Here is a 57,671-nt window from a genome sequence, read left to right as displayed (position 1 = left end):
TTTTCAATCGCACTTTGCAATAGGCTTTGACTTAAACGTTGCTGCTGAGTGGATGCCTCTTCAACCAACATCGCTAGTTCCTCTAAGGCTATATCGCGCCCTTCTAAGGCCGAAGTTAATACTAGGCGCGCCGACGATGCCCCCATAACACTGGCTAAGGTATTTTCAGTATGTTCAAATAGCAGCTGATTAAATCGAGCCGCACCAACGTCAGATTTAGCAACACTGTGGTTAAACACTAAAAAGCTTTGTTTGGCTTTTTTCTCTCCGACAAAACGCGATACTAATAATTCCAGCTCTTCAGCACTGACTATTTTTTTATGTAAAGTTGAAACCAGTGCACTTGATTGCCATTCCAAAAAAATAGAGGCTTGCACCCGCTCTTGAACGGTTTGTCTGCTAATTTGTGAAATTAAATAGATCAGAAAACTGTTGGCCAGCAAACTGATAATGGTAACGGCGGTATTGGTCGGCAATAAGCCATAATCCATCGGTTGATAATAAAATCCAAATTTAGGTAAAAAGCTTAAAAATAGCCACATGGCAAAACCGACTAAAATACCCGCATAAACACCAGTTAAACTAGCACGTCGCCAATAAAACGCAGCAATTAAGGCTGGGGTCAGCTGAGCAAAAGCGCCAAAGGCCACTTCGCCTAAAGAAGAAAGTGTATCGGGCGATGCAAACAGAAATACCGAGTAACCTAATAAAATCACCACCAATACCAGTAACTTGCGAATGTTCAGCAACTTAATTCTAAATTGGTCAAACTCAATATCGCGATGTTTGCGGTAGCGATAAATCAGCGGGAAGACAATCTCATTACTGAGCATGGTACTTAAGGCAATGGCGGAAATGATCACCATAGAACTGGCCGCGGAAATTGCCCCAAGAAACGCCAATAGCGACAACCAATTTTGACCGCCCAGCGCTGGTAGAAATAACACATACGCGTCCGACGGCACTTGCTGATTAAGTAATAAATTTCCCGCTAAACCAAGTGGTATGGCAAACACAGCAAACACCATTAAATATACCGGGAATAACTTACGACTAAGCTCAGTATCTTTAATGTCTTGTAACTCGACCACCATCACCTGAAATTGTCGGGGTAAAGATAAAAACGCCGCCATTACAATAAATAACATGGCAATAAACGCAGAAATATTTGGCCAAGCCAATTGATTTGATAATTGTTTATTGGTCGCAGTTTGTTGCCAGATATCGGCGGGAGAGTCGAATAAGAAAAACGTAACAAATAAACCGACAGCGGCGAAGGCCAACAATTTAACAATCGATTCAAAGGCAATAGCTAACATTACCCCCGGATGGCGCTCAGTAACATCTAAATGGCGAATACCAAACACTATGGTAAATCCCGCTAATGCTAGGCTCACTAAAAAGCCAAACTGGCCGGAGTTAATCAGCGGTTCAGATTGTAATTGCTCAAACGAATAAACAATGCCTTTTAATTGCAACGCCAAATATGGCATGGTGCCGACTAACGCGACTAAGGTCACAACAATCGCCAAATTGTGTGATTTACCAAATCGCGCAGCAAGTAAATCCGCAATCGAAGTGAGATTTAATTTTAAGCTGATGCGGATCATCCGCTGTAAAAACGGCCAAGCAAAAATAAACAGTAAAATGGGGCCTAGATATATCGGCAGGTGAGATAAGAAATTGGTTGATGCTTGGCCTGTAGTGCCTAAAAAACTCCATGATGTACAGTAAACACCGAGTGTCATGGCGTAAATAAACGGTTGCCATTTTTTGGCGAGTTGATGTCGATATTTATCACCTAAGTAAGCAATACCGAATAACAGCCCGATATAACTTAAACTCAGTGCCACTAACTGCCAATTTGCAAACATTATCGCGCTTTATTCCTACTTATTTCAATTGGTATTAATTTACCGTTTGACTATAGAACTCACTGATATATTTACCACCTTTTATCGAGACAATCACCCGAAGTTTTTGCTTCTGACCTTTTTCAGCTAGACGCTGATTTAAATCAGTACTGGCCGTCCAATAATATGGGCTATCAGCCATCGTCATATCATAGGTATGAAACTGCTTTGCCGAATCAACGATAAATAGCACCGCGCTGTCGATGGGAAATGTACCATTAACGCCAGTATTGCCATCTTTATCATAAACATTAATTTTAAATTCGCCCGACTGCAAAATGCAGTGCTCGTTAATAATGTCGCAGTGACCATCGGGTATTAATTGAATGACTTTTTCCTGTTGAGCCTGATATTCCATATAGTAATCTGAGGCGATATAGCCACCAAGAATTAAGAATGGCGCTATTAATATCGCTAATTTGGTATGTCGAGTCATACAGCATTCTCTTTGTTTTTTTATTATCTTATTAAAATAAAGGCTCCAATGCTGCAACATAACATGCTACAGAACAAATTGGAGCCTTTAACCTTTAGAGAGGGAACTATCTCTCATTTAGCAATATATTAGTGATCGTGGGCGGCCGCTATTTCACCATGCGGTGTACGGAAGTTATCCACCATTTCTTGAATATGGCTTGGTGCTGGACCTGTTGCTTTTAGCATAATAAATGCCACTGCAAAGTTCACTAAGGCGCCAACTGAACCAAAGGCATTAGGTGAAATTCCTAAGAACCAATTTTCTTCCATACCACCTAAGAACGAGGTGCCTGGAATAAACATTATGCCTTTATGCTGGAATACATAAAGCATGGTCACACCTAAGCCTGCGCACATACCGGCAATTGCTGCTTTACTGCTCATATTTTTCGAGAAGATACCCATCATTAATGCTGGGAAAATACTCGAGGCTGCTAAACCGAACGCCAAGGCAACAGTACCGGCAGCAAATCCTGGCGGATTTAGCCCCAGATAACCAGCGAAAAGCACTGACAGCGTCATAACAATACGACTTGCCCGCAGTTCGCTCTTCTCACTCATATCCGGCACTAATACCCCTTTCATCAAGTCATGAGAAACCGCGGACGATATTGCCAATAATAAGCCTGCTGCAGTTGATAATGCCGCGGCAAGGCCACCTGCTGCCACTAGGGCAATTACCCAGTTTGGTAAGTTAGCAATTGATGGGTTAGCTAATACCATAATGTCACGGTCAACTTTGACCATTTCATTTTTTTCAGCATCAGCAACATATTGAATTTTGCCATCGCCATTTTTATCTTCAAACTGCAATAAACCTGTATGTTCCCAGTCCTTAAACCATTGAGGACGCTCATCATAAACCAAGTTTTCACCAGCTGCTGGCTCAATAGTATTCATTAAGTTGAAGCGAGCCATCGCACCTACTGCAGGAGCCACTGTGTATAACAACGCGATAAATACTAAGGCATAACCCGCTGACTGACGTGCCGCTTTAACTGAAGGCACAGTGAAAAAGCGCATAATTACGTGTGGTAAGCCGGCAGTACCAATCATTAGTGACATAGTGTAGGCAAACATTTCAACACCACCTAAGGTCGAGGTTGTGTATTCTTTGAAGCCTAAGTCTGAGACCACCATATCGAGTTTATCGAGTAAATAAACTCCACTACCATCAGCAAGTGTCGACCCCAGACCTAATTGCGGAATTGGGTTACCAGTCAATTGTAATGAAATGAAAATTGCAGGAATAGTATAAGCGGTAATAAGCACAACATACTGAGCAATTTGCGTATAAGTAATACCTTTCATGCCACCTAAGGTTGCATAAACGAATACCACAGCCATGCCTATGTATAAGCCCATATCGTAATCAACTTCTAAGAAGCGAGAAAACGCTACCCCGACCCCTTTCATTTGACCAATGATGTAGGTTACTGACGCGATAATTAAACAAACTACTGCCACAATACGTGCCGTTCTAGAATAAAAACGATCACCGATAAATTCAGGCACAGTAAATTTGCCATGTTTACGCATATATGGTGCTAAACACATGGCCAGCAGCACATAACCGCCGGTCCAGCCCATTAGGAATACAGAGCCCCCGTAACCTAAAAAGGCAATAAGACCGGCCATTGAAATAAACGACGCTGCACTCATCCAATCGGCACCAATCGCCATACCGTTTTGCATTGGTGTAACACCACCACCAGCAGCATAGAACTCACTTGTTGAACCCGCTCGAGCCCACCAAGCAATAAAGAAATATAACCCGAAGGTACCGCCTACGGCGATCCAAGTATAGAGTTTTAATTCATCCATTACTTATCCTCCACGTTATACTTTTTATCTAGTTGATTCATTTTATGGGTGTACCAGAAAATTAATCCGACAAAGGTATATATTGAGCCCTGTTGAGCAAACCAGAAACCAAGCTTATAACCCCCTAAGCGGATTTCGTTTAATGGTTCAACGAGCAATAAACCGAAGCCGAACGATACGATGAACCAGATAATGAGACAGATAAAAATTAGTCGCAGGTTTTCCTGCCAGTAACTTGTTTCCACAATTCTCTCCTCGTTTTCGCCTGTTTGTTTTTTATTTATCTAATTGTTATTAACAGGGGGATTTCTCCACCTAGTCATAAACACTAGCAAGGAATTTTTCACCGAGGTATTCAACTTTAGTCTAGGTTTTTAGAATAATTATTGACCACACCATTGCACTTCCCTAAAAATGACAAGAAACAAACTTCTCTTGGTGTAGCTAGTTATGGACAATGAATTAAGTGAAATTTATGCGTTTATTGGCAGCATAGCTCCATTTGAGCACTTACCTAACACCGCTATTGCTGAACTGGTGAGTCATATCAATATTTGTTACTTGGCTCATGATCAAGAATTACCGCCGGAGCAATGTGACGCAAAAAGTTTTTTTATTGTACGCAAAGGGGCGCTCAGTTACACCGATGAACAGGATGAATTAGTCGGCAAATATGGCGAAGGTGATATTTGTACTATTTTTGGCTATCCCGAAAAATACCTAAAATCCAATGTCATCTGTGAAGAAGACAGCCTACTTTATGCCATTGAAAAACAGGCGTTATTAACCTGTATGAAAGACTATGCAGATGTTATTGGCTTTTTCGAACAATCTGCCGAAGAACGCTTGAAAAGCACCGTTTCAAATATTCAGCATGAAGCCGCAATAAATGCCAGTTTAACCAACACGCCAATAGAACAACTTTACCAATCGCCTGCGGCGACCATTTATGATACTGAATCAATTATTGCTGCCGCGAAGAAAATGACCGAACTCGGTTTTTCTTGCTTAGTGGTCATTGACCACAATGAAGCCGTAAAAGGCATAGTGACCGATAAAGATTTTCGTCGGCGCTGTATTGCCGGAGATGTTGATACCTCTCATGCCATCAGTGAAATTATGACCTCAGACATTACCTTGCTTGATGTTAGAAATACCGCGTTTGATGCGCTAATTACCATGAATAGTCGACATATTCATCATTTACCCATCACTAATCAAGGCAAGTTAGCGGGTATGCTCACCATTACTGATTTAATGCACTTTGAAGGACAAAATGCCATTAATCTTACCAGTCTGATCCATAAAGCCACCGATATTGATGAGCTTGCCGAAATCAGCAAAATAATTCCGAAGCTGCAAATTAAAATGGCAAAACTTGGCACACCAGCCGAACAAGTAGGCAAAAGTATTAGCGCCATCACTATGGCCTTCACTATTCGTTTAATTGAATTAGCCGAAGTGCTATATGGCAAGCCTCCGGTTCCTTTTGCGTGGGTGGCTGCAGGCTCACAAGCGCGCCAAGAACAGTTGGCAAAATCAGATCAGGACAATGGTTTAATCATCGACAACAGCATGAAACCCGAACACGCGCCATGGTTTGAACGCCTCGCTAAATTTGTCTGCGATGGTTTAGCCCAATGTGGTTTTATTTATTGTCCAGGCAATGTCATGGCAACCAACTCTAAATGGCGACAAACAGAAGCAGTGTGGCAACGTTACTTTAATCAGTGGATAGATACACCCGATCCAAAAGCATTAATGCATTGCAGTATATTTTTCGATTTAACCACCATTTATGGCAACACCCAATTACTTAATCGTCTACAGCAATCTACGTTAGCTAAAACCCAAAAAGCGTCTTTATTTATCGCGCATTTATCTAAAAATGCGTTGCAACATAAGCCACCACTGGGGTTTTTCCGTGATTTCGTTTTAGTATCAAATGGTAAAAATAAAAAAGCCATGGATCTAAAACACAATGGCATTGCCCCCATCGTTGATTTAGCAAGAATTTATGCGCTGCAAGAAGGGATTACTTCGGTCAATACCATAGAGCGGTTAAAGCAAGCCGCGGGCACACGTTCATTAACCAAAGCATCAGCGGCTAATTTAATAGATGCCTTTGAATTTCTTACAACCTTGAGACTGCAACATCAAGCCAAACAACTTATTACCAAGGAAGATGCTGATAACTTTTTATCACCGAAAGAAATATCTCGGCTTGAGCGCGAGCATCTAAAAGATGCGTTTAAAGTCATTAAAACCATGCAAGACAACCGACAAACAACTTATTAATCTCATGTCTTGGCCACCGCAACTATTCACTCACTTTTTCGGGCTAGAAGCTAAACGTCGCAGTTTATTGGCGAAAGTACCTGATGGCCCGCTAAAAGCATTTTTATCGGTGCCCTTTCCTAATACCAATGCAGCAATAGCTGATACACCAATGCTATCGTTAGACTTTGAAACTACGGGGTTGAATGCTGCAAGTGATCAATTGTTAAGCATGGGTTATGTGAGTGTTGAGCAGCTTAATATTAAACTTGGCACCGCCGATCATTTTTTACTTAAAAGTCAAAAGCAGCGTGCTGGAGACAATGTTGCCATTCATCAAATAACCGAACAAGAATCGCTTAGTGGCTATGATTTAGAGCACGCTGTTGAACGCTTGCTAAATGCCCTTGCTGGCAAAGTAATGCTGGTACACTATGCCAAAGTAGAACAAACCTTTTTGGCTTATGCCTGTAAAAAACTTTACGGCTATGCGCCCGTTTATCCAATAATCGATACCTTAGTGGTCGCTAAGCGTCGCCTTGATATGCGCCAAGCCGCTTACGACCCATCTAACTTACGCTTAACCGCGCTAAGAGATAGTTATCATTTACCCGGACATTATGCCCACAACGCATTAAACGATGCCGTAGCCACTGCCGAATTACTGCTGGCTGAAATAGCTTCACATCACAAACCAACTACGTCATTAAAACATTTTTTACGTTAGTTAAAACATTAACTTTTTAGTTAATTTGACTAATCAATAACAAAAACCTTGATCCTGCCTCAATAATACTTACAACAAATAAAATTTAATTTATCAATGATTACAGTTACTTAAAAAATTTATTCGTTGCTGGCACAACCTTTGTAATGGTTACTGCATCTTACTAAGTAACAAACAGAAAACGTTTAAAGGATTTAACCATGAACAAGTCAATCATCGCATTTTGCAGTCTACTATTTGCTTCTACCGCCAGCATGGCAGCAACCAATAACGCCGACTTAATTGAAGTTGATACTTACAAAGCCGAATACCAATCAGCTCTAGATTTATATTCAGCCAAAGATTACGAAAAAGCATTGCCAGCATTAGAAATCATCGCTAAGCGTGGTGAAAAGCAAGCGCAATATATTTTAGGCACTATGTATTTAAACAGCCAAGGTACAAATCAAGATGTATTAAAAAGTTATGCTTGGTTAAGTGTTGCCAATGAGCAAAAAAATAGTCACTGGCGCCGTCCATTAGAATTACTTGAAAGCAAGTTACCACAAGAATATTTAACGTTAGCCAAAGAACAAGCAGCGCAATACCAAACAAAATATGGTGTCGATGCACAGCAAATGAAATGTCGTAACAAACGCACGTTAGGTTCAAAACAACCGACACACACTTGTGAAAAAACTGAAGTTAAAGATGGCTACTACTATGTTGAAAATACGGTATTAGCTTCAAACTAACCCGTTAAATGCATTGCCTTTAAAGCAACACCTTTAAAGTAATGAAAGGTTGATTACCTGGATCAATCTTAATTTTCACCTCAGCTCCCAACCGCTGAGGTTTTTTTTAGCCAAAAAAAGGCTGCCTTTATTACAGGTAAAAAAGCAGCCAAGGCAGAGGGAATGTCACCAATTAAGTTAATTGGCTGTTACCTGATAATCTTTTAACATCGCATACAATGCATCTTTTAACTGCAAGCGTTGTTTTTTCTGCAGTTCTAAATAGTCATCGGAAGTATTTTCAACGCCTTGCTCAATACGTATCACTTCATCATTTTGCTGATGATATTCATTAAACAGCTTGGCAAAATGGGCATTATTCATTTTCAGCTCGTGAATCTCTTGTTTAAACTCAGGAAATTCGTGATGTAAATCGTGTTTTTCGTTAAACATAACTCTATCCTTTTAAGCACAACTAATACAAAAATCGGTATAAGGCAGCGCAGTTAGTCGTTTCGGATTTATCGTTTCCCCACAACGCACACAACGCCCGTATTCACCATCTTCAACTCGCTTTAGCGCATTGTTAACTTGCGTTAATTCCGCTGAGGCTTCAGCACGAATAACATCAAGCACTTGATCGTTTTCACTTTCAGTAGTTTGTTCTGCAAAGTCGGCACTACGACCTTTTTGAAAGTCTTTATTAATCGCTTCAATACGTTTAGTTAACTCTGTTTGCTTAGCAAGCAACTGGTTTTTTAGGTTGTCTGTCATCTTTCTTACCTCTAATTCATACATTTAGTGTACGCGCTCTGCTGTTGAAAGTTTTGATCTAAAACAACAAAAATCACGCTAGAGCGTGTTGGTCTTTGTGGTATAAATTTTGTTCGAATTTAATGGCTTTTAATCTTGGCACACCAAGTGAAGTTTGGTTATGCCGAGTGAATGCGGTGTAACAACGAGTAAAAGTCATTAAAACGAACTGGTAGACACTGCAATTACGCCTATCGAGTACGTTGAACTGCATAAAGCCCAGCATATAAACGCAATTGATTGCTGCAAAATCATACAACAAGGAGCAACACGCTCTACTTTCTACGACTAAAGTCTAAGATGGAAATCATCAAAATTAGACTTAGGTCTAATTTAATAATCGCTCGGTAATCTCTACCTTTAGTTCATCATCAATAGTTTATTGTCTGCCAGTTATTAATTATTGCTCAGCTTTTTGAATATCGCTTAATGCACTTAGGGCAATTGTCACCAAAAACCGGTAGCGAATGTGGAGATTAACAATGACAGATCCAAAGCAAGCAGATATCTTTCATCCAAGTCAGGAAGTGATTGATCAAGCGAATGTCCCTGAATATGAAAAGCTTTATCAATATTCGATAGACAACCGAGAAAGCTTTTGGGCAGAACAAGCTGAAACACTCACTTGGTATAAAAAATGGGACAGCGTGCTAGATGAAAGCAATGCACCATTTTATAAGTGGTTTGACGGCGGTGAAATCAATATTGTCCACAATGCTATTGATCGTCATTTAACCAATGCTAATCGCAATAAAATGGCGATTATTTGGGAAGGTGAAAATGGCCAAGTTCGTAACTTCTCATACAACGGTTTAAACCGTGAAGTCTGTCAATTTGCCAACGTGCTAAAAAGCATGGGCGTCAACAAAGGCGACATTGTGACTATCTACATGCCACAAATTCCTGAGTTAGTATTTGCCATGTTAGCCTGTGCCAAAATTGGCGCGATTCACTCAGTTGTGTACGGTGGTTTTAGTACTGAAGCGTTAGCATCACGCATCGACGATGCCCAGTCTCGCGTGTTAATTACTGCCGATGGTGGTTGGCGCCGCGGTAAAGCGATTGATTTAAAATCGATTGCCAATGACGCCATGATGCGCTCACCAAGTATTGAAGTGTGTATCTGTGTTAAAAACAATCAACTTGATGTTGAAATGGAGCCGTCGCGCGACTTCTGGCTACATGACTTAAAAGCACTGCCTATCGCCAGCTCTAAATGTGAAACCGAACATACTGATGCCGAAGACCCGCTATTTATTCTTTATACTTCTGGCACCACAGGCAAGCCTAAAGGTATGGTGCACACTCACGGTGGTTATTCTGTTTATACCTCAACTACCCATCGCATGGCATTTGATATAAAACCGCAAGACCGCTGGTGGTGTGCCGCCGATCCGGGCTGGATTACCGGTCACAGTTATATTGTTTATGGGCCGCTAATTAATGGTGCCACTATCATGCTGTATGAAGGTGCGCCGAACTACCCTTACCCTAACCGTTGGTGGCAAATTATTGAAAACTACGGCATCAATATTTTATATACCTCACCAACGGCGATTCGCGGCTTAATGCGCTTTGGCGATCGTTGGCCGCAAAAACACGACTTAAGCAGCTTACGCTTGCTAGGCAGTGTTGGTGAACCAATCAATCCAGAAGCATGGCGCTGGTATCACCATGTCATTGGTCAAGACAAATGCCCAATTATTGATACTTGGTGGCAAACAGAAACAGGCGGTTTCATGATTTGTCCATTGCCTATTACTCCACTTAAGCCAGGTTCTGCCACAAAACCATTCTTCGGTAATGAAATGGTGATTGTTGATGATGACGGCAATGAAGTTGCGCCAAATGAAGAAGGCAAACTGATCGTTAAAAACCCTTGGCCTGGTATGGCGCGCACGGTATTTAAAGATCCAGAGCGTTACGCCGACTTATATTGGAGCCAAGATGATCAAGGCAACTGGCGTTACCTAGCTGGTGATAGCGCCAAAAAAGACGAAGACGGCTACATCTGGGTTATTGGCCGTATGGACGAAGTATTGAAAGTCAGCGGTTATCGGTTAGGTACGGCAGAAATTGAAAGCGCACTGGTTAGTCACCCTCAGGTCAGTGAAGCTGCCGCAGTCGGTTTACCACATGAGCTAAAAGGTAACGCGATTCACACCTACGTTATCCTCAAACAAGGGGTGGCACAAAGCAAAGAATTAGCGCTTGAGCTGCGCGAACACGTCGGTAACGAAATGGGCAAAATTGCGACACCAGAAGACGTGCAGTTTGTCGACAGCTTACCGAAAACTCGTTCCGGTAAAATCATGCGCCGAGTGCTTAAAGCACGAGCGCTTGGTCAAGATGAAGGCGATTTAAGTACTTTAGAGGAATAATGGCCAAAATCACTCACAGAATAACAATAAAGGTTTGGGCGCAACCGCGCTCAAACTGACTTTACAACAAGCAGTTAGCCAGTAGATGAAGTCTTGGTAGCAACAATAAAAAACCATCAATCTCAAGGCTATAAACGCGGGAGAGCACAATGAAAACAGTAATGTCGTTTAAGAAAACCTTAATTGCATCAGCTTTATCATTAATGGCAGCAAGCGCACACGCAGGCTATGAGTTAAAGTTGACCGACCAAGATACACTAACCTTTGGTGGCTACTTAAAAATTGATTATCGCTATGTCGACGGTGATGTCGGCTACCGAGATTTCTGGATTGGCGGTGGTGCGGTGTTACCGAAAGATAAATCGCAAACAAAATTCTTCGCCAATGAATCGCGGCTTAATATGAAGTTCGTCCACGGTGACGTCACCGGCTTTTTAGAAATGGACTTTTACGGCGGCGGAGGTAACGAGGTGATTTCCAATTCCTCGAATCCACGCCTGCGTCACGCCTTTATCAAATACAACGGTTTTACCTTTGGTCAAACTTGGACCACGTTTATGAACACCAGCGCGTTAGCCGAAACCGCTGACTTTGCCGGCCCCATGGTCGGTGAAGCATTCGTGCGTAATACCATGGTGCGCTACCAATACGGCGATTTTGAGTTTGCCTTAGAAAACCCTGAATCTTGGGGTAACGACGGCATTGACGACAGTCCTGATGCTGATCCAGCCAGCGATGAATTACCTGATATTGTGGGTAAATACACCTTTAAAGGTGACTGGGGTAACATTAGCGTTGCAGGTTTAGTGCGCCAGTTAAATTATGACAACGGCGATGATGACACCACATTTGGCGGTTCAATTGCCGGTAAGATCAAGACCTTTGGTAAAGATGACTTCCGTTTCCAAATTCACGCTGGTGAAACGGGTCGTTATGTTGGCGTTACCGCGGCACCCGATGTCTATAACGGCAAAGCCGAGCAAACCTTTGCTTACATGGCTGCCTATCGCCATTACTGGACAGAAGATACCCGTAGTTCAGTGTTCTATGGTTATATCGATACTGACGAGTCTGATCGCGAGCGCACCCATGTTGGGGTTAATTTATTCAAAAACTTTACGCCGAAACTATCGATTGGCGTTGAAGTGGGTCAATTTGACATGAAAGACGCTGATGCCGACTCGTTCTACAGTCAAGTATCGGCAATTTATACGCTGTAACTTGCGGGAAGTCACTTACTGACAGTCGCTTACAGCACATCACGATCATAAGTTAGCTCCGTTCATGTTGAATGTATCGGAGCACCCTTTTGGGGAAGTGAATGCTTCCCCTTTTTTATTTTAGAGCAATCAACAAAAATATTAATCACTGCAAAACAAAGGCCTAAAAATACAAAACCCCCGCCGAAGCGAGGGTTCAATCGGCAGTCCATAAGAGCTTGTTATCGCTGATTATGGGCTGGCTACATAAATAATGTAGTCTTAGTGCTCCGTTCTAGCCTTAACCAGAGAAGCTTTGACGAATAAATTCTATACACTATGTGCACTATGTGCAACTTTATTAAGTTAATAAATGTTTATAAAAAACTAACTAGTGTAGTAAAAATGTTTACAAATATTGCCCTAAAAAGCCCAAATTTATTCCATGTAATATACAAGAACGAACTTGTATCATTGTTTCTTTTCCAAGCCTTTGATTAAAGTAAAGTCGTCGACCTTTGGCATCTGTACCGATTTTAATCAAATCTAAACGCTCAAATGACACCGTATAAATCATATCCGCTTTTAGCCAATTTTCCTTGCCATCAAAAAATTTATGAGGAGGAAAGTGGCAGCTTTCTAATAACAGATGATAAGGCTGGATAATCTCTGGCTTCTTAGTACTTAAACAAGCGACCGTTACCAAACCATGACCAGTAGGTCTCGTTCCAATAACCAAAACGGGTCTACGTTTTACCATTTCAGGTTCTTTAAAGCCCTGAAAATCACACATCAATATTTGCCCTACTTTGGGTGAATACTTTATACCCAATGTTTACTCCCTCTATTCTGGCTATTTTCCGTATTATTAATGCAATTTTAGATACATCAACTAAATGCTAAAAAGCTACCAATAGCACACACTACTTTACTTTTTCAACTTAGCAAACGCATCAGCAAAGGCGTTACCCATAGCCGCATTTGCCGGTGATTTATCATTTCGCGACTTATCTGAGCGCGGCTTACCTTTACCCTGTGCTGCATGCTGTGGCTTCGATGTTCCTTTATTCGCTGGCTTTTTACTCGTCATTTGACCTGACGAATGGTTAGCCGATTTAGTCGAAGTAACATCGTCATTTAAGCGCATGGTTAAATTAATACGCTTGCGAGCAACATCACAATCAAGCACTTTCACTTTAACAATATCGCCCGCTTTCACTACAGTGCGAGGGTCGCTGACAAATTTATCGGTTAATGCCGAAATATGCACTAGACCGTCTTGATGCACGCCAATATCAACAAAAGCGCCAAAGTTAGCAACGTTTGAAATTACCCCTTCTAACACCATGCCCGGTGTTAAATCATTTAAAGTTTCAACCCCTTCTTTAAAGGTAACGGTTTTAAACGCAGGACGCGGATCACGACCGGGCTTTTTCAGCTCATCAATAATGTCATTGAAGGTCAATTGCCCTGCGACTAAATTGGCATAGTCGTTAAAAGTGACTTGAGTTAACAATTCATCATTGGCAACCAATGTCGAAAGCTGGCTGTTCAATTTCGCAATAATTGCTTCAATCACTGGATAACTTTCCGGATGCACACCAGTATTATCCAGCGGGTTTTCGCCATCGCGAATACGTAAAAAGCCGGCTGCTTGCTCAAACGCTTTTGGCCCTAGACGAGCAACGTTAAGTAACTCTTCACGCTGATTAAATCGACCATGACTGTCGCGGTAATCGACAATATTTTGCGCCATGGTTTTGGATAAGCCCGCAACGCGAGATAGCAATGACGGCGACGCACTATTTAAATCAACACCCACGGCATTAACACAATCTTCAATGACATTATCAAGCGACGCACTTAATAAGCTTTGGCTAACATCATGTTGATACTGACCAACGCCAATGGCTTTCGGGTCAATTTTCACTAATTCGGCAAGTGGATCTTGCAAACGACGAGCAATGGATACCGCACCACGAATTGACACATCGAGCTCAGGAAATTCTTTGGCGGCCAATTCAGAAGCTGAATAAACTGAAGCACCTGCTTCGCTCACCACAACTTTAACTGGCTTATTATCTTCAAACTGAGTTAACGCTTCCGCGACTAACTTATCGGTTTCACGAGAACCAGTACCATTGCCGATAGCGATCAATTCAACTTTATGTTGGCTTGCCAATTTAACTAAGGTACGCATCGATTTATCCCAGTTATTTTGCGGAGCATGAGGGTAGATTGTCGCGGTGTGTAATAACTTGCCAGTACCGTCAACTACTGCCACTTTACAGCCTGTTCTAAGACCAGGATCAATCCCCATAGTGACTTTGCTGCCCGCTGGCGCTGCCATTAGCAAGTCTTTTAAGTTATCGGCAAATACTTTAATTGACTCAATTTCTGCTTTATCACGCAGTGCACCAAAAAATTCGGTTTCAAACTGACCGATAAGCTTTTGTTTCCAGGCTTGTTGAATGGCGCCAGCAACAAATTTCGCGCCAGCTTGGGCAGATAAACGCAAGCGATAATGTTCGCTGATAATGTCATATGCCGAGCAGTAGCTTTTGCTGTCACTATTAGGGTCAACATCAATGCTTAAGCGCAAAAAGCCTTCACTCTTACCACGTAGCATCGCCAGCATCCGGTGTGCGGGTACTCGGCTAAGTGCTTCATGATGGTCAAAATAATCTTTGTATTTGACCGCTTCAGTTTGCTTAGCTTTTACCACTTTGCTGGCAATATGTGCCTGTTTGTTTAAGTGGCGACGTAATTTAGCAAGTAGTTCGGCATTTTCTGCAAACATTTCTGCCCAAATACTGACCACACCATCAAGTACGGCTTCTTCATCGCCAAAACCAGCATCGGCATTAATAAATTCGCTAGCAGCTTGTGGTGGCAACAAAGATAAATCAGCAAATAATTTATCGGCTAACGGCTTAATACCCGCTTCTATCGCGATCTGTGCTTTTGTACGGCGCTTAGGCTTATACGGCAAATACAAGTCTTCTAAGCTGGTTTTGTTATCGGCCTGTTCAATGGCACTGCGTAAGCTGTCAGCTAGCTTACCTTGCTGTTCAATATTGGTTAATACCACTTGGCGGCGTTCATTTAACTCGCGCAAATAACCTAGGCGCGAAGCTAAGGTACGTAGGTGACCATCGTCTAAACCATCAGTGGCTTCTTTACGGTAACGGGCAATAAACGGCACAGTAGCACCGTCATCTAACAATTTAATCGCTGCCTCTACTTGATCAGGCTTAACACGTAGTTCTTGTGCGATTTGTTGAGCAATTTGGCTCATAGATAACCTTTGATATTTTTTAGCAAGATAAACTTGGACATTACATTGTCGCCGATTATAACCGCATGTTTGCGGTCAGTGGCGAATAATTTATTGTGTTAACAACTAACGATTAAATGCTCCGTACCCGAAAGTTACGGCCTTTTAATTTGTCATTGTTAATTTTTTTCAATGCCGCTTTAGCAACACTGCGATGTACGGCAACATAGGCTTTCACATCAAACAAGTTGATTTTACCAACTTGATCGCCCGCAATACCGGTTTTACCAGTTAAGCCACCGACAATATCTCCGGCGCGCAGCTTTTGCTTTTTACCACCATCAATTTGCAAAGTCACCATTTGCGCTTTAACTGGCTGGGCGTTAAATACTTCATCGCCTGGCAATGGCACAGTGTCAATTTCAATATTTTGATAAGTTTCAATATCGGCAATACGGCGTGAGTCTTTATCGCAATAAATAGAACATGCTAAGCCTTTTTCACCTGCTCGACCGGTACGGCCAATGCGATGAACATGTACTTCTGGATCTGGCGTTACTTCATAGTTAATCACTAACGGTAAGTCATCAATATCTAAACCACGCGCAGCAACATCGGTTGCCACTAATACTGAGGCACTTTTATTAGCAAATTTGACTAAGGTTTCATTACGATCGCGCTGCTCTAAATCACCATGCAAAGCGATCACATCAAAACCAGCACTTGCCAATTCATCATTAACCATTTGCACCGCTTGCTTAGTATTACAAAAAATGACGGCTGATTCCGCTTGCTGTGCCAGTAATAGTCGCTGCAAAGCATCTAGGCGATCACTGTTATCTGCGACATGATAAAACGCCTGCTTAATCGTGCTATGCGAATGCTTCGCTTCTACGACTATATGCTCAGGGTCTTTCAACAATTTAGCAGCAATGGATTGTATTTTTTCAGGAAAAGTAGCACTAAATAATAAGCTTTGTTTCTGTGCTGGGCAGAAGCTAACAATATTATCTAACGCCGCTTGAAAACCCATTTCTAGCATGCGATCGGCTTCATCTAAAACCAGCGTAGTAACGTGAGTTAAGTCTAAACGACCTTTCGCCAAGTGATCTTCAATGCGCCCTGGTGTGCCAACAATAATATGCGCGCCATGTTCCAATGATCCAATTTGCGGGCCTACTGGCATGCCACCGCATAGCGTTAGAATTTTAATATTATGAATCGCCCGCGCTAATGCCCGAAGCTCTTTCGCCACCTGATCGGCAAGTTCGCGAGTGGGGCACAATACTAAACTTTGCACCCGAAACTGTTTAACATTTAATTTATTAAGCAACGCCAACCCAAATGCCGCTGTTTTACCTGAGCCGGTTTTCGCCTGCGCAATAACATCTTTGCCCGTGAGCATTACAGGCAAGCTTTTCGCCTGAATGTCGGTCATTTCGGTATAACCTAAGGTGGCTAAGTTATTCAATAGCCCATGCTTTAGCGCCAAAGTGGAAAATTTGTTTTCTTGCACAAGCGTGCCCTTTTAAAAATTAAGAGTGTTATAACAACGTTATAAGTGAATTAGCGGTATTGTAACAGCAGTAACAACACAGCCCTAATAAGCCTTGTTATTATTTTACCTATAAATTGGCTTAATCATTTACAATGACTTGGTTAAAAATTTACTAAGGCTAATAAATGACAACCGCTGCTATTTTTGTTGATATTCAAAATATTTACTACACCACACGCCAGCAGTTTGGTCGTCAATTTAATTATCGACAATTTTGGCAACAAATCAGCCAGCATTATGATATTCAACAGGCCAACGCCTATGCCATACAGCGCAGTGATGATCAGCAACATAAATTTCAAACCGCGCTTAAACATATTGGCTTCGAGGTCAAATTAAAGCCGTTTATTCAGCGCAGTGATGGCTCTGCCAAAGGTGACTGGGATGTTGGCATCACCATAGATGTGATGGAAGCTGCCGCTCAAGTTGAGACGATAATTTTATTATCAGGTGACGGCGATTTCGATTTATTAATGCGCCATGTTGCGCAAAAGCACCATTGCCGAACGCTAGCTTTTGGCGTTGAAGCATTAACCGCTAATTCATTAATTACCGCAGTTGAAGAATTTCATGCTATTGATTCATCGTTATTATTGTAGAATTATCAAAAATAAAGCCTAACGCCTAAACCAAATGGCCTGTGGCTCACTTACATGCGGTTCACAAACTTACAGCAACTATGAAGAAATCTAATTACATCACCCGTGAAGGCTATGAACGCCTTGACCGTGAACTTAAGTACCTTTGGAAAGAAGAACGCCCGAAAGTCACCAAAGCGGTATCGGAAGCTGCAGCCTTAGGTGATCGCAGTGAAAATGCCGAATATATCTATGGCAAGAAACGCTTGCGGGAAATTGATCGCCGCGTGCGCTTTCTGGATAAGCGCATGGAAGTATTGCAAATTATTTACCCTGAAAAACAACAGGAAGGCAAAGTCTATTTCGGTGCTTGGGTGACATTAATTAACGAAGATGACAACGAGGTGACTTACCGTTTGGTTGGTGCTGATGAATGGGACGTTAAAAAAGGCGAAATTAGTATCGACTCGCCAATGGCACGAGCGTTAATTGGCAAACAAGTTGATGATGAAGTGATGGTGAAAACGCCCGAAGGCGAACGTTACTTTGATGTAGTGAAGATTTGGTATAAATAGTTCATTGCGGCGATGGCCGCAGCACCCAAAGGGCGGCGTATCGCCGTGCCGCCCTTTGGAAACCCACCGACGCCCGAAACAGCATCAACCTCAAATGAAATTTAGGCGACTTTGCCAATTCCTTGCGATAAGGCGTCCTACCTTAACGCAAGCGCTCGATGTCCTATCTCGCGTTGACAATTCGCTTTCTAAATTTCACTTTCGATGCTGTACGGGAATGGTTGAAGCTGCAAATATCACTTCTATCGCAAAGCAAATATCAATTTAAAGAGATTCATCACTAAACGAGAACGAAGCATAAACCTGCTTGGCAACTATTATTTAAGCACCAAAAGTATTTTTTTAATCGGTTAAATTATCAGGAAAAGACTATCCAGCCTTAATCACATATAGAGATTATTGCGGCGGTAGCCGCAGTACCCAAAGGGGAAAAGACTGTTGTTTCCCCTTTGGAATCGCCTCCCTGCTCGTTTTCTAACGTCATTCCGCACTTGATGCGGAATCTTAATAAATTTTAATTCGGTTTAGAACGTTGGAGATTCCAGCTTTCGCTGGAATGACGATATTCATCACAAAACTAGAATGAAGCATAAACCTGCTTGTGCTGCTGTCGCCACCGCGACAATAAATGGCGACAAATCCAGTGGATATTAATAATACGCAAAGAAAATCAGTAATTTTGTTTCCTTTCGAACAGGCAACGTAAGTCTATTCCGAGTTTCCTCTTAAGATTATTCAGAGGTACTGTAAACAAACATCATAGTAATAGCGGAAGCTATAGAAAACATAAAGGCACCTTCCATTGAGCCTGTTCCCACTTCGGTTTGCCACATTTGAAAGAAAGCCGCTCCAAATGTCATAAACAGCCCAAACCAAACCAGCAAAGCCAATGCTGCTGCAATTAGACCGTAGCTCTTGGCTGCATGAAATTGCTCAGCTGAACCTTTTCGAGCCATTAGCATGTTGAATGCCCCTTTAATTCCAAAAAAACCAATCGCCAACTCACCGAAAATGACAAGCCAGAGTGCACACCAATGTAACACCGGATTAGTCACATAGAAAAACATAGTATTTGAATAAACTTCATGCCCTTGACTGGACAAGACATAGCCCAAGGCTGCATGGGCTGCATCAAGATTGGCAATGTTTTGTACTGCATAAATCAGCGCGTGCAAACCAATGAAAAGTACAAGCAATATTTTAAGTACTCTAAGCATAAGTATTCCTTATCATGCTTTAGCTTATACCATCAGTTATAGCTGCTCTCCGCTCTATTGCTTGTTGATTGGCAAAATTTTGGCTGATTTAACTATCTACTAAAGCCTTAACCACTTTACTCACCACTGGCACCTGACAAACATCCAACACCGGCGGCGGCTTTTTATAAAAAAATGCATGTGGTCTAGCTCGGCGATCAGCAATTTTCTCCGCAAAGGCTTTACTTTCTGTATCTTCAACCATCACTTGCCACTGCTCAGCTTTAGGCAAATCAGCCATTAGTTGCATTGAAATAATCGGGGTAAATTCACTTTCAGGCACTGGCGTATCTCCGTCAATTACCTGAGTACGCGTGATTGCTTGCACTTTATCCATGCCATAAACGACACGGCCAAATATCGTCATAATCCGATCTAAGTAGCGCGGTGCTTGACCATTGGTAATATAAAAATGGCTGGTGGCTGTATCGGCTTCATTACCGCGTGCCATCGCCAATATGCCAGGGCAATGGGCTAACCAGGTTTTTTGTTCACTTGAGTTGCGAGCAAGCGCAAAACCTTGACGAAATCCGGTTTGCTCGGCAAATAAATCAGGGCTTTGCACTAAGGCAAATGGCTGCGATTTATCTGTTGTCCACTCTCCTTCTATTGTCAACATTTTTTCGGTTTTGGCACTATCCTCTTCACCGCCATCCGGCCCTGCTTGAGCAACAAAGCCGTCAATCACCCGATAAAACTTATTGTTGTTGTAATGTCCCGCTTTGGCGAGTGCTGTGAAATGAGCCACATGATTGGGTGCAAACTGCGGTGCCAATTCAAAAATCACTTTGCCTTGTGGCAAAGTCATCACCATTAACTGGTCTGGGGCTACCGTGCGCCATTGTTGATCTGCTTTGGCGTGTACAGGCAACTGTATTAACAACCAAAGGCTGATGAGTGTTAGTAGTGTTTTTATCATGTTATATCCTATTGTTTTTACTGGCTTCATCTTGCGAAACTATTGTCAGCAAATCAATAGACTTGCTACCATTGCCCGTGTTTTAGTTTTGTTATTGGTTTTGGAGTAACTTTTGAATAAAAGCAGTATCACCAACCTTATCGCCCTGTTATTAGTGATTGCTGGCTATAGTTTGGCGCAGCCTATTGTCTTTTCCGTTGGCTTATTTGCGCTATCTGGCGCGGTTACTAATTGGTTGGCTATTCATATGTTATTTGAAAAGGTGCCAGGTTTATATGGCTCTGGCGTTATCCCGGCGCGCTTTGAAGATTTTAAAATAGGCATTCGCCATCTGATGATGAGCCAGTTTTTTACCAAAGAAAATATTGATCGATTTTTATCAAGCAGCCAAGGCGTGCAACTCAATCTATCACCAGTAATTGAAAAAGTAGATTTAAACCCAGCCTTTGATGGTTTAGTTGATGTTATTGAAAAATCGCAATTCGGCGGCATGCTAGCCATGCTTGGTGGCACTGAAGCACTTCAACCCATGCGTGAGCCTTTTATTACTCGCATGAAAACTGCAATCACTGAAATTACCGAAACCGATAAGTTTAACCAAGACTTGCGCGATGCCATTGAAGGCGATAGCAACCTCGCCAATATGCAAGATAAAGTCAGCGATATTATTGAGCAACGATTAAATGAATTAACCCCGCAATTGGTCAAAGAAATTATTCAAGAAATGATCCGCACTCATCTAGGTTGGTTAGTGGTTTGGGGCGGCATTTTTGGCGGACTGATAGGCTTGCTTGCGGCAATTATTAAGGTTGCTTAAAGTCACTGTGATTCAGCAAAATCAACGCGTTACGAAAGTTGAACACAAGTGTAAACAAAAGCGAGTAAAAATAATTATAACCAAGCTCGCTTTTTTTGATTTTAACGCTTTTATTTAGCCATCTAAATAGCTATGCTTAGCGCTTAATTGTGCACTGATTTTTAAATGAACAAGTCGTGCGCTTTCTCTCCCTCAAACTAAAAGGTAAACGGAGTCATGTTTGGTAGCTTAAAGGCATTGCCAGCCGATCCTATTCTAGGGTTATTGGCGAAATATCGTGAAGATGCAAATCCACAAAAAGTCGATTTGGGTGTTGGTGTTTATAAAGATGAAGCTGGTCACACCGCTATTTTAGATTGTGTGAAAAAAGCTGAAAAATATCGTCACGATAATGAAGATACCAAAGTATACATTGGCCCAAGCGGTTCACCTTTGTTTAACGATGAAATGTCAAAGCTTATTTTTGGCAATCACAAAGTGTTAAATGACAAGCGAGCTCGCACCGTTTCAACCCCAGGTGGTACAGGTGCTTTGCGCGTTGCTGCAGAATTTATTAAATCATGTAAAGCGGGCGCCACTATTTGGGTAAGCAACCCAACGTGGGCGAACCACACTGGTTTATTCGCGGCTGCCGGTTTAACTGTAAAAACTTACCCATACTACGACTACGAAAACAAATGTTTAGATTTCGATGGCATGTTAGCGGCGCTGAAAGAAGTAAGTGCTGATGATGCAGTGTTATTACACGCATGTTGTCATAACCCAAGCGGTATGGACTTAAGCCAAGAGCAATGGCAACAAGTGACTGAAGTAGCGAAAGATCGCGGCTTCTTGCCAGTTGTTGATATGGCGTACCAAGGTTTTGGCGACGGCTTAGACGAAGATGCTTACGGCTTACGCCTATTAGCTGACAACGTTGAAGAAATGATTGTTTGTAGCTCTTGTTCGAAAAACTTCGGTTTATATCGTGAACGTATTGGCGCAACCACGATTATTGGCAAATCTTCAGATGCCGTTGATTTAGCTTATTCAGTATTACTTTACGTGGTTCGCGTTATTTACTCTATGCCACCAGCACATGGTGCCGCACTAGTTGAAACCATTTTAAGTTCAGACGAATTACGCCACGAATGGTACAACGAATTGGCGGAAATGCGCGATCGTATCAATGGCAACCGTCAGTTATTAGTAGATAAACTTATTGAGAACGGCGTAACACGTGACTTTAGCCATATTACTCGTCAAAAAGGTATGTTCTCGTTCTTAGGTATTACCCCAGCGCAAGTTCAACAGTTACAAGACGAATTTAGCATTTATATGGTTGGCTCAAGCCGCATCAGTATTGCTGGTATTGCCAATAGCAATGTAGATTACTTAGCAAAATCAATTGCTAAAGTACTTTAAAGCATCACGTTAAATATTAAAGCGTAGCATAAGTGAAAGCCCGCAAGTAGCGGGCTTTTTTATTTTTGAAATACGCGTTTAAGTCAGCAATAAACAATTGCCTGCCGCATTAAGCCTTCTTGACAAACTGCGCTGTCACCATCATTTCACCGATGCCATCAACCTTACAGTCTAATTCATGATCTTTTTTATCGAGCACTCGTCTAATCGTCGCTTTAGTGCCAATTTTAATGACTTGTGAACTGCCTTTTATTTTTAAGTCTTTAATTACCGTAACCTTATCGCCATCTGCCAACAAAGCACCATTGGCATCTTTTACCGTAATCACATCATCAGTATTAACTTCAGATGGATTCCATTCATGGCCACACTCTGGGCAGATAAGTTGGCTTTGATCTTGATAAACATATTCAGACTGACATTGAGGACAAGGAGGAAATGACATAAAACACCACTTTGGAAATTAATGAGGCTTACGATCATACTCTTCAAAAGTAATTGTTAAAGTATTTAATCGTCAAAGTCACAACTACCCTATGTCTGGCTTTCTTTTGAGATAACATCACGGTGGCAACGATACCCAACACAGCAACAGCAAGAGTAATAACTGTCATTCCGCATTCGATGCGGAATCTACGCGGACTGAATCAAGCGTTAAAATAGGTAGAGATTCCTGCTTTCGCAGGAATGACGATAACAATGGTCATTGCCGAATAACTAGCAGCCCAAGTAGCGCGGAGATAATCCAAGAAGGGTTTCGCATCCCCCCCTTTGCGTGCCGCCGCCACCGCGACGATAAACAAAGAAATACAGAAAATTAGTCATTTTCCGGCAACTTCTGTATAGTTCGGCTACATTTTTTTAGAGACATAAATCCTGTGGAGTTTGACATGACAGTGCCGGGTAATTTATTTATTTTGTCAGCACCTAGCGGTGCCGGAAAATCGAGCTTAATTTCTGCCCTATTAAAGCTTGATACTGGTCGTCCAATGCAGGTCTCAGTATCCACTACCACCCGAGCACCGCGTCCGGGCGAAGAAAATGGCGTGCATTATCACTTTGTCAGTAAAAACGCATTTGAACAGCAAATTAGCGCTGGTAGTTTTTATGAACATGCTGAAGTATTTGGTAATTATTACGGCACTTCAGCAACCGCAATTGATCAACAGTTAGCACAAGGTATTGATGTCTTTCTTGATATTGACTGGCAAGGTGCCCAACAAGTACGAATGAAAAAGCCAGAAGTCACCACAATTTTTATCGCGCCGCCATCACGTGCCGAATTAGAAAAGCGTTTACGTGGCCGCGGCCAAGATAGCGATGAAGTGATTGCCGATCGTATGGCGCAAGCGCAATCTGAATGCACGCATTATCAAGAGTTTGACTACATTATCATCAACGATGATTTTGATACCGCGCTAACAAACTTAACCACCATAGTGACTAATCAGCGCCTTAAACGCAGCCAACAAGCGATCGCCCATCAAGAATTATTCAACGATCTATTGGCTAATGATTGATCTTGATACCCATGGGTATATATAATACACAGCTATTTATTGAAATAATCTTTGTGGAGTAGCTACATGGCTCGCGTAACTGTTGAAGATGCAGTAGACAAAATCGGTAATCGCTTTGACTTGGTGTTAGTTGCATCACGTCGTGCTCGTCAAATTGCCACTGGTGGTAAAGATCCAATGGTTGAGTTAGAAAATGACAAGCCAACGGTATTAGCTTTACGTGAAATTGAAGCTGACTTAATCACTTCTGAAATTATGGATGACGTAGATCGTCACGAACAAGTTCAGCAAGAGTCAGCAGAATTAGCAGCAGTAGCTGCAATTGTAGGTAACCATCACGGTTAATCTATCTCGGTTTCAGAAAACGCGTAACATCTTTGATGTTTACGCGTTTTTTTATGGCCGCTTATTGGCAAGCCTATCAATAATGCGTATTCTAGCCCTATCTGAGCAAAAATTTATCATCCACTGTATGCCGTAACTTGTGGGAGCCATCTGTGTATTTATTTGAACCATTAAAAGAGTATGTATCGAGTTATCTGTCTAAAGTGCAGATAGATTTACTCAAAAAAGCCTATATCGTGGCTCGCGATGCTCATGATGGTCAAATGCGCTCAAGTGGCGATCCATACATTACTCACCCAGTTGCGGTTGCTTTAAATCTAGCGAAAATGCACCTTGATCACGAAACCTTGATGGCAGCTTTGCTCCATGATGTGATTGAAGATACGCCGGTGACTAAAGATGAACTGGCCGAGCTTTTTGGTAGTACCGTTGCCGAATTAGTTGAAGGTGTTAGTAAGCTAGACAAACTTAAGTTTGATAACAAAGAAGAAATGCAGGCGGAGAACTTCCGCAAAATGGTTTTGGCAATGACCAAAGACATTCGCGTTATTTTAATCAAACTGGCTGATCGCACTCACAATATGCGGACGCTCGAATCATTACGCCCCGAAAAACGCCGCCGCATTGCTCGCGAAACCCTCGAAATTTATGCGCCAATTGCCAACCGCCTTGGTATTCACGATATTAAAAGCGAGTTGGAAGTGTTAGGCTTTGAAGCGCTTTATCCAATGCGCTCTCGAGCACTTCGCTCGGCGGTGAAACAAGCGCGCGGTAATCGTAAAGAAATCATCAATAATATTCAGGGCGAAATTGAGCAACGCTTAGCTGAAGTCGGCATTAAAGCCGAAGTCAAAGGTCGCGAGAAGCACCTGTATTCAATTTACCGAAAAATGCTCAACAAAGAGCTAATGTTCAATGAAGTGATGGATATTTACGCGTTTCGCGTGATTGTGCCTGATAAAATTGACGACTGTTATCGAGCCTTAGGTGCAGTGCATAACTTATTTAAGCCAATTGAAACCCGGTTTAAAGACTATATCGCCATTCCGAAAACTAACGGTTATCAATCGCTACATACTTCTTTAATTGGTCCACATGGTATTCCAGTAGAAATTCAAATTCGTACCAATGATATGGATCAAATGGCGGATAAAGGGGTTGCCGCTCATTGGCTTTATAAACAAGATGGTGACGACAGCGGCACCACCGCGCAAATGAAAGCTCGCCGCTGGATGCAAAGCTTACTGGAATTACAGCAAAGCGCCGGCAGTTCGTTTGAGTTTATTGAAAACGTTAAAACCGATCTATTCCCTGAAGAAATTTACGTGTTCACGCCAGATGGTCGTATTATTGAATTACCTATGGGGGCAACCGCGGTAGACTTTGCTTATGCTGTACATACCGATGTTGGTAACTCTTGTGTAGGCTGTAAGGTTGATCGCAAACCATATCCGCTTAGTCAGCCAATTGACTCTGGGCAAACTATCGAAGTAGTGACGTCACCAGCAGCCAGACCAAACGCAACATGGCTCAATTTTGTCGTTACCGCCAAAGCGCGCTTACAAATTCGTACTTACCTTCGTTCGCAAGAAGAAAATGAATCACAAGCACTTGGCCTACGTTTACTTAGCCATGCCCTTGGCACCACTAAGCTTGAAGATATAGCACAAGAAAAAATTGATTTGGTCGTGGCACAAACTGGCAACCAAACGTTTGAGCAATTGTTAATTAATATTGGTTTAGGTAACGCCTTAAGTATTGGTATTGCCAGACGCTTAACTGACGAATTTACCGAAGACAGCGTTGATATAGTGCACCACAGCAAAAATAAAATGCCGATTAAAGGCACAGAAGGCATGATGGTGACTTACAGTAAGTGTTGTCGCCCAATTCCAGGCGATAATATTTTGGCGTATTTAAGCCCAGGTAAAGGCTTAATTGTTCATCAATCTGGCTGTCGTAATATCAAGGCGCAAGAAAACAAATTATTCCCTGTGAAGTGGGATAGCGATATAGATAAAGAATTTATTGCTAAACTTAGAATAGAGATTTTAAATCACCAAGGTGCATTGGCGGCATTAACCAATGTTGTCGCCCGTTGCGACTCAAATGTTCATTCATTAAATTCAGGTGAAAAAGACACCGGCTTATACGCAATTGATATGGAAATCACCTGTCGCAACCGTATTCATCTCGCCGACATTATCAGGAAAATCAAAGTTATGGTTGATGTACAAAAAGTACTCCGTAACAAATAGACAACAGGATTATTATGAAAACAATTATTTCTACAGATGCCGCGCCAAGCGCGATCGGCACTTATAGCCAAGCAGTGAAAGTAAACAATACGGTTTACTTATCGGGGCAAATTCCATTAGTACCAGCAACCATGGAAGTGGTGAGCGGTGGCTTTGCCGAGCAAGCTGAACAAGTATTTAAAAACTTAGTAGCCGTATGCGAAGGTGCCGGCGGTTCAATTAATGATATGGTCAAGGTCAATATTTTCATGACTGATTTAGCAAACTTTGCCACAGTAAATGAAATTATGAGCAAATACTTTGCAGAACCATATCCGGCACGTGCGGCCATTCAAGTATCGGCTTTACCGAAAGGTGTCGACATTGAAATTGATGGGATTATGGAGATTCCAAACGTCGCCTAATCTTGTTGACGTTCATATTTGCTTGAATAACTTTTACTCTGCATCAGTGATGCTCATATACATTTGTATATTGCGCGTCACTTTTTTGATTAAAAGCCATTCAAGCGGCATCTGAACTACAAGACTGCTTTTTATTAATGTAAAACAAAAAAATATCTACCCGCTAAATGTGTTTTTCAAAGTTATTCGCATTTAGATAAGGCGCTTTGGAATTTTTGATTATGAGCGTACATCACGTACGTGATTAAGCTAAAATTTCACAGCAACACAGTATAAATGTGAAGAACGAAGAAAAATGACTCCAGAAAGACTAGAACGCATTAACTCAATGCTCAACAACCGCCAGCCTGACTTAACCGTTTGTATGGAAGGCGTACACAAAGCTCATAACCTTGCGGCAGTTGTTCGTACGTGTGACGCTATTGGTGTTAGCGCTGTGCACGCGGTATGGAAAAATGAGCGTATGCGCGCTACTGGTGGTATTGCTGCTGGCAGTCAAAACTGGGTAGATGTTCATAACTACTCAAAAATCGAAGATGCGATTAATGAGCTTAAAAAGCAAAATATGCAGATTTTGGTGACTAACCTTTCCGACACTGCCGTTGATTTTCGTGAGATTGATTACACTAAGCCAACGGCGATTATTCTTGGTCAGGAAAAATTCGGTGCCTCGGATATTGCTAAAGAAATGGCCGATCAAGACATCATTATTCCTATGGTCGGCATGGTTCAATCGCTGAATGTCTCGGTTGCCAATGCCGTGGTACTTTATGAAGCCCAGCGCCAACGTCAACTTGCCGGTATGTATGGTAAAGCAACCATTGACGAAAGCGTGCGCCAGCGCATGTTATTTGAAGGCGGCCATCCAATTTTTGCTAAAGTCTGTAAAGCCAAAGGTTTACCTTATCCGCATGTCAATGAAGACGGTGAAATTATCGCATCAGAAGAGTGGTGGCAAAAAATGCAAATGAGCCAAGAAGCTTGGGCCGATATCGATCACGATTAATTATCTCTACTTATGCCAGCAATTGCCGACAAAGGACTGACTAATCTTGCCCAACTGACCATAGCATCGCTTAAAGGTGTTGGGCCAAGCATGGCGCAAAAATTTGAAAAACTCGGGCTAGTGTCAGTACAGGATTTACTGTTCCACTTGCCACTTCGCTACGAAGATCGCACCCGTATTACCGCCATTCGCGATCTGATGCCCGGCATTTATACCAATATCATTGGCGAAATCACCAACAACCAAGTGATTTTGGGGCGCAAGCGTATGCTGGTAGTGACCATTAATGACGGCACTGGCAGCGTTGATTTGCGATTTTTCCATTTTTCCGCGGCGCAAAAAAATGCCTTAACAATCGGCACCGAAATTCGCTGCTACGGCGAAATTCAACGTGGCCCTCGCAGTTTTCAAATTGTTCATCCTGAATATAAGCCACTGGATAAAGACCAAGCACTTACACCGGTTGAAGAAACGCTAACGCCGGTTTATCCAACCACCGATGGCCTTAGGCAAATTAGCCTGAGAAATATTACTGAACAAGCATTAAAGCGCTTGGAATACGGTAGTGTTGAAGAATTATTGCCGCCAGAGTTTCTAAATGAACCGTATACTTTAGCGCAGGCATTAAAACTAATTCATCGACCGCCGCCCGACGTTTCCACTGAACAACTGGAAAATGGCAAACACCCAGCACAATTAAGGCTGATTAAAGAAGAATTACTGGCTCATAACTTAAGTATGGTTAAACTGCGCCAATCATCGAATAAGCATGAAGCGGTTGCCTTAACCATTGATCAGCAGCTCAATCAGGCATTTTTGGCATCGTTACCGTTTAGCCCAACCAATGCCCAAGCGCGCGTAGTAGAAGAAATTCGCCAAGACTTAGCTAAAGAGCTGCCAATGATGCGCTTAGTACAAGGTGATGTTGGTTCGGGCAAAACCTTAGTAGCGGCACTGGCAGCAATTACCGCTATTGGTCAGGGTTTTCAAGTCGCTTTAATGGCGCCAACCGAAATATTAGCCGAGCAACATGCGATAAACTTTCAAAAGTGGTTTGAACCACTTGGCATTGCCGTTGGTTGGTTAGCAGGAAAAACTAAGGCGAAAGCCCGTAATCAAGCACTGGAAAAAATTGCTAATGGCACAATGCAAATGGCGGTAGGCACCCACGCGCTGTTTCAAGAACAAGTGCAGTTTCATCGGTTAGCGCTAATCATCATTGATGAACAACACCGCTTTGGCGTGCATCAACGCTTATCGTTACGAGAAAAAGGCGCATTTGATAACAAGTATCCTCATCAATTAATCATGACCGCGACGCCCATTCCTCGAACCCTAGCGATGACAGCTTATGCTGACTTAGATACCTCAGTAATTGATGAACTGCCACCTGGTCGCACGCCTATTACCACCATTGCCCTACCCGATACTCGCCGTGATGATGTTATAGAACGCATTCGCCAAGCCTGCACTACCGATAAACGCCAAGCGTATTGGGTATGTACCTTAATTGAAGAATCGGAAGTGTTGCAGTGTCAGGCCGCCGAAGATACGGCAAATTATTTGCAGGAAACCTTGTCAGAGCTGCACATAGGGTTAGTGCATGGCCGGATGAAAGCCGATGAAAAACAACGGGTAATGGAAGCGTTTAAAGCCGGCGATCTCGACTTATTGGTGGCAACCACAGTGATAGAAGTTGGCGTTGATGTGCCTAATTCCAGCTTAATGGTTATTGAAAATCCAGAGCGTTTAGGCCTTGCCCAACTGCACCAATTACGCGGCCGTGTTGGTCGAGGCTCGGTCGCTTCCCATTGTGTCCTTATGTACAAATCGCCACTGTCTAAAACCGCCACTAAACGGTTAGCGGTGCTGCGTGAAAGTAATGATGGTTTTGTCATTGCACAAAAAGATTTGGAAATTCGCGGCCCCGGCGAGTTGCTCGGCACCAAGCAAACTGGCCTTGCCGATTTAAAAATTGCCGATTTAGTGCGTGATCAAGCCATTATTCCGGAAGTGCAACAGCACGCCTATTTACTGTGGAAGCAACATCCTGAAAAAGCACAAGCAATTATCAAACGCTGGATGGGCGATCGCGAGCAATATTCTAACGCTTAAAAAAACATCATGCATTTGTCATAGCGCAGTTAACTATTTTCGTACACACTTAATACTAAAGCAGAAATTGTTTAGCGCTAAACATAAAGCCAAGGAATGTATGATGACCACAGCCCAGTTTCGCATCGCGGTATTTAGCAGCAAAAAATACGACCAGCGTTTTATCAATCAATTTAATAGCCATTCGCCATTAAGCTTTGAATTTTTTGAATGTAAATTATCGCTTGAAACTGTCGAGCTAGCCCATGGTTTTGACGCGGTTTGTTTATTTGTTAATGATGAAGCCAGTGCCGAAGTGTTAACCCGCTTAACAAGCTTTGGTATTAGCACCATTGCCTTGCGTTGTGCAGGCTTTAACAATGTCGATGTTGAACAGGCACAAGCACTGGGCATGAAAATATGTCGAGTGCCTGAATACTCGCCCGAAGCGGTTGCCGAGCATACCGTTGGCATGATGTTGTGCTTATCGCGTAAATTTCACAAAGCTTATAACCGTATTCGCGAAGATAACTTCTCCCTTGATGGTTTAATGGGTTTTAACCTCCACAACAAAACGGTCGGTATTATCGGTACCGGCAATATTGGCCTAGCCACACTGCGAATATTAAACGGTTTTGGTTGTCAGTTGTTAGCGCATGATCCAATTGAAAATAAGCAAGTTAAAGCGCTGGGCGCTAGCTATGTATCGTTTGAGCAATTATGTCAGCAAGCCGATATTATTAGCTTACATTGTCCACTACTGCCGAGCACGAAACATTTAATTAATGAACAAAGCCTTCGCTTAATGAAGCCTGAAGTTATGCTTATTAATACTAGCCGTGGTGGTTTAATTGATACTCATTCTGTGATCAATGCGTTAAAACACAAACAGTTAGGTTATTTGGGTATTGATGTCTATGAACTTGAAAGCAACCTGTTTTTCGAAGATTTATCCGGTGAAATATTACAAGACGATCAGTTTGCGCGGCTTTCGACATTTCCTAATGTGTTAATTACCGGTCATCAAGGCTTCTTTACCGAAGAGGCTATTTCCACTATCGCCCAAACCACCATTAGCAGCTTAACTGCCCTACTTACTGACCAACCAATCGCGCCTAATGTCTTGCTGTATTAATAGGCACTAAGCTCGCTAGCACTCGCTGGCGCAAGACAATGAACCATGTATAATGCATACAAAAAATAAAAAGTACGATTATGATCAAAAAACTTCTTACCTTAAGCTGTGCGTTAATGCTGATATTAGTGCAAGGCTGTGACCAGAAAACTACCATGAATGAACCAACCAACTTAGCGCCAATTGCTCAGCAATATGTGAAACTTGTATTGGATGTTGGCCATCACCATCCGGCTTATATTGATGCTTATTACGGTCCTGAAGACTGGAAAACCGCCAGTAGCAAGCGACCATTAGCCGAGCTGCTCACCGATACCCGAAATCTGATAAATCAACTGAACAGCGTACAAGTGACTGCCGAACAAGCGCTGCGCAAACAGTTTTTACAAGTACAATTAAACTCAGTCGCGGTATTTATTCGCCAGCAACAAGGTGAAAAAATTAGTTTTGATGATGAATCGTTAGGACTTTATGACGCTATTTCCCCTAGCATCAACGAGCAAACACTTGATCAGTCGCTGGCTGAACTTAACGCATTACTGTCAGGTGAAGGTGATTTAAATCAACGCCTTAACGAATATAAAAAGCAATTTGTTATTCCACTCGATAAACTAGATACCGTTTTTGTTGCGGCGATCGACGAAGCCAGAAAGCGCACCAAAGCTCATATCAATTTGCCGGAAAACGAAAGCTTTACCATTGAATATGTTACCGACAAAGTATGGAGCGGTTATAACTGGTATCAAGGTAAGAATTTTAGCTTAATTCAGCTAAATACCGATTTCCCCATTTATATTGAACGCGCCATCGACTTAGCCAGTCATGAAGGTTACCCAGGACATCACGTGTTTAACTCGCAAATGGAACAACACTTGGTCGATAAACTTGGCTGGATTGAATACAGCGTCTATCCGCTGTACTCTCCAATGTCGTTATTAGCAGAAGGTAGCGCCAACTATGGCATTAATGTCGCGTTTCCTAAAGCTGAGCGCCTGGCCTTTGAACGGGAAGTACTATTTCCATTAGCTGGATTAGACGCCAGCGAAGCGGAACATTACGACCAAGTTCAAGCAGTGCTCGGTAAGTTATCGTATGCCGATAATATGGTGGCAAAGCGTTATTTAGATGGTGACATTGATAAAGACCAAGCAATTGCATTATTGATGAAATATTCGCTTTCGACCAAAGAAAAATCAACGCAACGTATTGGTTTTATTGAAGCTAATCGGGCTTATGTGATTAATTACAATTTAGGCCAAGACTTAGTTAAACAATATGTTGATCGCTTAACCGGCGATGCTGGCCCTGAAAAACGCTGGCAAGTGTTTGCTGAGCTTTTAGCGCAGCCGAAAACGGCTTCGATGATGGCGAAGTAGCTCAACAACTCAGTAAAAAATCGACCTTAATGAATAATCGTCACTCCGGCCTCTGAGCCGGAATCATTTTCAAGAAATAGTTCATTATTTAAAAGATCCCACATCAAGTGTGGGATGACCAAACTATTTAACCGAATATACAGGCATAGCCTTTTTAACAATAAGCAACTAGTTCAGTAGGTATTTTAGCGGCTAAAAGCCAAGTTTAAACAAAGGTTGGACTAGTTTCAGCTTACTTTTTCTTTAATAACTCCCGCAAATTCGCGACACCCGCTTTTGCCGTTTGCTGCTTTTGCTCTTGGCTTTTTTGCGGTTTATCGTTTTCCCAAATTAAGTCATCTTGCGGCATTTCATACAGAAAACGGCTCGGTTCAGTGCGAGCGACTTCACCAAATTGGCGGCGCTCTCTGGCGTAAGTACAAATCAGCTCACGCTTAGCGCGGGTTACCCCTACATAAGCTAAGCGGCGTTCTTCTTCAACATTGCCTTCATCAACGCTGGTTTGGTGTGGCAATAAGCCTTCTTCCATACCGATTAAAAACACGTAGGGAAATTCTAGACCTTTCGAGGCATGAAGCGTCATTAGCTGCACTTGGTCAGCAAACTCTTCTTCTTCGTTGCGCTCCATCATATCGCGCAGTGTTAGACGAGTAACCACTTGCGGTAGCGTCATTGGCTCGTCAAGTTCATCACCTTCTAGCATTTGCGTCACCCAGCTAAATAATTGAGTAACGTTTTTCATACGCATTTCAGCCGCTTTAGCACTAGGCGAGCTGTCGTATAGCCAATCTTCATAATTCATTTCACGGATCATAGACCGCAATACTACCGGCGTATCACCACGCTCGGCATTATCCGCCGTTTCAACAAGCCAACGAGTAAAGCGCTGTAAGTTTGCCAAACCTCGACCGGTTAGCGTTTGTTCTAAGCCCAATTCAAAGCTGGCAGCAAACATACTGATTTGGCGCTTATTAGCGTAATTGCCAAGCTTTTCTAGGGTTGCAGGGCCAAGCTCACGGCGCGGCACGTTTACAACTCGTAAAAAGGCATTATCGTCGTCAGGATTTACCAATAAGCGCAAGTACGCCATGATATCTTTAATTTCTGAACGCGAGAAAAATGAAGTGCCACCACTGATTTTGTATGGAATACGGTTAGTCATCAGCGCTTTTTCTAATAATCGCGATTGGTGATTACCGCGATACAAAATCGCATAATCTTTATAGTGGGTTTTATTCATAAAGCGGTGACCAATCAGTTCACCAACCACGCGCTCTACTTCATGTTCTTCGTTCTTAGTTTGCACCACACGAATCGGCATGCCGTAATCATGCTCACTAAATAGTGCTTTATCGTAAACGTGTGGATTATTTGCGATCAAAATATTCGCGCAGTGCAAAATGCGACCGCTAGAGCGATAGTTTTGTTCTAACTTAATCAGTTTTAAATTCGGGTAATCTTGGCCTAACAACACTAAGTTTTGTGGTTTAGCGCCGCGCCATGAATAGATTGATTGGTCATCATCACCCACTACCGTTAACCGCCCGCGCTCACCGGTAATTAATTTAACCAACTCATATTGGCTAGCATTGGTGTCTTGATACTCATCCACCAGCATATAGCGGATTTTTTTCTGCCAACGCTCGCGCACGTCGGGATAGTGCTTAAGCAATAGTGTTGGAATTAAGATTAAATCATCAAAATCTAGCGCGTTATACGCTTTCATATGCAGGTAATAGCGCTGATAGAATTCGGCATAAAGTGCAGTATCGGCATCAGTAACTTGTTTAAGTATTTGATCAGGCAACAGCAAATCATTCTTCCAGTTTGAAATCATCATTTGCAACTTGCTAAGTAAATCTTTATCGCCATCGAGCTCTTGTTCGGTCAGCTCTTTAAGTAAACTTAACGTGTCTTGATCATCAAACAGCGTAAAGCCCGGTTTATAACCTAAGGTTTTAAGCTCACGACGAACAATATCTAAGCCTAACGAGTGAAACGTTGAAACCGTTAAACCTCGGGTTAAATCACGACCGAGCATTGACGACACACGCTCTTTCATTTCACGCGCAGCTTTATTGGTAAAAGTTACTGCAGCGATATTACGCGCTTTGTAATCACACTTTTGAATTAAATAGGCGATTTTCTGACATATTACCCCCGTTTTACCACTGCCGGCGCCAGCAAGCACCAAACAAGGGCCGCTTACGTATTTTTTGGCTTCATCTTGACGAGGATTCAGTTTCATTCAGCAGTATCTATCAATTCAAACGGGTGGTAAAAAGGCGGTGAATTTTACCTTGTTTTATAATGAACAGCAGTAGTTTCGATAAATTTTTTATACCTTGTCAGTTTATTTGTTTACAATGACGACAAGTGAATTAAGTTTCAAATGTGAGAGCTTAGATGATCAACGCAAAGAAAATTGAAGAAATAGCCAAACAAGTGACCGATGCCATTCCTCCAGGGTTAAAAAATATGGCCACTGACTTGGAAGACAAAACCAAAACCGTATTACAACGTAAATTAGCGCAACTTGATGTAGTTACCCGCGAAGAATTCGATATTCAAACCCAAGTACTGATAAAAACCCGTGAAAAATTAGCTCAGTTAGAGGCGCAAGTATCGGCATTAGAGCAGCGCTTGGCGCAAAACTCCAGCGAACAATCGCCAGAGTAACTGACAGTTCAGGTAGCCGTATGCAAGCAGTAAACCGAGCAGTTAATTTAGTTAAAATTTCTCTGTTAACTTGCATGCTGCTGCCAACAACACTTACTGCTGAGGAATTAAAGCCGCAAGCCCTGACCTTTATGGTCAATACCGATGGCTCTCCACCTTACATATATAAAAACAAAGATAATCACTTTACCGGCGCCGTACCTGAGTTACTGGCGATGTTACCGCAATATTCGATTAATTATGTTGAATATAATCGTAAGCGCGGCGAAATGGCGTTGTATCAGGGCAAGTTTGATTTAGCATTAAGCGCCAAAGCATGGTTAAGCCAGCCAGAAAAGTTCTCGTTTAGTTTACCGGTTGCTCAACACAAAAGTTTTCTTTTCAGCAAACAACCATTTTCCGACAATTTCAGCCTTTCTGAGTTGCCGAAAAATGCAGAAATTTGCACGCGGCGTTTATATCAATACCCAAACTTAGAAGACAAATTTGCCAATCAACAGTTCATGCGTATTGATTCCCCAAGCCAAACCACACAAGTGCAAATGTTGTTAGCCAATCGCTGCCAATATGCGGTGTTAAATGAACATATTGCAGAACACCTGTTTAGTGAACTAACCAGCAGCAGTATAAAGGTATTCCGTTCACCGGTAATTACCAGCCAAGTTGATCAAGTCATCGTTATTCAGCCACAATTCCACCAATTTAAACAAGATCTTGACCAGCTAATTTTATCCCTTAACGGGCAAGGAAAGCTGGAACAGCTAATCAATAAACATACGCCAAAACAGCCAGTGGTTATTCATAGCGGTTTCAATTAAAGCCCCCTAACCTTTCCCCCAATAAAAAAAGCGACTCAACCTTAGATTGAATCGCTTTTAATGTCTTAATTTTTCAGTATTGAAAAATTAGTATTTCGCCGCCTGATCTTTAGCTGGCAAGGTTGCCTTCATAAAGTCACGAATATCTTGGTTGGCATCACGTAAGTCGTCATGACGCAAATACATCATATGACCACTGCGGTAGCCTTTAAACGATAGACGGTCTTTCATTAAACCACTTGGATCTAACTGCCACATAGTGTATTTAGCATCAAAGTAGTTGGTGGCGCCATCGTAATAACCTGCTTGAATCATCACATTTAAATATGGGTTTTGTGCCATGGCTTGACGTAGGTTTTCACCCGTTTTGTTACCACTGCGATCCCATGGATGTACAGGTCCAAACATGTTGTATTTGATATCAGTTACGTAATCTAGCTCTTCACGCAGGTAATAATTAATTGCCGGCGTAAAGCTGTGTAACCATGATGTTAGCTCTGAATTGTAATCAGGGCGCTCACCAACAGTTTTCTTATCAATACCTAAATAACGTGAATCTAAACGACCAACAGTTTGCTTACGATCACGTAATAACGCTTTCCAGAAGTAGCTAGTAGCAATATCTAAGTTGCTGCCTAGTACATCATCAAGTGATAAACCTGAATAAAGCGCGACTTTTTCAGCAATTGCTTGCTTTTCGCTATCAGCAATAAAACCGCCTTTGGCTAACGCTGGTATATATTCATTGATGGTAAATGCTTCTACTTCTGGCAATAGCTCAGCTAAATCTTTCGCTTGTAAGCTTTGATCTAAGGCGTTGTGATACCAAGCCGCTGCTGCAAAGTAAGGTAAACGATTTGCCGCTTTTACTGGACCATTACGCTCAATACCAATATCGGTTGGTGAGACTAAAATTACACCGTTTAAGTACATCCACTGACGGTTTTGTAATTCTAGTGATAAACCAGAAACACGAGTTGTACCGTAGCTTTCACCAATTAAATATTTTGGTGAACGCCAGCGTTCATTACGCGAAACGAATGTTGTAACCCACTCTGCTAAATATTTAACATCAGCATTAACGCCAAAGAACATTTTCTTTTGTTGTTCTTTGCTTGGCATTTTACCGTCTTTGTCTGGTAGTACACGTGAATAGCCGGTATTTACTGGATTAACAAAAACAATATCAGCGACATCTAAAATTGAATAAGGATTGGTTTTAACACCGTACGGTTGTAACGGAAAACCTTCATCATCAACATTCAACACTTTTGGACCTGTATAGGCCACATGCATCCATACTGATGCTGAACCTGGACCGCCATTAAATGAAATTAATAACGGACGCGTGCTGATATCTTTAATGTCAGTACGTTGATAGTAAGTATAAAATAAACTGGCAGTTGGATGGCCGTCTTCATCCCACACTGGCTGTGTACCTGTAGTGGCTGAATAACTGATCTTTTCGCCTTTAATTTTGGTGGTGTGTTTCGTGGTGTTGCTAGCATCAATAGCAAGTGTGCGGCTATGTTCGGCCGCAATACTGGCTAGTGAAAACACCCACAACGATAGCAATACAACTATTTTTTTCACGTTTTGGTCTACCTTCTTATAGTATTGTTTTTTCACCAGCCTAGTTTAATGCCTTTGAATTGTCATAAAAATTCGCTGAACTACCGAATTACTGAGGTAAAAAGTTTCCAACGTTACGTTAGTTTTTATTAAATAGCTTCCACTCTAAAACAAAGCCCATAATGTCGGCGGTGAATAAAAATACGCCAAGCACTTTTAACCAAACATTAATCGGTTGGCTAAATTGCTTTTCTTTCCAAAATACATAAGTGCGACTGCCGCCAGCAACGGGTTGAACAAAGCGTTCACCAGTATATTCTTCTAGCTGAATAGTTTTTTCATCAATGCGTTTAGCGATTTCCGCGCGCTTAGATTCAATTAAACCTCGGTTACTTTCTTGGCTCATATCGATTTGCTGACGCCATTCACGAAAGATATTGTCTGGCTCACCTTCAAGCACCACACCTTTAGATAAATACAAATAGCGCAACTCAGGAAAGACTTCTTTACTAAGCCCTGCGTAAAATAAGGTAACTGCAATTACAATTAACAAGCTCGACACCAATAAAAAGCCGCGACGCTGCTCAAAAGTTTTAGTGGTTTGCTGACTAAGCCAGTATTCAATATCGGTAATTTGCTTTAACTCATTGTTAATGAGTGAGTGATCAAGGGGCGATAATAATTGCTCTATCGAGACATTTAATGCGGCAATTAACCGACGAAAAATATCGTTCGACGGTAATGATTTATCATTTTCTAGTTTAGATAAATACGACTGTTCAATGCCGGCAAGTTCAGCAAGTTGTGGTTGGCTAAGGCCTTGTTGTTGCCTTAATTGTTTAAATTGTTCACCTAAAGTCATGGTGGTTCCTTAATTAATTTCGCGAGTAATTGTACTGCTAATTGATATTTGAAAATTGAGGCATTGCCGGCTGCCTGCATGCTATTCTTAGGTATTCCCAAACAAATAAAAAGATGAATATTAACGAATATACCGGAATTAATAAGTGTTTAAGCCAAATGATAGTTATCATTAGTCCATTAACCTTTATCAAGTAAGCATTGTGAATCGACGTAAAAAAATTATTAGCAAACTCAAGCAGCAGGCCAAACGTAAAAACGCTAAGCTGCATAAATCCAATAAGCCAGCTTATATTTCCAAAGCTGAGCGGGCTAAATTAGCCGAGCAAACTCAAGGCGAACAAGCAACAGAGTTAGCCACTGATGAGCTCGCTACTGAAGAAAACCAAGCTAGTGACCTTAACTAATGCTCATTTATTCACTACCAACGCCAATAGCGCAATTTCAATCAAGTCGACAACAATGTGGCGTGACACACTAGCGCCACTTTTGAATAACTAAGACCAATTCAGCGACAAATGAGCACTAACCACAACCAACGTATTCACCGAGTATGTGATTATATTAGCCAGCATTTAGACGACAACTTATCGTTAGATACCTTGAGCGATGTTGCCTTTTGCTCTAAGTTTCATTTCCATCGCTTGTTTTTGTCAATTGTTGGCATCAGTGTCATTCGATATATTCAATTTGCCCGTTTAAAGCGTGCGTCGTTTCGACTAGCGTTTGAACACAAAATTCGAATTATTGATATTGCCCTAGAAGCAAACTTTGATAGCCCCGAAGCATTTAGTCGGGCGTTTAAACGGACCTTTAGCCAATCACCGAGTCAATTCAGAAGTACACCAAACTGGCCGCATTGGCATCAACAGTTTGATTTTCAATTACCCGAATTAAAGGTTAAAACAATGAATGTAGAAATTGTCGAATTTGACACACTGCCTGTTGCCTTGCTGACACATCATGGTTCACCAACAAAACTCATGGAAAGCGCGGCGCAGTTTATTGAATGGCGCAAAAGCTCAGGCTTTTCGCCAGTTAATACCAGCAAAACTTTTGGTATTCCTTATAGCGATCCCAATGTTACTGATGACGCCGACTTTCGCTTTGATTTTGCTGGCTCGGTAACCAGCGCCATAGCGGATAATCCACAAGGCGTTCGAAACGGTGAAATTCCAGGTGGTCGCTGCGCAAAAGTCAGACACAATGGTAGCCATGATAATATCAGCGATTCCGTTTATTATTTGTATCGCCAGTGGCTGCCTGAAAGCGGCGAAGAAGTTAGGGATTTCCCGTGCTTTTTTCACTATTTAAATCTTGTTCACCAAGTAGATGAATGTGATTTAAAAACAGATATCTACTTACCTCTTAAATAACTCAGAGTTTATTATCTAGCCGCGCGGCGGTTTACTTTCGCAACGCGGCTATCTTTATGATCTAAATCAATTGCACATTAGCAACTTGTCCTATACTCAACACTTAACATCACATGGCAAGGAACTAATGATGACGACGAAAACACATGGTATCGGTATCGGCATTGAACGGGTAAACAGTGAGTTTTTTATTTCATTAAAGGCAGTCGGCAAATTAACTCATCAAGATTACCAAACCATCACCCCAATGATTGACTCTGCACTGGCCAGTGTTGAAACCCCAAAAGTTAAAATGTTTTTTGATGGCAATGAACTTGAAGGTTGGGAGCTTAGAGCGGCATGGGATGATTTTAAACTTGGCTTAAAACACGGTAACGAGTTTGAGAAAATCGCCGTAGTGGGTAATGATAAATGGTTAGAATTTGGCGTTAAAGTTGGCGCTTGGTTTGTTTCTGGCGAAATACAATATTTTAATAATCAGCCAGAAGCTTTAGCCTGGTTAGAGCAATAAACTGCGTTGTCGATAGTAAGGATAACTTGCCCCTGCTAAGCAGCTTTTTTAACCCGCTGCCATAGCGATGAAATGTGGTAACGACTTAATACGATCTAGCCAAGCGTTTATCGCTGGATATTGAGATAAATCAAAGCCACCTTCATCCGCTACTTGGGTATAAGCAAATAGCGAAATATCTGCCGTTGTTGGTTGTTCACCCGTTAAGAACGGCGTTTGCCCTAACTGCTTTTCCATTACTTGCAGTGCTTTGTGCCCACCAGCTTGTTTAGCCTGATATTCAGCAAGCCGTTCCTTTGGTAATCCCAAATACTTGTTAATAAAGCGGGCAACTGCAATGTAAGGCTCGTGGCTATATTGCTCGAAAAATTGCCATTGCTGAATTTTGGCTTGCACAAATACATCGCTTGGATAATAACTCGAACCATTGGCTAAATAATTAATAATGGCGTTCGATTCCGTTAATATTTCACCATTTTCAATCTCTAGCAGAGGAATTTTGCCATTGGGACTTTTGGCTAAAAACGCCGGCGTTTGAGTTTCTCCCGCCAAAATATCCACTGGCATCCATTGGTAAGGCAAGGTCAATAGTTCTACAACTAATTGCACTTTGTAGCAATTACCTGATAGTCGATCGCCGTATATAGTGTTTGTCTTAGCCATTACTGGATTCCTTGCCGCACAAATGCATTAATGTTTCAGAAATTAACGCTTAAGAAGTTAATGTTTTAAAAATTAATGCTTAAGAAAAGATTGATAAGCTAAATTTTGTGTTTCTTCTTGCCACTCATACCCTAAATCTTTTAGGTGTCTAAAAAATGCCAATTGCTCGTCATCGTTCACTTCAAAACCAGCCAATACTTGGCCAAAAGCAGCTCCATGATTACGATAATGGAATAAAGTGATATTCCAAAGCTCACCTAAGGTATCTAAAAAGTTTTCCAATGCGCCTGGGTACTCAGGAAATTGGAAACGGAAAATACGCTCTGGTGTTACCGTCGGGCTATGACCACCAATCATATAACGCACATGCAATTTCGCCAGTTCATTATCGGTAAAATCACGCACTTTATAATGAGCGGAAGTTAAGCTTTGTTGCAGTGCAACACGTTCTGTTACACCACCTGAAATTTTTACACCAACAAAAATATTGGCATCACGGGCGCCTGCATATCGGTAATTAAATTCAGTAATGCCACGCCCTGATAACGCTTTACAAAACTTACGGAAACTGCCTTTTTCTTCAGGAATAGTGACCGCCATTACTGCTTCTTTTTGCTCGCCAAGCTCGCAACGCTCGGAAACGTAACGCAAGCTATGAAAATTCATGTTAGCACCTGATAAAATGGCAGCTAATGACTCATTACCACAGCTGGTTTGGCAATATTTACTAATGCCAGCTAACGATAATGCGCCAGCAGGCTCGGCAATCACGCGAGTTTGCTCAAAAATATCTTTTATTGCCGCGCAAATTTCATCGCTATTAACTGTGATCACGTCATCACAATAATGCTTAATTAAATCAAAGGTATGCTCACCAATGCGTTTAACAGCTACGCCATCAGCAAATAAACCTACTTGCACAAGATCTGTAGGTTGACCAGCGGTCATTGCTGCTTGTAAGCAAGCAGAATCTTCAGCTTCAACACCAATAATTTTAATTTCTGGGCGCAATTGTTTTAAATAAACCGCCATACCGGCAAGCAATCCGCCGCCACCGACCGGCACAAACACCACATCGAGCTTGGCCTGTTGTTGCAGCAATTCTTTAGCAACCGTGCCTTGACCGGCAATTACATCAGGATCGTCAAACGGATGAATTAAGGTTTTTTGCTCTAGTTCGGCGCATTCCACCGAAGCTGCTTGCGCATCATTAAAACTTTTACCCACTAACCGAACTTCTGCTCCTAAACGGCGGACGTTATCCACTTTAATATCGGGCGTGGTAATTGGCATAAAAATAGTGGCTTTAATGCCTAGCTTACTTGCCGCCAGCGCCATGCCTTGTGCATGATTACCAGCGGAAGCGGCAACGACGCCATGTATTGATTGCGCTTCGGTTAAGTTCGATAATTTATTGTAGGCACCGCGTAATTTAAACGAATGTACCGGCTGCTGATCTTCGCGTTTTAAGTAAATTTGATTACCTAAACGCGCCGATAACTTGGTTAATGGTGTTAGTTCCGTTTCCTTGGCAACATCATAAACTGGAGCTAACAAAATGCGGCGCAAATAATCTAAAGCAATCGCTTCTTGTGATAATTGTGCTTCATTCGGTTTTGGTGAATTCATCTTGTTCTCCAGTTAATCCTTCAAGGAAATTTCTAATACTTACAGTAAGTTCCAGTGGTTACTGGCTAACTTCACCATCAAGTAATGCCCGATTGCGCACTGCGCCTTTATCAGCACTTGTTGCTAACATGGCGTAGTTTTTCAACGCATAACTGATTGGACGTACGCGATCTTTCGGTTGCCAAGCATTAGGCTTTGCCTCCATTGCTGCTTTACGCTGCGCTAATTCTTGCTCACTAACGTTTAATTGAATAACGCGGTTAGGAATATCGATATGAATTTCATCGCCATTTTCAACCAAAGCAATAGCTCCACCATTTGCCGCTTCAGGTGAAATATGGCCAATCGATAACCCAGAGGTACCACCAGAAAAACGACCGTCAGTGATCAACGCACATGCCTTACCTAAGCCCATCGACTTTAAGTAAGTGGTTGGGTATAACATTTCTTGCATACCCGGCCCACCTTTCGGGCCTTCGTAGCGAATAACCACCACTTCACCGGCCACCACTTTACCGTCTAAAATTCCGGCGACAGCATCTTCTTGGCTTTCAAAAACATGGGCTAGGCCAGTAAAGGTTAAATTTTCTTTTGCAACGCCAGCAGTTTTTACAATACAGCCATCAACAGCAATATTGCCTGATAGCACGGCTAAACCACCGTCTTGAGAAAACGCATTGGCTTTGCTACGGATACAACCATTAGTTCTGTCATCATCAAGGGTGTCAAAGCGACAATCTTGGCTAAATGCCTTGGTAGTGCGAATGCCAGCTGGCCCTGCTCGATAAAAATCTTTAACGGCTTGATCATCAGTGACCATGACATCATATTGCGCCAATAAATCCGCCAGTGTTAGCCCTAAAACATTAACAACATCGGTTTTTAATAATTCAGCACGGGCAAGTTCGCCCAAAATTGCCACTACACCGCCAGCACGGTGAACATCTTCCATATGATATTGTTGGGTAGACGGCGCTACTTTACATAAGTGCGGGACGATACGAGACAAGCGATCGATATCTTCCATGGTAAAGTCAACGTCAGCTTCTTGGGCTGCCGCCAATAAATGTAAAACCGTATTGGTTGAGCCACCCATAGCGATATCTAAACACATGGCATTTTCGAACGCCGCTTTTGACGCGATATTTCTAGGTAATGTTGATTGATCGTCATCTTGATAATAACGCTTGGTTAAGGCGACAATTTCTTTACCTGCTTTTAAAAATAGCTGTTCACGATCGGCATGAGTTGCCAACATCGAGCCATTGCCCGGAAGTGCTAAACCTAGCGCTTCGGCTAAACAGTTCATAGAGTTGGCAGTAAACATCCCCGAACATGAACCACAAGTAGGACACGCTGAACGTTCCACTTGATCGCTTTGCTCGTCAGAAACGTTTGGATCAGCACCTTGAATCATGGCATCAACTAAATCAAGCTTGATAATTTGATCGGAAAGCTTAGTTTTCCCCGCTTCCATCGGGCCACCGGAAACAAAAATCACCGGAATATTCAGGCGCATTGCCGCCATCATCATGCCTGGGGTGATTTTATCGCAGTTAGAAATACAAACCATGGCATCAGCACAATGAGCATTAACCATATATTCCACCGAGTCGGCGATTAAATCACGCGATGGTAGCGAATAGAGCATTCCGCTATGCCCCATGGCAATACCATCATCAACCGCGATAGTATTAAATTCTTTGGCAACACCACCAGCTTGTTCAATTGCGCCAGCAACTAGTTGTCCCATATCTTTTAAATGCACATGACCCGGTACAAACTGGGTAAATGAATTAACGACCGCAATTATCGGTTTACCAAAGTCGCTATCGGTCATCCCCGTTGCTCGCCAGAGCGCACGAGCGCCTGCCATATTGCGTCCTTGAGTCGATGTTGCTGAGCGTAACTTGGGCATGTTTTTTTCTTCCTATAAATCCTGTGCAGTGAAAAAATATTGGTTATTGCCAGAAGCGTGGCTAGTTAACGCTTCTGACAATATTTCATTATTTAGGCAATTGGCTCTAACCAACCCCATTTATCTTCAGTAGTACCATTGAAAATGCCGAAGAATGCTTCTTGTAATGCTTGGGTTACTGGTCCACGAGAACCTGTACCTACTGGCATACGGTCAACACTTTTAACCGGTACAATTTCAGTGGCAGTACCTGTCATAAAGAATTCATCAGCTAGGTAAAGCGATTCACGAGAAATTGGCTCTTCACGCACTTCATAACCTAAGTCTTTCGCTAACGTGATAACGCTATCACGAGTAATACCCGGTAAAATTGATGCAGTCGTCATTGGCGTGTAAATCACGTTATTACGCACCAAGAATAGGTTTTGACCAGCACCTTCACTCACCATGCTGTTAACATCAAGGGCAATACCTTCAGCATAGCCATGGCGTGCTGCTTCCATTGAAATTAATTGCGATGATAAGTAGTTACCGCCAGCTTTGGCTGCTGTTGGCATAGTGTTTGGCGCTAAACGATTCCAGCTAGAAACACCAACATCCACACCACCTTCAATGGCTTCAGCACCCAAATAAGCTTCCCAAACGAATGCAGCGATCATTAATTCAGCTTGCGCATCAGCGGGTGGACGTAACCCCATGCCTAAATCACCTAAAAATGCTAATGGGCGTAAGTAAGCCGCTTTTAAATTGTTCTTTAAAATAGTGTCTTTACAAGCCTGTTTGACTTCAGCATTGGTGTAAGGGATATCCATGCGGTAAATTTTTGCTGAATCAAAAAAGCGATCAATATGTTCTTGCAAACGAAAACCACAAGTACCTTGATGTGTGGTGTTATAAGCACGAATACCTTCAAATACTGACGAACCGTAGTGTAAAGCGTGAGTCATTACGTGTACCTTGGCATCTGCCCAAGGCATGAGTTCACCATTAAACCAAATCAGTTCAGCATTTACTTTTGCCATAATTTTTCCTAACGTTAAATATGTAGTATTGATTGTTGCTATGCGCGGCATTGCATCATGTTGTTTTGCTCTATATTAATCTCATTTACATCGAAAAGCTTTTGCAATTGGCTGCATAAATGTTCAATTGAATGTTCAGATGCAACATTAAGTTCAATATCGTAACTATTGGTTTCCACTTGCGGGTACATAGTAATACCCGTGACATTAAAACCTCGGTAACGAGTCACTTGTAATAAGCGCTCCAGCACGGTTGGTTGTTGCGCCGCTGAAATTCTTAATGTGTGTTGTTGCATCGTTATTCTCCAAAGTTTTTTTTACTTATATGTGAAATAAACACGCGAAATAGTTACGCGGATTTTTCTGCATCTATCATTTGATCATTGGCGGTATTCGGTGGTACCAAAGGCCAAACATTTTCGGTTTCATCAATTTTTACTTGTAGTAAATATGGGCCGTTATGCGCGAGCATTTCATCTAATGCCGAGGCTACTTCGTCAGCTTGGGTAATTTTTTTCGCTTGAATATCAAACGCTGAAGCTAACATGACAAAATCAGGATTATCTGACAGATCGGTTTCACTTAAACGGCCATTAAAGAACAAGTCTTGCCATTGCCGAACCATGCCCAATTTAGCGTTATCAATTAGCACAATTTTCACTGGCAATTGAAAGCGCTTGATAGTGGATAATTCCTGGACATTCATCATAAAAGAGCCATCGCCGGAAATAGCAATAACCATATCTTTTGGCCGACTAATTTGTGCGCCAATTGCCGCTGGTAAACCAAAGCCCATAGTGCCTAAACCGCCACTAGTTAAGAAATTTTCCGGCGCGTTAAACGCCATATGTTGTGCTGTCCACATCTGATGTTGACCAACATCGGTGGTAACCACACTATCGTACGGCATTTTGTCACTTAGCTGCTTCAACACAGCCGGCGCATAAATTGATGTTTTGGGAAAATCATATTCCCAAGCAAATTCAGCTTTCATTTGTTGGCATTCTTGCTGCCAAGGCGCAATAGATAATGGAATCGCCATTGCCGGTAAATTAATCGTTAAGTCACCCATCACCGCAGCATCAACTGGGCGACGCTTAGCAATTTCAGCCTTATCGATATCTAAATGGATCACTTTCGCCTCTGGGGCAAACTCTGCCAGTTTCCCTGTTACCCTATCGTCGAATCGTGCACCAACGGCAATTAATAAATCACACTTTTGCACCGCTAAATTCGCTGCTTTGGTTCCATGCATTCCCAGCATACCCAAATAATAGTCATTATCTGGGGCAACAGCGCCAAGCCCTTTTAACGTTGAAACACTCGGCATACCGGTAACATCAATAAATTCACGAAGTTCAGCAACCGCGCCAGCCATGCCTACGCCACCACCAACATATAAAATTGGCTTTTCAGCTTTGTTGATTAGCGCCAACGCACTGCCAACATTAGCTGGTTCTTTTGATAACGATGCCTGATGTTGGGGAATCGCTTCTAAAGTTTGCGTCACTTGGGCTAACTGAATATCTTTTGGAATATCAACCAGTACCGGCCCTTGTCGGCCTGATAAGGCGATATCAAACGCTTGATGTAAAGTACTGGCGAGCTCATTAACATCACGCACTTGAAAACAATGTTTAGTACATGCCAATGACAAACCAACAATATCTACTTCCTGAAACGCATCTGAGCCCATCGCTTGCGTTGCAACTTGACCAGTAATCGCCACCACAGGAATCGAATCGCCCATCGCATCAGCAAGACCAGTAATTAAATTAGTTGCACCAGGACCAGAAGTAGCGAAGCAAACACCCACTTTCTTCGAAGCCCTTGCATAACCTACTGCTGAAAACGCAGCACCTTGTTCATGACGACATAAAAAATGATCAACGTCACTGTCATACAGCGCATCATAAATCGGCATGATAGCCCCACCAGGGTAGCCGAATACATGTTGAACGCCATGTTGTTTGAGCACGTCAAACAACAAATTCGCGCCTGTATATTGAGTTTCAGTGGTCATGATTTACAAAGTCCCTTAAAAGCAAAACCCCCGTTCCTTTCGGAGCGGGGGTTTGTGTTTTTAGCTATTTCAGAAAAAATTTTCTTAGCGCAATGAACACCCCCGCGACGATTTAATAATCACCACGACGAGAATGTTAATAATCACTACGACAAATTTTTGCATATTTATTTAGTTTTTCTGAAAAATTATTTAATTGGTTTATCTTTTTAAATTAGTAACACAGCAATTAACGATTGCGCAAGCACTTTTTAACAATGTTTTATAACTAGGTTTTATAACAAATTTAAAACCTAGTTATATTTCAGTTCGCGCGAATGCAATTTACTGTCTAGAATTTATTGGAAATGGACTGATTTAAATGGATTTTTTATGTCACTTTCCTGTGTTTATAGTCGCGCACGCCTTGGGTTAAATTCCCCACTGGTCACTGTAGAAGTTCACATTGCCAATGGTTTACCTGCTTTTAGTATTGTCGGTTTACCTGAAACTTCGGTGAAAGAAGCAAAAGATCGGGTTCGTAGTGCCATTATCAACTGCGGCTATGAGTTTCCAGCCAAACGCATTACCGTTAATTTAGCGCCCGCTGACTTACCCAAAGAAGGCGGCCGATTTGACTTACCAATTGCCGTAGGCATTTTAGCGGCCTCCAATCAATTACCCAGTGATGAATTAGCAGAATATGAATTTGCTGGCGAATTGGCCTTATCTGGCGAGCTTAGACCCATTATCGGTGAAATACCTTTAGCACTAGCGTGCAAATCATCTAACAGAACCTTGATTATTCCGAGGGAAAATGCAGAAAAATCACAATGGGTAGATACCGAGAAAGTTATTGCCATTGAGCACTTGCAGGCCTTGTTTCCACACTTTGCTAGGCAACAGCCACTGCCCTATTTTCAAGGCTCGCCACCACCACTTTTCCATACAGAACATCACTTAGATATGGCGGATGTGATCGGTCAGCCACTAGCAAGGCGGGCATTGGAGATTTCCGCCAGTGGTGGTCACAATTTATTATTTGTTGGGCCACCTGGTACAGGAAAAACCATGTTAGCCAGTCGGTTACCGAGTATTTTGCCGCCAATGAGCCAGCAAGAGGCGGTGGAAAGTGCCGCCATTCAATCGATAAGTCAAATTGACATTGATGAAACCACTTGGAGCATACGACCTTTTCGCGCACCCCATCACACCGCTTCAGCGCCAGCACTGATTGGTGGCGGCACACAGCCAAAGCCTGGTGAAGTGTCATTAGCTCATCATGGCGTGTTATTTTTAGATGAGCTGCCAGAGTTTGATCGCAAAGTGTTAGATGTTTTGCGAGAGCCAATGGAATCAGGCGAGGTGACCATTTCTCGAGCTAATCACAAGCAAACCTTCCCAGCCAACTTTCAACTTATTGCAGCAATGAACCCCAGCCCAACAGGGTTTTATAACGATAAACGCAGCACACCTGAGCAAACCTTGCGCTACCTAAATCGCTTATCCGGCCCCTTTTTAGACCGAATTGATATTCAAATTGAAGTTGCAAGATTGCCACGCGGTGCATGGTCAGAAAACAATGGACAAGAAGAAACCAGTGCGGACATTCGCGCTAGAGTCACGGCTTGTCGCGAACAACAAATAGCGCGCCAAAACAAAGCCAATGCCCAATTAAGCAGTACCGAAATTAGACAATATTGCCCACTTAGCAGTGATGACAATGAGTTTTTAGAACTGGCGGTTGAAAAGCTTGGATTATCAACCAGAGCGCATCACAAAATATTAAAAATTGCGCGTACGCTAGCGGATATGGAAAGCTGCGAACAAATCAGCCACAGTCATTTAATTGAGGCACTTTCTTACCGGGCAATGGATAGAATACTGCGGCATTTAACCGAGGCTGTCGCCATTTAATTTCTATCAATGGCACTAAAAAACGCATTAATTAGCGCTTGCTCTTTGCGAATGTTTAAACAGCAAATACCCAATTCAAACGGTGCAATTTGGTGATCGATATCCAGCGGATACACCCGATCTTTCAACGGGCTGTGCTCGATTACCACTTCTGGCGCTATGCCAATACCACAACCAACAGCGACCATACTGACAATGGCTTCATGTCCGGAAACCGTCGCGTAGATATTCGGTTTACCAAATTGCATGGTGCGAAACCAACGCTCAAAACGCGAACGCGCTGAACCGTGCTCAGGCAAAATCACTGGCAACTTTGACCAATCAATAGAAGCAGCCTGCAATTGCTGTTGCACCTGACAAGCAATAGTTGGCGCAATTAACTGCAACGGTATGGTTTCAATCGGATAAAAATAATAACTGCTAGATAAATTATCTGGCTTAGCTGCTATTGCTAAGTCTGCCTGCTGTTGCTGAATTTGCGGTAAGGCATCTGCTGCATCACCGGTGGTTAGGACAATTTCTACCAACGGATGTTGCTGGCGAAACCGATCAATAAGTTTCGGCAAATGGCTATAGGCAGCAGTAACCGAACAATAAATACGTAGTTTTCCTGTTAACTGGGCTTGCTGTTGATTTAACGAAAGTTTCAGCAGCGCTAATTGCTCATTTTGCTCATCAGCATAGGCTTTTACCTTCAAACCTGCTTCAGTCAGAGTGACACTGCGATTATCTCGATGCAACAAACTACAGCCCAGTTCTTGCTCTAGGCGAGAAATAGTGCGACTTAACGTTGAGGGGCTGACATGGAAAACCTCAGCCGTTTTGCCAAAGTGTAGCTCAGTTGCTAAGTGACGAAACATCGCCAACGCTTTTGAATCCATTGCCAGCCTTTATTGTTGCAAATTTTGCAACATAGTAATGCAAACAATTCACTTTAAGCAACGATAAGTTCGTTTTATTGTAGGGCTATTATTCAACAAAATGCTGGAAAAACCATGGCAAATTATTTCAATACCTTAAGTTTACGTGAGCAATTGGCTCAATTAGGCAAATGCCGTTTTATGAAAAGAGATGAATTCTCTGACGGCTGTAATTTTATTAAAGATTGGAATATTGTCATTGTCGGCTGTGGTGCTCAAGGCCTAAACCAAGGCTTGAATATGCGTGATTCCGGCTTAAATATTTCGTATGCCTTACGTGAAGCCGCAATCCAAGAAAAACGCCAATCATGGCGCTGGGCGACAGAAAACGGTTTTACTGTTGGCACCTATGAAGAGTTAATTCCTAATGCTGATTTAGTATTAAACTTAACGCCAGATAAGCAACATACCTCTGCGGTTTCTGCGGTTATGCCGTTAATGAAACATGGCGCAACGCTTTCTTATTCGCACGGTTTTAATATTGTTGAAGAAGGCATGCAAGTTCGCCCTGATATTACTGTAGTAATGGTGGCGCCTAAGTGTCCTGGTACCGAAGTACGTGAAGAATACAAGCGTGGTTTTGGTGTGCCAACCTTGATTGCAGTTCACCCTGAAAATGATCCAAATGGCAATGGTTTAGCAATTGCAAAAGCGTACGCTTCAGCGACCGGTGGTGACCGTGCCGGCGTTTTAGAGTCATCTTTTATTGCTGAAGTAAAATCAGATCTAATGGGTGAACAAACCATTTTATGTGGCATGTTACAAACTGGCGCAATTTTAGGTCATCAACAATTAGTCGCGAACGGTGTTGATGCTGGTTACGCCAGAAAGCTTATTCAATACGGCTGGGAAACGGTTACCGAAGGTTTAAAACACGGCGGTATCACCAATATGATGGATCGCTTATCAAATCCAGCGAAAATTAAAGCATTCGACATGGCTGAACAGCTTAAATCAATTTTACGTCCACTATTTGAAAAACATATGGACGATATTATTGATGGTACGTTCTCGACAACCATGATGGCAGACTGGGCAAATGACGATGTTAACCTGTTAACGTGGCGTGCACAAACAGCGGAAACCTCGTTTGAATTAGCACCCGATTGCGCCACCGACATTACCGAGCAAGAATATTACGACCGCGGTATTTTCCTTGTCGCAATGATCAAAGCCGGTGTTGAATTAGCGTTTGAGTCTATGGTTGCTGCCGGCATTATCGAAGAGTCAGCCTACTATGAATCACTACATGAAACGCCATTAATCGCAAATTGTATCGCTCGTAACAAGCTTTATGAGATGAACGTGGTCATTTCTGACACCGCAGAATACGGCAACTATTTATTCAGTCACGCAGCAGTGCCATTGCTTTCAGACTTTGTTAGTAAGCTAACATTAGCTGATTTAGGTGAAGGCTTAGGCAATAGCTCAAACGGTGTTGATAATGTTCGTTTAATCGAAGTGAATGAAGCGATTCGTAGCCATAGCGTCGAAGTTATCGGTAAGGAATTACGCGGCTATATGACTGATATGAAGCGTATTGTTGAAGCGAATCAGTAACGCTTCTTAACTAAATTTGCTCGCTGCAAACGGGGTGATACTTAGGTCTTAAAGCAAGACTAGCGCAGGTATCACCCTCTCTCATTTATACCTATTGAATAAACCTATAAACACTTATTAACTATCGAAATTACTCTCTAGTCACATCCTCGACAATACGAAACTGATCTGTATGTTCATTTACCGTCAAATTAACACCGTGATCAATTAACCGCTGATAAAATGAAGTAACACTACAGCCTTTAGTTTGCTTACAAACAATGGCATATTTTTTTACCGCCGACTCATTACTTTGCAATGCGGCTTTTTCCAACCAAATTAATGCTGAATGCAAATTGGTTTCAATTACTTCCCCTGCTAAATAAAGCTCTGCCAGTTTGATTTGTCCTAGTGCAAAACCCATTTCTGCTGCCGCTAAAAATTTATTAAATGCTTTAATTTGGTGATCTTCTAGATATGAGGCTTGTTCAAATGCCAAACCAGAAACATATTCTCGCTCTCCTGCGATATAACCACTACCTATACGGTAACCGGTATCATTGATAACAAAATTGCCAAATAACATATTAGCTGTTGGCCGCGCGGCTTTCACAATGCCACCACGTTCATATAAGGCTACTAAGTCTGTTTCGGTAAAATGATATTCCCGACCACCAAAATAACTAAAAACCCGAGTTTGTCCCGCAGCAATGGCATTCTCAAAAGCTGATTCATGCCGATACAAAATATTGCCAAACACTAATGAGACTGTATCTCCGGTCACATCAACAATTTTAGCAATGCGATAGTTTTCATGAGGTCGGGTATCTGTAGCCAGCACTCGCTGATCCAGCAACATAAAGTCGTTGACCTGCGGATAACTAACAATACGCTCGATATTGCGCTGACTTTGTTCTGCTGATTGCCACCAAGAAAATAAGGCAAATGCAATTAAAAATAAGCCTAAAAATTTAACCAAAAAATGATAAATGGTAAATACCGATGACTGTAATTGTCGGTATAGGCTTTTCTCAAGTTGTGCTTGTTCCACTATATGTAAACAATTAACACATTCTAACTTGATACTTTTGCCGACTGGATAAATTGGCAGGCTCTCTAATAGGAGATAGGCGTAGCGGATATTGCCTCGGACATTATGCTTTTCACAACCGCACTTCAAACACTGATGCTTATAAGTTACACCACCGTTGATGATAGATTCACTGTATTCCATTACATCCTCCTTAAGCTTATTAACAGATTTATAACAAAATGTTATTTTTCAATCAATTAATTTCTACTAACAGTTTCGTACAATTATTTTGATTTTCAATGTTTTCCTTATTTTTCATGTACATTATCCACCATTTAAACCAATATACCTTTAGCGCTTAACTCAAAAGGAACAAGGTATTGCAATGAAACTATTTAGCTGGATTTTACTTTACTTAGGGTGCGGGCTTTCTGTATCAGCGCAAAACATAGCACTGAAAGATGTTAACTTAATTGATGTCAATACCTTAGCGATAAAGCCAAATCAAACCGTTGTGATTAAAGATAAACATATTGTAAATGTTGAGCATTCAGAGACGATAGACCTTCCTGAAAACACGATTGTAATTAATCTTGAAGGTAAATACCTAGCACCGGGGTTGATAGATGGTCATGTACATCATGCCACCGATCCCGACGATTTTGACAACCGCCCTGCGACGTTAAAACGTTTACGCACCCTACTACGTGGCGGTGTAACAACCGTGCGCGATATGGGTGGCGATATCCGCGTATTAGCTGGGTTACAACGTGATGCCATGCTCAATAACATACAATCACCTGATATTTATTATTCTGTGATCCTTGGCGGCGACAGCTTTTTTGCCGATCCTCGCACCATTTCATCAGCAAAAGGTTATCAAGCAGGCACAACTGCTTGGATGGCAGCCATTAATGATGATACTAATCTAGACGCGCTAATGCTGAAAGCCCTAGGTACAGGGGCAACTGGCATAAAAATTTATGCTGAAATAACCACTGAACAACTTAGTGCAATTGCCAAAGCAGCAAAAAACCACGGCCTAAAGGTGTGGTCACATGTATTTATTGGGCCAGCTAAACCAAGTGCAGCAATAAATGCGGGCGTAGAAGCCATTTCCCATGCACCTGATTTTGCTGCAGAAATCATCGACGATTACAAAGCATGGCGTAGACAAAACGTTTCTCCCAATAAGGCTCAAGAACAAGCGTCTTATCAAGCAGCAAACTACAGCAGCCTCTTTGACCGTATGAAAAAGCAAGGCACAATATTAGATGCTACGTTAACCGTATTTGAACAACGTAAAGACAAAGATAGTAATACCGAAAAGCGCTATCACCATGCTGTGATGCTAACTCAACTTGCCAATAAAGCAGGCATTCCAATCTCCGCCGGTACTGATGCTTTTAGTGATAACAGCGTTCAACTTTATCATGAATTACAACTATTAGTAGACGACGGCAAATTATCGCCGATACAAGCAATACAAGCTGCTACACTAAATAATGCTAAAGTACTAGGTATGTCAGAAACCATTGGCAGCATAGAATCTGGAAAGCTTGCAAATATGGTGATCTTTAATAACAACCCTACTGACGATATTGCCAATATCAACAGTGTTGCTCATGTTATTAAACACGGGCAATTTATCTATCGTGGTGCTGATCCACGTTTGCCTTTTAGTCCGGCAAAACGCGTTGGCAGCACACTATGGATGTCAGGGCAAATCGGTAATTTTCCAGGCACTATGACCTTGGCATCAAATGATATCAAAGGACAAATGCATCAAACGATGAAAAACATTGGTCAAGTGTTATCAGAATACTCGCTTAACTATAGTGATATAACTAAATGCACACTAATGTTAGCCGATATTAAAGACTGGGCTGCCGCTAGCCAGGTGTATAAGACTTACTTTAGTAGTGCTTTACCTACCAGAAGCGCTTTTGCTGCTTCAGGCCTTGCCTTGAATGCTAGAGTAGAAGTTGAATGTACCGCCAGTTATTAAACTTATCAGTGCCTAAAGAAAATAGACTTTTTATATAAAGTTGGCTAAAAAGCAAGAAAGGACTGATTCAGCAAAGTGGAATGAATGACGTTAAGTGACTATCGAGACAAACGCTTTTTAATCATAGACAGCCTTAAGCCGTCTCGTGATTTACTTAAGCAGTTTGCATTCGACTTGAATGCTGAAACCGTAGAAGCCGTAGGCTATGCCAATGATGTTATTCAACGATGTTCAGAAAATCATTATGACATTTTATTATTAGGTTATGACTTAGGTGACAGCCAGAAAAATGGGCAGCAACTGTTAGAAGAATTAAAAACAAGTGGCTTAATTGATCGACAAACCATAGTGATATTAATCACCGCTGAAAACTCTCAAGCCATGGTACTTGCCGCTTTAGAGCATAAACCCGACGACTACTTAACTAAGCCTTATCGTATACAAGATTTATTGACGCGCTTGGAACGTTGTTATCGTAAAAAGCATCATATGCGAGACGTATATCAAGCGCTAGATCAAAACGATGCCTATAAAGCAATAGCGCTTTGCGAACAAGCAATACAGGATGGTAGCCCATATCGTACAGAATGCTTCGGCATTAAATCTAGACAACTATTCGAGCTTGAACAATATGATGAAGCCTCACGCATTTATAATCGCTTTATCGATGTAAAAGGTTGTCAATGGGCAAGTATTGGCTTGGGTAAAATCGCCCTAAAGCGCAATAAAGTCAAAGATGCTATTTTACGATTCCAAAGCCTGATCAAAACATCACCATTATATTTGTCTTCTTATGACTGGTTAGCTACTAGCTATGAGACGATTAATCAAATGGTTAAAGCGGAAGAAGTACTAGAAATTGCACTAACAATTTCTCCATACTCTATTAAACGATTAGAGCGCTACGCTAAACTTTGTTATGACAATGGTAACTTTGAAAAAGCGACCAAAGCATATGAACATAACTATCAGTTTTCATTTAACTCAATTCATCATAAACCAGCAAACGCTTTTAACTATTCAAGTGCACTCAACGAACTTGCGCCTCAGCTAAGTGATTACCAATTAAAGCTACAAAAAAGCCGAGTAACAAACGCACTGAGCGAAACAGCTAAAACATTTAATAACTTAGATACTCGTTTGCAGGCGCAATTGCATACCGTTCGGTTGATGAGGAAAACTAGAGAAGAATATGACGCCAAAAGATTATTACAAAGCTGTGAAAAACAGATCAATAAACAAGCTGATAATTTAGAAAGTAGTACTTTGGTTGATTTATCGAAATTACTAATAGACCTTAATAGGCAAGCAACGGCTTCTAACTTAATCAGTAAAGTGGTTGTTAGAGAGCCGGATAACCTAACTTTAATGAGTGAAGTCGATCAGCTAATTGATACTCAACTGCAAAGTGAAGAGCAAAAACAAGCGCAGAAAGTATTAAATAATGCCACTAGTCATTATCGACAGCATAGGTACAAAGATGCGCTTAAAGATCTCAACCAGGCCATTGCAATTTACCCTAATCATATTGGTATTAAACTGAATTTAATTCAGGTACTACTTACGCTATTTGAACAAGATCAGCGCTTAACTAAATATAAATTAAAGGCGCAGGAGTTATTAGCTTCTTTGACCGGCTTACCTAATGATCATCATGGCTATCATCGTTATCAATTGCTTAATCAAAAGCTCAACGCTTTAACGCGAAGTTACTAATTAAGTAAGTAAATCTCAGGCATAAAAAAGCCCGCTCGTTAAGCAGGCTTAGATATATGGTAGAGGGAGGTGGATTATAAAAGGCTTCCTATCTTTTACCCTTCGGGCTGCGCTAAAGCACATTCAAAATTGTTCCCAACAATTTTGTCGTACAAGTTCTCATCCATAAATTCTAGATATAAAAAAACCGCCCTAATAGGACGGTTTGTTTTATATGGTGGAGGGAGGTGGATTCGAACCACCGAAGGCGGAGCCGTCAGATTTACAGTCTGATCCCTTTGGCCACTCGGGAACCCCTCCGGAACTGAATAAAGCCCAGTCTATGACTGGGCTTTTATATTAGGTGCCTAGCGATGTCCTACTCTCACATGGGAACTCCCACACTACCATCGGCGCAGTTGCATTTCACTTCTGAGTTCGGCATGGGTTCAGGTGGTTCTACAACGCTATTGTCGCTAGGCGAAACTGTTACAATCTGGAAAACGTTTATATATCGAATCTAATCAAGTGTACCCTAAGTACGTGTTATTCATTTCTGACTTGTCAGTCATCATACACACTTTATAGTAAAAACTACTTGGGTGTTGTATGGTTAAGCCTCACGGGCAATTAGTATCAGTTAGCTCAAGGCCTCACAACCC

At 42.0% G+C, this 57,671-nt stretch carries 49 protein-coding genes, 1 tRNA gene and 1 rRNA gene (1 of these 51 running past the window's edge); 26 read left to right on the top strand and 25 right to left on the bottom strand.

Translation table 11 applies throughout. The features are described 5' to 3' along the window. The 4 genes from ACOB82_RS08235 to ACOB82_RS08220 all read right to left on the bottom strand — a co-directional run. A protein-coding gene (locus ACOB82_RS08235; protein ID WP_448212495.1) for a hybrid sensor histidine kinase/response regulator crosses the window boundary here: on the bottom strand, positions 1-1,874 show its 5' portion. The gene continues 1,567 nt to the left of window position 1, outside the view; only the first 1,874 of its 3,441 coding nucleotides appear in the window; the start codon lies at positions 1,872-1,874; its stop codon lies off the left edge, out of view. Positions 1,875-1,908: 34 nt separating this feature from the next. Then, positions 1,909-2,349, bottom strand: coding sequence for a hypothetical protein (locus ACOB82_RS08230; RefSeq protein WP_448212493.1), 441 nt, complete (start codon positions 2,347-2,349; stop codon positions 1,909-1,911). A gap of 128 nt (positions 2,350-2,477) precedes the next feature. Next, a complete protein-coding gene (locus ACOB82_RS08225; RefSeq protein WP_448212492.1) occupies positions 2,478-4,214 on the bottom strand; it encodes a sodium:solute symporter family protein in 1,737 nt (578 codons plus the stop codon). Then, complete coding sequence (locus ACOB82_RS08220) at positions 4,214-4,462, bottom strand: DUF4212 domain-containing protein (RefSeq protein WP_448212588.1); 249 nt, start codon at positions 4,460-4,462, stop codon at positions 4,214-4,216. The genes ACOB82_RS08225 and ACOB82_RS08220 overlap by 1 nt, the downstream gene beginning before the upstream one ends. Before the next feature lie 202 nt (positions 4,463-4,664). Here ACOB82_RS08220 and ACOB82_RS08215 point away from each other — a divergent pair, with 202 nt between their 5' ends. From ACOB82_RS08215 to ACOB82_RS08205, 3 genes are all read left to right on the top strand, one after another. Next, entirely contained in the window at positions 4,665-6,512 is a 1,848-nt protein-coding gene (locus ACOB82_RS08215; protein WP_448212491.1) for a putative nucleotidyltransferase substrate binding domain-containing protein, read from the top strand. 4 nt (positions 6,513-6,516) lie between these two features. Continuing rightward, positions 6,517-7,218 carry an exonuclease domain-containing protein gene (locus tag ACOB82_RS08210; protein ID WP_448212490.1) on the top strand — a complete coding sequence of 234 codons (702 nt, stop codon included), beginning with the start codon at positions 6,517-6,519 and terminating at the stop codon, positions 7,216-7,218. Between the two features lie 200 nt (positions 7,219-7,418). Further along, complete coding sequence (locus ACOB82_RS08205; RefSeq protein ID WP_448212489.1) at positions 7,419-7,952, top strand: hypothetical protein; 534 nt, start codon at positions 7,419-7,421, stop codon at positions 7,950-7,952. A gap of 177 nt (positions 7,953-8,129) precedes the next feature. Here ACOB82_RS08205 and ACOB82_RS08200 read toward each other — a convergent pair whose 3' ends face one another. Both ACOB82_RS08200 and ACOB82_RS08195 read right to left on the bottom strand, forming a co-directional pair. Beyond that, positions 8,130-8,384 carry a YdcH family protein gene (locus tag ACOB82_RS08200; protein ID WP_448212488.1) on the bottom strand — a complete coding sequence of 85 codons (255 nt, stop codon included), beginning with the start codon at positions 8,382-8,384 and terminating at the stop codon, positions 8,130-8,132. Between the two features lie 12 nt (positions 8,385-8,396). Then, on the bottom strand, positions 8,397-8,705 hold the full coding sequence (locus ACOB82_RS08195; protein WP_448212487.1) for a TraR/DksA family transcriptional regulator: 309 nt from the start codon (positions 8,703-8,705) through the stop codon (positions 8,397-8,399). 521 nt (positions 8,706-9,226) lie between these two features. Here ACOB82_RS08195 and acs point away from each other — a divergent pair. Both acs and ACOB82_RS08185 read left to right on the top strand, forming a co-directional pair. Next, entirely contained in the window at positions 9,227-11,125 is a 1,899-nt protein-coding gene (gene acs / locus ACOB82_RS08190) for an acetate--CoA ligase (protein ID WP_448212486.1), read from the top strand. Between the two features lie 149 nt (positions 11,126-11,274). Further along, the gene (locus tag ACOB82_RS08185) at positions 11,275-12,345 is read left to right on the top strand and encodes a DcaP family trimeric outer membrane transporter (RefSeq protein WP_448212485.1); all 1,071 of its coding nucleotides are present in this window, start codon (positions 11,275-11,277) and stop codon (positions 12,343-12,345) included. Positions 12,346-12,733: 388 nt separating this feature from the next. Here ACOB82_RS08185 and ACOB82_RS08180 read toward each other — a convergent pair whose 3' ends face one another. The 3 genes from ACOB82_RS08180 to dbpA all read right to left on the bottom strand — a co-directional run bounded on the left by ACOB82_RS08180 (position 12,734) and on the right by dbpA (position 17,117). Further along, positions 12,734-13,156 (bottom strand): type II toxin-antitoxin system PemK/MazF family toxin, encoded by a 423-nt coding sequence (locus tag ACOB82_RS08180; RefSeq protein WP_448212484.1) that lies wholly within the window; start codon positions 13,154-13,156, stop codon positions 12,734-12,736. Positions 13,157-13,252: 96 nt separating this feature from the next. Continuing rightward, positions 13,253-15,622: a Tex family protein gene (locus ACOB82_RS08175; protein ID WP_448212483.1), complete on the bottom strand. Its 2,370-nt coding sequence runs from the start codon at positions 15,620-15,622 to the stop codon at positions 13,253-13,255. A gap of 112 nt (positions 15,623-15,734) precedes the next feature. Continuing rightward, positions 15,735-17,117 (bottom strand): ATP-dependent RNA helicase DbpA, encoded by a 1,383-nt coding sequence (gene dbpA, locus ACOB82_RS08170; protein WP_448212482.1) that lies wholly within the window; start codon positions 17,115-17,117, stop codon positions 15,735-15,737. Between the two features lie 167 nt (positions 17,118-17,284). Between dbpA and ACOB82_RS08165 the strand changes: the two genes are divergently transcribed. After that, a complete protein-coding gene (locus ACOB82_RS08165) occupies positions 17,285-17,758 on the top strand; it encodes a LabA-like NYN domain-containing protein (protein WP_448212481.1) in 474 nt (157 codons plus the stop codon). An 80-nt stretch (positions 17,759-17,838) separates the two neighbouring features. Continuing rightward, positions 17,839-18,312, top strand: coding sequence for a transcription elongation factor GreB (gene greB / locus ACOB82_RS08160; RefSeq protein WP_448212480.1), 474 nt, complete (start codon positions 17,839-17,841; stop codon positions 18,310-18,312). Between the two features lie 731 nt (positions 18,313-19,043). Here the strand turns inward: greB and ACOB82_RS08155 are convergent. Both ACOB82_RS08155 and ACOB82_RS08150 read right to left on the bottom strand, forming a co-directional pair. Next, entirely contained in the window at positions 19,044-19,529 is a 486-nt protein-coding gene (locus tag ACOB82_RS08155) for a DUF2165 family protein (RefSeq protein WP_448212479.1), read from the bottom strand. 88 nt (positions 19,530-19,617) lie between these two features. Next, complete coding sequence (locus ACOB82_RS08150) at positions 19,618-20,487, bottom strand: peptidylprolyl isomerase (protein WP_448212478.1); 870 nt, start codon at positions 20,485-20,487, stop codon at positions 19,618-19,620. A 112-nt stretch (positions 20,488-20,599) separates the two neighbouring features. Between ACOB82_RS08150 and ACOB82_RS08145 the strand changes: the two genes are divergently transcribed. Next, a complete protein-coding gene (locus ACOB82_RS08145; RefSeq protein ID WP_448212477.1) occupies positions 20,600-21,304 on the top strand; it encodes a DUF445 domain-containing protein in 705 nt (234 codons plus the stop codon). Positions 21,305-21,520: 216 nt separating this feature from the next. Then, complete coding sequence (locus ACOB82_RS08140) at positions 21,521-22,708, top strand: amino acid aminotransferase (protein ID WP_448212476.1); 1,188 nt, start codon at positions 21,521-21,523, stop codon at positions 22,706-22,708. 109 nt (positions 22,709-22,817) lie between these two features. Here the strand turns inward: ACOB82_RS08140 and ACOB82_RS08135 are convergent, their stop codons facing one another. Next, positions 22,818-23,153 (bottom strand): zinc ribbon domain-containing protein YjdM, encoded by a 336-nt coding sequence (locus ACOB82_RS08135; RefSeq protein WP_448212474.1) that lies wholly within the window; start codon positions 23,151-23,153, stop codon positions 22,818-22,820. A 445-nt stretch (positions 23,154-23,598) separates the two neighbouring features. Here ACOB82_RS08135 and gmk point away from each other — a divergent pair, with 445 nt between their 5' ends. The 8 genes from gmk to ACOB82_RS08095 all read left to right on the top strand — a co-directional run bounded on the left by gmk (position 23,599) and on the right by ACOB82_RS08095 (position 32,846). Next, on the top strand, positions 23,599-24,228 hold the full coding sequence (gmk, locus tag ACOB82_RS08130) for a guanylate kinase (RefSeq protein ID WP_448212473.1): 630 nt from the start codon (positions 23,599-23,601) through the stop codon (positions 24,226-24,228). A 66-nt stretch (positions 24,229-24,294) separates the two neighbouring features. After that, the gene (gene rpoZ / locus ACOB82_RS08125; RefSeq protein ID WP_448212472.1) at positions 24,295-24,573 is read left to right on the top strand and encodes a DNA-directed RNA polymerase subunit omega; all 279 of its coding nucleotides are present in this window, start codon (positions 24,295-24,297) and stop codon (positions 24,571-24,573) included. Positions 24,574-24,725: 152 nt separating this feature from the next. Then, positions 24,726-26,831, top strand: a complete 2,106-nt coding sequence (gene spoT / locus ACOB82_RS08120) for a bifunctional GTP diphosphokinase/guanosine-3',5'-bis pyrophosphate 3'-pyrophosphohydrolase (protein ID WP_448212471.1) — start codon at positions 24,726-24,728, stop codon at positions 26,829-26,831. Positions 26,832-26,842: 11 nt separating this feature from the next. After that, a complete protein-coding gene (locus ACOB82_RS08115) occupies positions 26,843-27,235 on the top strand; it encodes a RidA family protein (RefSeq protein ID WP_448212587.1) in 393 nt (130 codons plus the stop codon). A 295-nt stretch (positions 27,236-27,530) separates the two neighbouring features. Continuing rightward, positions 27,531-28,241, top strand: a complete 711-nt coding sequence (gene trmH / locus ACOB82_RS08110; RefSeq protein ID WP_448212470.1) for a tRNA (guanosine(18)-2'-O)-methyltransferase TrmH — start codon at positions 27,531-27,533, stop codon at positions 28,239-28,241. A 12-nt stretch (positions 28,242-28,253) separates the two neighbouring features. Then, positions 28,254-30,356, top strand: a complete 2,103-nt coding sequence (gene recG / locus ACOB82_RS08105; RefSeq protein ID WP_448212469.1) for an ATP-dependent DNA helicase RecG — start codon at positions 28,254-28,256, stop codon at positions 30,354-30,356. A 103-nt stretch (positions 30,357-30,459) separates the two neighbouring features. Next, positions 30,460-31,470 carry a 2-hydroxyacid dehydrogenase gene (locus ACOB82_RS08100; protein ID WP_448212468.1) on the top strand — a complete coding sequence of 337 codons (1,011 nt, stop codon included), beginning with the start codon at positions 30,460-30,462 and terminating at the stop codon, positions 31,468-31,470. Between the two features lie 80 nt (positions 31,471-31,550). Next, complete coding sequence (locus tag ACOB82_RS08095) at positions 31,551-32,846, top strand: hypothetical protein (protein ID WP_448212467.1); 1,296 nt, start codon at positions 31,551-31,553, stop codon at positions 32,844-32,846. A gap of 232 nt (positions 32,847-33,078) precedes the next feature. On the opposite strand, the gene rep is transcribed toward ACOB82_RS08095, so the two are convergent. Further along, positions 33,079-35,094 (bottom strand): DNA helicase Rep, encoded by a 2,016-nt coding sequence (rep, locus tag ACOB82_RS08090; RefSeq protein ID WP_448212466.1) that lies wholly within the window; start codon positions 35,092-35,094, stop codon positions 33,079-33,081. A gap of 158 nt (positions 35,095-35,252) precedes the next feature. Here rep and ubiK point away from each other — a divergent pair, with 158 nt between their 5' ends. Next, a complete protein-coding gene (gene ubiK, locus ACOB82_RS08085) occupies positions 35,253-35,525 on the top strand; it encodes a ubiquinone biosynthesis accessory factor UbiK (protein WP_448212465.1) in 273 nt (90 codons plus the stop codon). Positions 35,526-35,545: 20 nt separating this feature from the next. Further along, positions 35,546-36,343, top strand: a complete 798-nt coding sequence (locus tag ACOB82_RS08080; protein ID WP_448212464.1) for a substrate-binding periplasmic protein — start codon at positions 35,546-35,548, stop codon at positions 36,341-36,343. An 87-nt stretch (positions 36,344-36,430) separates the two neighbouring features. Here ACOB82_RS08080 and ACOB82_RS08075 read toward each other — a convergent pair whose 3' ends face one another. Both ACOB82_RS08075 and ACOB82_RS08070 read right to left on the bottom strand, forming a co-directional pair. Then, on the bottom strand, positions 36,431-37,927 hold the full coding sequence (locus ACOB82_RS08075; RefSeq protein ID WP_448212586.1) for a S10 family peptidase: 1,497 nt from the start codon (positions 37,925-37,927) through the stop codon (positions 36,431-36,433). Positions 37,928-38,054: 127 nt separating this feature from the next. Beyond that, a complete protein-coding gene (locus tag ACOB82_RS08070) occupies positions 38,055-38,777 on the bottom strand; it encodes a helix-turn-helix domain-containing protein (protein ID WP_448212463.1) in 723 nt (240 codons plus the stop codon). A 202-nt stretch (positions 38,778-38,979) separates the two neighbouring features. On the opposite strand from ACOB82_RS08070, the gene ACOB82_RS08065 reads away from it, so the two are divergent. The 3 genes from ACOB82_RS08065 (at position 38,980) to ACOB82_RS08055 (ending at position 40,663) form a co-directional block, all read left to right on the top strand. Further along, positions 38,980-39,183 (top strand): DUF2986 domain-containing protein, encoded by a 204-nt coding sequence (locus ACOB82_RS08065; protein ID WP_448212462.1) that lies wholly within the window; start codon positions 38,980-38,982, stop codon positions 39,181-39,183. A 111-nt stretch (positions 39,184-39,294) separates the two neighbouring features. Further along, positions 39,295-40,152 (top strand): AraC family transcriptional regulator, encoded by an 858-nt coding sequence (locus ACOB82_RS08060; protein WP_448212461.1) that lies wholly within the window; start codon positions 39,295-39,297, stop codon positions 40,150-40,152. A gap of 130 nt (positions 40,153-40,282) precedes the next feature. Further along, positions 40,283-40,663, top strand: a complete 381-nt coding sequence (locus tag ACOB82_RS08055) for an STAS/SEC14 domain-containing protein (RefSeq protein ID WP_448212460.1) — start codon at positions 40,283-40,285, stop codon at positions 40,661-40,663. A gap of 48 nt (positions 40,664-40,711) precedes the next feature. Here ACOB82_RS08055 and ACOB82_RS08050 read toward each other — a convergent pair whose 3' ends face one another. The 6 genes from ACOB82_RS08050 to ilvG all read right to left on the bottom strand — a co-directional run bounded on the left by ACOB82_RS08050 (position 40,712) and on the right by ilvG (position 47,918). Next, positions 40,712-41,326 carry a glutathione S-transferase family protein gene (locus tag ACOB82_RS08050; protein ID WP_448212459.1) on the bottom strand — a complete coding sequence of 205 codons (615 nt, stop codon included), beginning with the start codon at positions 41,324-41,326 and terminating at the stop codon, positions 40,712-40,714. A gap of 72 nt (positions 41,327-41,398) precedes the next feature. Continuing rightward, complete coding sequence (gene ilvA / locus ACOB82_RS08045) at positions 41,399-42,955, bottom strand: threonine ammonia-lyase, biosynthetic (protein WP_448212458.1); 1,557 nt, start codon at positions 42,953-42,955, stop codon at positions 41,399-41,401. A gap of 58 nt (positions 42,956-43,013) precedes the next feature. After that, a complete protein-coding gene (ilvD, locus tag ACOB82_RS08040; RefSeq protein ID WP_448212457.1) occupies positions 43,014-44,873 on the bottom strand; it encodes a dihydroxy-acid dehydratase in 1,860 nt (619 codons plus the stop codon). Positions 44,874-44,965: 92 nt separating this feature from the next. Beyond that, complete coding sequence (locus ACOB82_RS08035; protein ID WP_448212456.1) at positions 44,966-45,895, bottom strand: branched-chain amino acid transaminase; 930 nt, start codon at positions 45,893-45,895, stop codon at positions 44,966-44,968. 38 nt (positions 45,896-45,933) lie between these two features. Then, complete coding sequence (ilvM, locus tag ACOB82_RS08030; RefSeq protein ID WP_448212455.1) at positions 45,934-46,191, bottom strand: acetolactate synthase 2 small subunit; 258 nt, start codon at positions 46,189-46,191, stop codon at positions 45,934-45,936. 53 nt (positions 46,192-46,244) lie between these two features. After that, a complete protein-coding gene (ilvG, locus tag ACOB82_RS08025) occupies positions 46,245-47,918 on the bottom strand; it encodes an acetolactate synthase 2 catalytic subunit (protein WP_448212454.1) in 1,674 nt (557 codons plus the stop codon). Positions 47,919-48,290: 372 nt separating this feature from the next. Between ilvG and ACOB82_RS08020 the strand changes: the two genes are divergently transcribed. After that, positions 48,291-49,814, top strand: a complete 1,524-nt coding sequence (locus ACOB82_RS08020; protein ID WP_448212453.1) for a YifB family Mg chelatase-like AAA ATPase — start codon at positions 48,291-48,293, stop codon at positions 49,812-49,814. Here the strand turns inward: ACOB82_RS08020 and ilvY are convergent. Beyond that, complete coding sequence (ilvY, locus tag ACOB82_RS08015) at positions 49,811-50,695, bottom strand: HTH-type transcriptional activator IlvY (protein ID WP_448212452.1); 885 nt, start codon at positions 50,693-50,695, stop codon at positions 49,811-49,813. The genes ACOB82_RS08020 and ilvY overlap by 4 nt on opposite strands. Before the next feature lie 114 nt (positions 50,696-50,809). Between ilvY and ilvC the strand changes: the two genes are divergently transcribed. Next, positions 50,810-52,294 (top strand): ketol-acid reductoisomerase, encoded by a 1,485-nt coding sequence (ilvC, locus tag ACOB82_RS08010; protein WP_448212451.1) that lies wholly within the window; start codon positions 50,810-50,812, stop codon positions 52,292-52,294. Between the two features lie 130 nt (positions 52,295-52,424). Here ilvC and ACOB82_RS08005 read toward each other — a convergent pair whose 3' ends face one another. Beyond that, positions 52,425-53,507, bottom strand: coding sequence for a hypothetical protein (locus ACOB82_RS08005; RefSeq protein WP_448212450.1), 1,083 nt, complete (start codon positions 53,505-53,507; stop codon positions 52,425-52,427). Positions 53,508-53,691: 184 nt separating this feature from the next. On the opposite strand from ACOB82_RS08005, the gene ACOB82_RS08000 reads away from it, so the two are divergent. Beyond that, the gene (locus ACOB82_RS08000; RefSeq protein WP_448212449.1) at positions 53,692-55,314 is read left to right on the top strand and encodes an amidohydrolase family protein; all 1,623 of its coding nucleotides are present in this window, start codon (positions 53,692-53,694) and stop codon (positions 55,312-55,314) included. 84 nt (positions 55,315-55,398) lie between these two features. Then, the gene (locus tag ACOB82_RS07995) at positions 55,399-57,030 is read left to right on the top strand and encodes a response regulator (protein WP_448212448.1); all 1,632 of its coding nucleotides are present in this window, start codon (positions 55,399-55,401) and stop codon (positions 57,028-57,030) included. A gap of 215 nt (positions 57,031-57,245) precedes the next feature. Here ACOB82_RS07995 and ACOB82_RS07990 read toward each other — a convergent pair. Continuing rightward, positions 57,246-57,330, bottom strand: a tRNA-Tyr gene (locus tag ACOB82_RS07990). A 45-nt stretch (positions 57,331-57,375) separates the two neighbouring features. Further along, positions 57,376-57,490 (bottom strand): 5S ribosomal RNA (gene rrf / locus ACOB82_RS07985). Positions 57,491-57,671 lie beyond the last annotated feature (181 nt).

Source organism: Colwellia sp. MEBiC06753 (genome assembly GCF_053470325.1).
Note: the sequence above shows the minus strand (reverse complement) of the source record. Positions and strands in the feature narration are given on the sequence as shown.

Bases quoted from the DNA above. Each gene is read 5' to 3' on its own strand.
- ACOB82_RS08230 (WP_448212493.1), bottom strand. From the start codon at position 2,349: ATGACTCGACATACCAAATTAGCGATATTAATAGCGCCATTCTTAATT.
- ACOB82_RS08225 (WP_448212492.1), bottom strand. From the start codon at position 4,214: ATGGATGAATTAAAACTCTATACTTGGATCGCCGTAGGCGGTACCTTC.
- ACOB82_RS08215 (WP_448212491.1), top strand. From the start codon at position 4,665: ATGGACAATGAATTAAGTGAAATTTATGCGTTTATTGGCAGCATAGCT.
- ACOB82_RS08210 (WP_448212490.1), top strand. From the start codon at position 6,517: ATGTCTTGGCCACCGCAACTATTCACTCACTTTTTCGGGCTAGAAGCT.
- ACOB82_RS08205 (WP_448212489.1), top strand. From the start codon at position 7,419: ATGAACAAGTCAATCATCGCATTTTGCAGTCTACTATTTGCTTCTACC.
- ACOB82_RS08200 (WP_448212488.1), bottom strand. From the start codon at position 8,384: ATGTTTAACGAAAAACACGATTTACATCACGAATTTCCTGAGTTTAAA.
- ACOB82_RS08195 (WP_448212487.1), bottom strand. From the start codon at position 8,705: ATGACAGACAACCTAAAAAACCAGTTGCTTGCTAAGCAAACAGAGTTA.
- acs (WP_448212486.1), top strand. From the start codon at position 9,227: ATGACAGATCCAAAGCAAGCAGATATCTTTCATCCAAGTCAGGAAGTG.
- ACOB82_RS08185 (WP_448212485.1), top strand. From the start codon at position 11,275: ATGAAAACAGTAATGTCGTTTAAGAAAACCTTAATTGCATCAGCTTTA.
- ACOB82_RS08175 (WP_448212483.1), bottom strand. From the start codon at position 15,622: ATGAGCCAAATTGCTCAACAAATCGCACAAGAACTACGTGTTAAGCCT.
- ACOB82_RS08165 (WP_448212481.1), top strand. From the start codon at position 17,285: ATGACAACCGCTGCTATTTTTGTTGATATTCAAAATATTTACTACACC.
- greB (WP_448212480.1), top strand. From the start codon at position 17,839: ATGAAGAAATCTAATTACATCACCCGTGAAGGCTATGAACGCCTTGAC.
- ACOB82_RS08155 (WP_448212479.1), bottom strand. From the start codon at position 19,529: ATGCTTAGAGTACTTAAAATATTGCTTGTACTTTTCATTGGTTTGCAC.
- ACOB82_RS08150 (WP_448212478.1), bottom strand. From the start codon at position 20,487: ATGATAAAAACACTACTAACACTCATCAGCCTTTGGTTGTTAATACAG.
- ACOB82_RS08140 (WP_448212476.1), top strand. From the start codon at position 21,521: ATGTTTGGTAGCTTAAAGGCATTGCCAGCCGATCCTATTCTAGGGTTA.
- ACOB82_RS08135 (WP_448212474.1), bottom strand. From the start codon at position 23,153: ATGTCATTTCCTCCTTGTCCTCAATGTCAGTCTGAATATGTTTATCAA.
- gmk (WP_448212473.1), top strand. From the start codon at position 23,599: ATGACAGTGCCGGGTAATTTATTTATTTTGTCAGCACCTAGCGGTGCC.
- rpoZ (WP_448212472.1), top strand. From the start codon at position 24,295: ATGGCTCGCGTAACTGTTGAAGATGCAGTAGACAAAATCGGTAATCGC.
- trmH (WP_448212470.1), top strand. From the start codon at position 27,531: ATGACTCCAGAAAGACTAGAACGCATTAACTCAATGCTCAACAACCGC.
- recG (WP_448212469.1), top strand. From the start codon at position 28,254: ATGCCAGCAATTGCCGACAAAGGACTGACTAATCTTGCCCAACTGACC.
- ACOB82_RS08100 (WP_448212468.1), top strand. From the start codon at position 30,460: ATGACCACAGCCCAGTTTCGCATCGCGGTATTTAGCAGCAAAAAATAC.
- ACOB82_RS08095 (WP_448212467.1), top strand. From the start codon at position 31,551: ATGATCAAAAAACTTCTTACCTTAAGCTGTGCGTTAATGCTGATATTA.
- rep (WP_448212466.1), bottom strand. From the start codon at position 35,094: ATGAAACTGAATCCTCGTCAAGATGAAGCCAAAAAATACGTAAGCGGC.
- ubiK (WP_448212465.1), top strand. From the start codon at position 35,253: ATGATCAACGCAAAGAAAATTGAAGAAATAGCCAAACAAGTGACCGAT.
- ACOB82_RS08080 (WP_448212464.1), top strand. From the start codon at position 35,546: ATGCAAGCAGTAAACCGAGCAGTTAATTTAGTTAAAATTTCTCTGTTA.
- ACOB82_RS08070 (WP_448212463.1), bottom strand. From the start codon at position 38,777: ATGACTTTAGGTGAACAATTTAAACAATTAAGGCAACAACAAGGCCTT.
- ACOB82_RS08060 (WP_448212461.1), top strand. From the start codon at position 39,295: ATGAGCACTAACCACAACCAACGTATTCACCGAGTATGTGATTATATT.
- ACOB82_RS08055 (WP_448212460.1), top strand. From the start codon at position 40,283: ATGACGACGAAAACACATGGTATCGGTATCGGCATTGAACGGGTAAAC.
- ACOB82_RS08050 (WP_448212459.1), bottom strand. From the start codon at position 41,326: ATGGCTAAGACAAACACTATATACGGCGATCGACTATCAGGTAATTGC.
- ilvA (WP_448212458.1), bottom strand. From the start codon at position 42,955: ATGAATTCACCAAAACCGAATGAAGCACAATTATCACAAGAAGCGATT.
- ilvD (WP_448212457.1), bottom strand. From the start codon at position 44,873: ATGCCCAAGTTACGCTCAGCAACATCGACTCAAGGACGCAATATGGCA.
- ACOB82_RS08035 (WP_448212456.1), bottom strand. From the start codon at position 45,895: ATGGCAAAAGTAAATGCTGAACTGATTTGGTTTAATGGTGAACTCATG.
- ilvM (WP_448212455.1), bottom strand. From the start codon at position 46,191: ATGCAACAACACACATTAAGAATTTCAGCGGCGCAACAACCAACCGTG.
- ilvG (WP_448212454.1), bottom strand. From the start codon at position 47,918: ATGACCACTGAAACTCAATATACAGGCGCGAATTTGTTGTTTGACGTG.
- ACOB82_RS08020 (WP_448212453.1), top strand. From the start codon at position 48,291: ATGTCACTTTCCTGTGTTTATAGTCGCGCACGCCTTGGGTTAAATTCC.
- ilvY (WP_448212452.1), bottom strand. From the start codon at position 50,695: ATGGATTCAAAAGCGTTGGCGATGTTTCGTCACTTAGCAACTGAGCTA.
- ilvC (WP_448212451.1), top strand. From the start codon at position 50,810: ATGGCAAATTATTTCAATACCTTAAGTTTACGTGAGCAATTGGCTCAA.
- ACOB82_RS08005 (WP_448212450.1), bottom strand. From the start codon at position 53,507: ATGGAATACAGTGAATCTATCATCAACGGTGGTGTAACTTATAAGCAT.
- ACOB82_RS08000 (WP_448212449.1), top strand. From the start codon at position 53,692: ATGAAACTATTTAGCTGGATTTTACTTTACTTAGGGTGCGGGCTTTCT.
- ACOB82_RS07995 (WP_448212448.1), top strand. From the start codon at position 55,399: ATGACGTTAAGTGACTATCGAGACAAACGCTTTTTAATCATAGACAGC.